The sequence below is a fragment of the Pseudomonas sp. VE 267-6A genome, from assembly GCF_024126555.1.
Lineage (GTDB): Bacteria > Pseudomonadota > Gammaproteobacteria > Pseudomonadales > Pseudomonadaceae > Aquipseudomonas > Aquipseudomonas palmensis.
Genome location: NZ_JAMYBY010000020.1, coordinates 56,205 through 109,545, shown reverse-complemented (window position 1 = coordinate 109,545; position 53,341 = coordinate 56,205). Strand labels below are relative to the sequence as shown.

The 53,341-nt window shown below is 67.4% G+C and carries 49 protein-coding genes and 1 riboswitch (1 of these 50 running past the window's edge); of the genes, 12 read left to right on the top strand and 37 right to left on the bottom strand.

The genetic code is table 11. The annotated features are described in order from the left end of the window. The 5 genes from NJH59_RS21635 to glcD form a co-directional block, all read right to left on the bottom strand. A partial coding sequence (locus tag NJH59_RS21635) for a malate synthase G (protein WP_253087295.1) occupies positions 1 to 1,792 on the bottom strand: 1,792 nt, incomplete at its 3' end. Positions 1,793 to 1,808: 16 nt separating this feature from the next. Beyond that, positions 1,809 to 2,216, bottom strand: coding sequence for a heme-binding protein (locus NJH59_RS21630; protein WP_043861167.1), 408 nt, complete (start codon positions 2,214 to 2,216; stop codon positions 1,809 to 1,811). Positions 2,217 to 2,220: 4 nt separating this feature from the next. Then, positions 2,221 to 3,447 (bottom strand): glycolate oxidase subunit GlcF, encoded by a 1,227-nt coding sequence (glcF, locus tag NJH59_RS21625; protein ID WP_043861168.1) that lies wholly within the window; start codon positions 3,445 to 3,447, stop codon positions 2,221 to 2,223. A 13-nt stretch (positions 3,448 to 3,460) separates the two neighbouring features. Continuing rightward, positions 3,461 to 4,540 (bottom strand): glycolate oxidase subunit GlcE, encoded by a 1,080-nt coding sequence (gene glcE / locus NJH59_RS21620; protein ID WP_054915154.1) that lies wholly within the window; start codon positions 4,538 to 4,540, stop codon positions 3,461 to 3,463. After that, positions 4,540 to 6,039, bottom strand: a complete 1,500-nt coding sequence (gene glcD, locus NJH59_RS21615) for a glycolate oxidase subunit GlcD (RefSeq protein ID WP_043861170.1) — start codon at positions 6,037 to 6,039, stop codon at positions 4,540 to 4,542. Before glcD ends, glcE begins: the two co-directional genes overlap by 1 nt. Positions 6,040 to 6,272: 233 nt before the next feature. On the opposite strand from glcD, the gene glcC reads away from it, so the two are divergent. From glcC to NJH59_RS21595, 4 genes are all read left to right on the top strand, one after another. After that, on the top strand, positions 6,273 to 7,031 hold the full coding sequence (gene glcC, locus NJH59_RS21610) for a transcriptional regulator GlcC (protein ID WP_043861171.1): 759 nt from the start codon (positions 6,273 to 6,275) through the stop codon (positions 7,029 to 7,031). A gap of 147 nt (positions 7,032 to 7,178) precedes the next feature. Beyond that, positions 7,179 to 9,245: a maltose alpha-D-glucosyltransferase gene (gene treS, locus NJH59_RS21605; protein WP_253087294.1), complete on the top strand. Its 2,067-nt coding sequence runs from the start codon at positions 7,179 to 7,181 to the stop codon at positions 9,243 to 9,245. 187 nt (positions 9,246 to 9,432) lie between these two features. Continuing rightward, a complete protein-coding gene (locus NJH59_RS21600) occupies positions 9,433 to 9,894 on the top strand; it encodes an Lrp/AsnC family transcriptional regulator (protein ID WP_043861187.1) in 462 nt (153 codons plus the stop codon). A gap of 7 nt (positions 9,895 to 9,901) precedes the next feature. Further along, a complete protein-coding gene (locus NJH59_RS21595) occupies positions 9,902 to 10,393 on the top strand; it encodes a GNAT family N-acetyltransferase (RefSeq protein ID WP_253087293.1) in 492 nt (163 codons plus the stop codon). A 3-nt stretch (positions 10,394 to 10,396) separates the two neighbouring features. Here the strand turns inward: NJH59_RS21595 and NJH59_RS21590 are convergent, their stop codons facing one another. The 6 genes from NJH59_RS21590 to NJH59_RS21565 form a co-directional block, all read right to left on the bottom strand. Beyond that, positions 10,397 to 11,746, bottom strand: a complete 1,350-nt coding sequence (locus NJH59_RS21590) for an OprD family porin (protein WP_253087292.1) — start codon at positions 11,744 to 11,746, stop codon at positions 10,397 to 10,399. After that, complete coding sequence (locus NJH59_RS21585; RefSeq protein ID WP_058541265.1) at positions 11,743 to 12,180, bottom strand: pseudoazurin; 438 nt, start codon at positions 12,178 to 12,180, stop codon at positions 11,743 to 11,745. The genes NJH59_RS21590 and NJH59_RS21585 overlap by 4 nt, the downstream gene beginning before the upstream one ends. Before the next feature lie 21 nt (positions 12,181 to 12,201). Further along, the gene (locus NJH59_RS21580; protein ID WP_058541264.1) at positions 12,202 to 12,993 is read right to left on the bottom strand and encodes an ABC transporter ATP-binding protein; all 792 of its coding nucleotides are present in this window, start codon (positions 12,991 to 12,993) and stop codon (positions 12,202 to 12,204) included. Beyond that, complete coding sequence (locus tag NJH59_RS21575; RefSeq protein WP_253087291.1) at positions 12,990 to 14,006, bottom strand: iron ABC transporter permease; 1,017 nt, start codon at positions 14,004 to 14,006, stop codon at positions 12,990 to 12,992. The genes NJH59_RS21580 and NJH59_RS21575 overlap by 4 nt, the downstream gene beginning before the upstream one ends. Next, positions 14,003 to 15,016: an ABC transporter substrate-binding protein gene (locus NJH59_RS21570; protein ID WP_058541263.1), complete on the bottom strand. Its 1,014-nt coding sequence runs from the start codon at positions 15,014 to 15,016 to the stop codon at positions 14,003 to 14,005. The genes NJH59_RS21575 and NJH59_RS21570 overlap by 4 nt, the downstream gene beginning before the upstream one ends. A gap of 145 nt (positions 15,017 to 15,161) precedes the next feature. Next, a riboswitch (cobalamin riboswitch) is annotated at positions 15,162 to 15,358 on the bottom strand. 39 nt (positions 15,359 to 15,397) lie between these two features. Continuing rightward, on the bottom strand, positions 15,398 to 16,570 hold the full coding sequence (locus NJH59_RS21565; protein WP_043861194.1) for a DUF1624 domain-containing protein: 1,173 nt from the start codon (positions 16,568 to 16,570) through the stop codon (positions 15,398 to 15,400). A gap of 228 nt (positions 16,571 to 16,798) precedes the next feature. Between NJH59_RS21565 and NJH59_RS21560 the strand changes: the two genes are divergently transcribed. After that, positions 16,799 to 17,404, top strand: coding sequence for an SCO family protein (locus NJH59_RS21560; protein ID WP_058541261.1), 606 nt, complete (start codon positions 16,799 to 16,801; stop codon positions 17,402 to 17,404). Continuing rightward, positions 17,404 to 17,898, top strand: a complete 495-nt coding sequence (locus NJH59_RS21555) for a copper chaperone PCu(A)C (protein ID WP_043861196.1) — start codon at positions 17,404 to 17,406, stop codon at positions 17,896 to 17,898. The genes NJH59_RS21560 and NJH59_RS21555 overlap by 1 nt, the downstream gene beginning before the upstream one ends. Positions 17,899 to 17,966: 68 nt before the next feature. Here NJH59_RS21555 and NJH59_RS21550 read toward each other — a convergent pair whose 3' ends face one another. Then, on the bottom strand, positions 17,967 to 18,389 hold the full coding sequence (locus tag NJH59_RS21550) for an NUDIX hydrolase (RefSeq protein ID WP_100633333.1): 423 nt from the start codon (positions 18,387 to 18,389) through the stop codon (positions 17,967 to 17,969). A 199-nt stretch (positions 18,390 to 18,588) separates the two neighbouring features. Between NJH59_RS21550 and NJH59_RS21545 the strand changes: the two genes are divergently transcribed. Beyond that, positions 18,589 to 19,473, top strand: coding sequence for an EamA family transporter (locus tag NJH59_RS21545; RefSeq protein WP_253087290.1), 885 nt, complete (start codon positions 18,589 to 18,591; stop codon positions 19,471 to 19,473). A 76-nt stretch (positions 19,474 to 19,549) separates the two neighbouring features. Next, positions 19,550 to 22,189 (top strand): excinuclease ABC subunit UvrA, encoded by a 2,640-nt coding sequence (locus NJH59_RS21540; RefSeq protein WP_253087289.1) that lies wholly within the window; start codon positions 19,550 to 19,552, stop codon positions 22,187 to 22,189. 6 nt (positions 22,190 to 22,195) lie between these two features. Here the strand turns inward: NJH59_RS21540 and NJH59_RS21535 are convergent, their stop codons facing one another. The 21 genes from NJH59_RS21535 to NJH59_RS21435 all read right to left on the bottom strand — a co-directional run bounded on the left by NJH59_RS21535 (position 22,196) and on the right by NJH59_RS21435 (position 45,491). After that, positions 22,196 to 24,139, bottom strand: a complete 1,944-nt coding sequence (locus NJH59_RS21535) for a response regulator (RefSeq protein ID WP_054915145.1) — start codon at positions 24,137 to 24,139, stop codon at positions 22,196 to 22,198. Further along, a complete protein-coding gene (locus tag NJH59_RS21530; protein ID WP_043861201.1) occupies positions 24,129 to 25,004 on the bottom strand; it encodes an ATP-binding protein in 876 nt (291 codons plus the stop codon). The genes NJH59_RS21535 and NJH59_RS21530 overlap by 11 nt, the downstream gene beginning before the upstream one ends. Continuing rightward, positions 24,997 to 26,007 (bottom strand): ATP-binding protein, encoded by a 1,011-nt coding sequence (locus tag NJH59_RS21525; protein WP_178083069.1) that lies wholly within the window; start codon positions 26,005 to 26,007, stop codon positions 24,997 to 24,999. The genes NJH59_RS21530 and NJH59_RS21525 overlap by 8 nt, the downstream gene beginning before the upstream one ends. Beyond that, positions 25,998 to 26,402: an anti-sigma regulatory factor gene (locus NJH59_RS21520; RefSeq protein WP_043861202.1), complete on the bottom strand. Its 405-nt coding sequence runs from the start codon at positions 26,400 to 26,402 to the stop codon at positions 25,998 to 26,000. The genes NJH59_RS21525 and NJH59_RS21520 overlap by 10 nt, the downstream gene beginning before the upstream one ends. Next, positions 26,399 to 26,761 (bottom strand): STAS domain-containing protein, encoded by a 363-nt coding sequence (locus NJH59_RS21515; protein WP_043861203.1) that lies wholly within the window; start codon positions 26,759 to 26,761, stop codon positions 26,399 to 26,401. The genes NJH59_RS21520 and NJH59_RS21515 overlap by 4 nt, the downstream gene beginning before the upstream one ends. Positions 26,762 to 26,765: 4 nt before the next feature. Beyond that, on the bottom strand, positions 26,766 to 27,617 hold the full coding sequence (locus tag NJH59_RS21510) for an STAS domain-containing protein (RefSeq protein WP_054915144.1): 852 nt from the start codon (positions 27,615 to 27,617) through the stop codon (positions 26,766 to 26,768). Between the two features lie 101 nt (positions 27,618 to 27,718). After that, the gene (locus tag NJH59_RS21505; protein WP_253087288.1) at positions 27,719 to 30,076 is read right to left on the bottom strand and encodes a cytochrome c3 family protein; all 2,358 of its coding nucleotides are present in this window, start codon (positions 30,074 to 30,076) and stop codon (positions 27,719 to 27,721) included. A 51-nt stretch (positions 30,077 to 30,127) separates the two neighbouring features. Then, complete coding sequence (locus NJH59_RS21500; RefSeq protein WP_253087287.1) at positions 30,128 to 32,746, bottom strand: fused MFS/spermidine synthase; 2,619 nt, start codon at positions 32,744 to 32,746, stop codon at positions 30,128 to 30,130. A 153-nt stretch (positions 32,747 to 32,899) separates the two neighbouring features. Continuing rightward, the gene (locus NJH59_RS21495; protein WP_043859768.1) at positions 32,900 to 34,489 is read right to left on the bottom strand and encodes an arylsulfatase; all 1,590 of its coding nucleotides are present in this window, start codon (positions 34,487 to 34,489) and stop codon (positions 32,900 to 32,902) included. 78 nt (positions 34,490 to 34,567) lie between these two features. Further along, entirely contained in the window at positions 34,568 to 35,584 is a 1,017-nt protein-coding gene (locus tag NJH59_RS21490; protein ID WP_253087286.1) for an HAD family hydrolase, read from the bottom strand. Then, positions 35,581 to 36,897 carry a hypothetical protein gene (locus NJH59_RS21485; protein ID WP_253087285.1) on the bottom strand — a complete coding sequence of 439 codons (1,317 nt, stop codon included), beginning with the start codon at positions 36,895 to 36,897 and terminating at the stop codon, positions 35,581 to 35,583. Before NJH59_RS21485 ends, NJH59_RS21490 begins: the two co-directional genes overlap by 4 nt. Next, the gene (locus NJH59_RS21480; RefSeq protein ID WP_253087284.1) at positions 36,894 to 38,465 is read right to left on the bottom strand and encodes a VWA domain-containing protein; all 1,572 of its coding nucleotides are present in this window, start codon (positions 38,463 to 38,465) and stop codon (positions 36,894 to 36,896) included. The genes NJH59_RS21485 and NJH59_RS21480 overlap by 4 nt, the downstream gene beginning before the upstream one ends. After that, the gene (locus NJH59_RS21475) at positions 38,455 to 39,459 is read right to left on the bottom strand and encodes a VWA domain-containing protein (protein ID WP_253087283.1); all 1,005 of its coding nucleotides are present in this window, start codon (positions 39,457 to 39,459) and stop codon (positions 38,455 to 38,457) included. The genes NJH59_RS21480 and NJH59_RS21475 overlap by 11 nt, the downstream gene beginning before the upstream one ends. Continuing rightward, positions 39,446 to 39,937: a DUF4381 domain-containing protein gene (locus NJH59_RS21470; protein WP_253087282.1), complete on the bottom strand. Its 492-nt coding sequence runs from the start codon at positions 39,935 to 39,937 to the stop codon at positions 39,446 to 39,448. The genes NJH59_RS21475 and NJH59_RS21470 overlap by 14 nt, the downstream gene beginning before the upstream one ends. Further along, on the bottom strand, positions 39,934 to 40,884 hold the full coding sequence (locus tag NJH59_RS21465) for a DUF58 domain-containing protein (protein ID WP_043859762.1): 951 nt from the start codon (positions 40,882 to 40,884) through the stop codon (positions 39,934 to 39,936). Before NJH59_RS21465 ends, NJH59_RS21470 begins: the two co-directional genes overlap by 4 nt. Positions 40,885 to 40,893: 9 nt before the next feature. Next, positions 40,894 to 41,871, bottom strand: a complete 978-nt coding sequence (locus tag NJH59_RS21460; protein WP_104572646.1) for a MoxR family ATPase — start codon at positions 41,869 to 41,871, stop codon at positions 40,894 to 40,896. A 25-nt stretch (positions 41,872 to 41,896) separates the two neighbouring features. Continuing rightward, entirely contained in the window at positions 41,897 to 42,454 is a 558-nt protein-coding gene (locus NJH59_RS21455; protein WP_253087281.1) for a hypothetical protein, read from the bottom strand. After that, positions 42,451 to 43,197, bottom strand: coding sequence for a DUF2092 domain-containing protein (locus tag NJH59_RS21450; RefSeq protein ID WP_058541366.1), 747 nt, complete (start codon positions 43,195 to 43,197; stop codon positions 42,451 to 42,453). The genes NJH59_RS21455 and NJH59_RS21450 overlap by 4 nt, the downstream gene beginning before the upstream one ends. 14 nt (positions 43,198 to 43,211) lie before the next feature. Beyond that, positions 43,212 to 44,117: a transporter gene (locus tag NJH59_RS21445; RefSeq protein ID WP_043859780.1), complete on the bottom strand. Its 906-nt coding sequence runs from the start codon at positions 44,115 to 44,117 to the stop codon at positions 43,212 to 43,214. 63 nt (positions 44,118 to 44,180) lie between these two features. After that, positions 44,181 to 44,969 carry a hypothetical protein gene (locus NJH59_RS21440; protein ID WP_058541250.1) on the bottom strand — a complete coding sequence of 263 codons (789 nt, stop codon included), beginning with the start codon at positions 44,967 to 44,969 and terminating at the stop codon, positions 44,181 to 44,183. Between the two features lie 120 nt (positions 44,970 to 45,089). Continuing rightward, on the bottom strand, positions 45,090 to 45,491 hold the full coding sequence (locus NJH59_RS21435; protein WP_043859778.1) for a hypothetical protein: 402 nt from the start codon (positions 45,489 to 45,491) through the stop codon (positions 45,090 to 45,092). Positions 45,492 to 45,650: 159 nt separating this feature from the next. Here NJH59_RS21435 and NJH59_RS21430 point away from each other — a divergent pair, with 159 nt between their 5' ends. The 3 genes from NJH59_RS21430 (at position 45,651) to NJH59_RS21420 (ending at position 46,817) form a co-directional block, all read left to right on the top strand. Beyond that, positions 45,651 to 45,971, top strand: coding sequence for a YbjQ family protein (locus NJH59_RS21430; protein ID WP_043859777.1), 321 nt, complete (start codon positions 45,651 to 45,653; stop codon positions 45,969 to 45,971). A gap of 138 nt (positions 45,972 to 46,109) precedes the next feature. After that, positions 46,110 to 46,298, top strand: coding sequence for a hypothetical protein (locus tag NJH59_RS21425; protein ID WP_043859776.1), 189 nt, complete (start codon positions 46,110 to 46,112; stop codon positions 46,296 to 46,298). 216 nt (positions 46,299 to 46,514) lie between these two features. Next, entirely contained in the window at positions 46,515 to 46,817 is a 303-nt protein-coding gene (locus NJH59_RS21420) for a hypothetical protein (protein WP_043859775.1), read from the top strand. 132 nt (positions 46,818 to 46,949) lie between these two features. Here the strand turns inward: NJH59_RS21420 and NJH59_RS21415 are convergent, their stop codons facing one another. Then, on the bottom strand, positions 46,950 to 47,279 hold the full coding sequence (locus NJH59_RS21415; RefSeq protein ID WP_043859774.1) for a hypothetical protein: 330 nt from the start codon (positions 47,277 to 47,279) through the stop codon (positions 46,950 to 46,952). A 439-nt stretch (positions 47,280 to 47,718) separates the two neighbouring features. Here NJH59_RS21415 and NJH59_RS21410 point away from each other — a divergent pair, with 439 nt between their 5' ends. After that, on the top strand, positions 47,719 to 49,209 hold the full coding sequence (locus tag NJH59_RS21410; protein ID WP_054915142.1) for a DASS family sodium-coupled anion symporter: 1,491 nt from the start codon (positions 47,719 to 47,721) through the stop codon (positions 49,207 to 49,209). Positions 49,210 to 49,275: 66 nt separating this feature from the next. Here the strand turns inward: NJH59_RS21410 and NJH59_RS21405 are convergent, their stop codons facing one another. The 3 genes from NJH59_RS21405 to NJH59_RS21395 form a co-directional block, all read right to left on the bottom strand. Then, a complete protein-coding gene (locus tag NJH59_RS21405) occupies positions 49,276 to 49,824 on the bottom strand; it encodes a cupin domain-containing protein (RefSeq protein ID WP_043859772.1) in 549 nt (182 codons plus the stop codon). 62 nt (positions 49,825 to 49,886) lie between these two features. Further along, a complete protein-coding gene (locus tag NJH59_RS21400; protein WP_058541248.1) occupies positions 49,887 to 51,083 on the bottom strand; it encodes an MFS transporter in 1,197 nt (398 codons plus the stop codon). A gap of 113 nt (positions 51,084 to 51,196) precedes the next feature. Next, positions 51,197 to 53,341, bottom strand: the 3' portion of a protein-coding gene (locus NJH59_RS21395) for a TonB-dependent siderophore receptor (protein ID WP_253087297.1). Its footprint extends 288 nt past the window's final position; the window shows 2,145 of its 2,433 coding nt (coding positions 289-2,433); its start codon lies off the right edge, out of view — the gene reads right to left on this strand; it ends in the stop codon at positions 51,197 to 51,199.

The following is a 53,341-nucleotide window of genomic DNA, read 5'->3' as shown; positions in this document are numbered from 1 at the left end:
GCTCCTGCAGTTTTTCCGCATCGCTCCAGTTCGGACGCGGCGACACCGGAATGGTCAGCAGGTCGTTGAGCAGGCTGTCACGCTCGCCGGCCAGGTCGATGCGCTGCAATTCGCTCTGCACCCCCTGCACGTCCACCTGGTGGTAGTGCAGCGCATGCAGCGTGGCGGCCGTGGGCGAGGGCACCCATGCGGTGGTGGCACCGGCCTTGGGGTGGCCGATCTTCTGCACCAGCATGTCGGCCATCAGGTCGGGCATGGCCCACATGCCCTTGCCGATCTGCGCGCGCCCCTTGAGCCCGCAGGCCAGCCCCACCAGCACGTTGTTGCGCTCGTAGGCGGTGATCCACGGCGTGGACTTCATGTCGCCCTTGCGCAGCATCGGGCCGGCTTCCATGGCGCTGTGCATCTCGTCGCCGGTACGGTCGAGAAAGCCCGTGTTGATGAACACCACCCGCTCGTGCGCTGCGCCGATGCACGCCTTGAGGTTTACCGAGGTGCGCCGCTCCTCGTCCATGATGCCCATCTTCAGGGTGTTGCGCGGCAGCGCCAGCAGGTCTTCGACACGCCCGAACAGTTCGGCGGCAAACGCCACTTCGGCAGGGCCGTGCATCTTCGGCTTGACGATGTACACGCTGCCGCTGCGCGAGTTGCCGCGCCGCTGCAGGTCGTGGATGGCGATCAGGCCGGTGAGCACCGCGTCCATGATGCCCTCGGGAATCTCGGCGCCATCGCCATCGAGAATCGCCGGGTTGGTCATCAGGTGGCCGACGTTGCGCACGAACAGCAGCGAACGGCCATGCAGGGTCAGTGTTGCGCCATCGGCTGCGGTGTAGACGCGGTCCGGGTTGAGGCGGCGCACGCGGGTCTTGCCGCCCTTGCTGATCGCTTCGCTCAGGTCGCCTTTCATCAGGCCCAGCAGGTTGCGGTAGATCAGGGTCTTGTCTTCGGCATCCACCGCGGCCACCGAGTCCTCGCAGTCGAGGATGGTGCTCAGGGCGGCTTCGACCAGCACGTCCTTGACCCCGGCCGCATCGGTCTGGCCGATGGCGCTGGTGGGGTCGATCTGGATTTCCAGGTGCAGGCCGTTGTTCTTCAGCAGCACCGCGTTCGGCTGGGCGGCATCGCCCTGGAAACCGACGAACTTGGCGGGGTCTTTGAGTGTGGTGGTCATGCCGCTGATGAGCTCGACGCGCAGTTGCCCGTCCTCGATGCGGTAGGCCTTGGCCTCGGCGTGCGAGCCGCCGGCCAGCGGTGCAGCCTGGTCCAGGGCCTTGCGCGCGAAGGCGATGACCTTCTGGCCACGGCGCGGGTTGTAGCCCTCGCCAGCCTCGGCGCCGTCGGCGTCGCTGATCGCATCGGTGCCATACAGCGCGTCATACAGCGAGCCCCAGCGTGCGTTTGCGGCGTTGAGCGCATAGCGCGCGTTCATCACCGGCACCACCAGCTGCGGGCCGGCCTGTTCGCACAGCTCGCTGTCGACGTTGGAGGTGCTCACCGCCACCTGTTCAGGCACCGGCACCAGGTAGCCGATCTCGCTCAGGAAGGCGCGGTAGGCCGGCATGTCGGCCACCGGGCCCGGGTGGGCGCGGTGCCAGGTGTCCAGCGCGGCCTGCAGGCGGTCGCGTTCGGCGAGCAGGGCGCGGTTCTTCGGCGCCAGGTCGTGCACCAGGGCGTCGAAGCCTTGCCAGAAGTTGGCCTCCGGCACACCGGTGCCGGGCAGGGCCTCGGTTTCGATGAAGTGCTGCAGGGCGCTCGCGACCTGCAGGCGTTGACGCTGAATACGGTCGTTCATGTTCGGTTGCTCCTGATCAGTCTTTAACGGCGGCAACGCCGGCCTTGGCCACCTGGGCGTCCTGTTCGGACTTGACCCCCGACACACCCACCGCGCCGACCACCTGGCCGTCGACGATCACCGGCACGCCGCCTTCGAGCGTGCCGCTGATCACCGGCACCGACAGGAACGCCGTGCGCCCGCCATTGATCATGTCTTCGTACAGCTTGGTTTCACGTCGGCCCAGCGCCGCGCTGCGGGCCTTTTCGGTGGCGATGTAGGCACTCACCGGCGCGCAGCCGTCCAGGCGCTCGAAGCCCAGCGGGTGGCCGCCGTCGTCGACCACGGCAATGCTCACGGCCCACTGGTTGGCCTGGGCCTCGGCACGGGCGGCGGCGAGAATCTGCTGCACGTCGCTCAGGGTCATTACGGGTTTGCTTTGCATGAAATCAGGCTCCTGGGTTGAGGGCTTGGTCAACGAGTTCGATCCAGTGCCGCACGGGGGTTCGCCCGGCACCGTCGAGGTGGGTCTGGCAGCCGATGTTGGCCGTGGCGATCACGTCGGGGTGGCCACTTTCCAGCGCATCGAGCTTGTTGTCGCGCAGTTGCCTGGACAGCACCGGCTGGGTCAGCGAATAGGTGCCGGCCGAACCGCAGCACAGGTGGCTGTCGGGTACCTCGGTAAGGTTGAAGCCCAGGCGTTTGAGTACGGCTTCAACTGCGCCGCCAAGTTTTTGTGCGTGCTGCAGGGTACACGGGCAGTGGAAGGCCAGGGTCTGGTCGCAGCAGGCCTCGAAGCGCTCCAGCGGTTCGGCGCGGATCACTTCGACGATGTCCCGCGCCAGGGCGCTGATGCGCTCGGCCTTGGCCGCGTAGGCCGGGTCGTCGCGCAGCAGGTAGGCGTATTCCTTGACGAAGGCGCCGCAGCCGCTGGCGGTCTGCACGATGGCTTCGGCGCCGGCTTCCACGGCTGGCCACCAGGCGTCGATATTGCGCCGCGCACGTTCAAGCCCGGTGTCCTGCGCGTTGAGGTGATAGTCCACCGCGCCGCAGCAGCCGGCCTGGGCAATCGGCGTGATGCTGATGCCCAGGCGGTCGAGCACGCGCGCGGTGGCGGCGTTGGTGTTGGGCGACAGGCTGCGCTGCACGCAGCCTTCGAGCATCAGCACGCGCCGTGCATGGGTGGCCTGGGGGCGTTGCCGGGCCGGTGCCACGCTGCGTGGCAGGTGGGTCCTGAATGCCTCGGGCAGCACTGGGCGCAGCAGCTCGCCGGTACTCACCAGCGCCTGGAACAGGGCCGGGCGCGGCACCACGGCGCGCAGGCCGCTGCGCAGCAGGCGCTGGCCCAGCGGGCGGGGTACACGGGCCTCGATGGCGTCGCGACCGATGTCCAGCAGCTTGTGGTACTCCACCCCCGACGGGCAGGTGGTTTCGCAGTTGCGGCAGGTCAGGCAGCGGTCCAGGTGCTGCTGGGTCTTCTCGCTGACGGTGTCCTGCTCGAGGAATTGCTTGATCAGGTAGATGCGTCCGCGCGGGCCGTCCAGCTCGTCGCCCAGTTCCTGGTAGGTGGGGCAGGTGGCATTGCAGAAGCCGCAGTGCACGCAACTGCGCAGGATGCGTTCGGCTTCGTCGGCGTGGGGCAGGCGCTTGGCCGCTTCGCTCAGGTTGGTCTGCATGGTGGCTCCTGGGTCAGACGTCGGCGTACTGGCGGCCGGGGTTGAAGATGCCCTGAGGGTCCAGGTTGCGCTTGAGCGTCTGGTGAAACCGCAGGATCGGTGCGGCCAGCGGCTGGAACGGGCTGTCCACCACGCCCGGGGTGAAGCAGGTGGCGTGCCCGTTGGCGGCGGCGGCGAGCTGGCGGATGCTGTCGGCATCGGCGCTGCTCTTGAGCCAGCGTTGCGCGCCGCCCCAGTCGATCAACTGCTCGCCCTCGATCGCCAGCGGCGCCGTCAGTGCCGGCACCGACAGGCGCCACAGCGGGCGCGGGTCGTCGAAGAACGCCAGGCGCTGTTCGCGCAGGTCGTCCCAGTAGCTGTCATCCAGCGCATCGCCGCCCAGGCGTTCGGCGGCGGCGCGTACCGAACCCTCGTTGCCTTCCAGGCGCAGGTACAGGGTGCTGCCGTCATGGCTGGCGGCGGTCAGCGGGATCGGCTGCTGGCCCCATTCGCCGAGCTTGTCCAGGGCCATCTGCAGCGGCATGGCCTGGCGCAGGCTGACCCGGCAGCGGTACTTGGGCAGCACCTTGAACGAGGCTTCGGTGATCACCCCCAGGCAGCCCAGGCTGCCGGCCAGCAGGCGCGACAGGTCGTAGCCGGCGACGTTCTTCATCACCTCGCCGCCAAAGCGCAGGTGCGTGCCCAGGCCGCTGATCATGCGCGTGCCCAGTACGAAGTCGCGTACCGAACCCGCCCATGGGCGACGCGGGCCCGACAGGCCGGCAGCGAGCATGCCGCCGACCGTGGCGTTGTCGCCAAAGCACGGCACTTCGCAGGCAAGCATCTGCCCGCCACGCTCCAGCGCGGCCTGCAGCTCGCGCAGGGGCGTGCCGGCGCGGGCGGTGATCACCAGTTCGGTGGGGTCGTAGGAGACGATGCCGGTGTGCCCGGCGAGGTCCAGTGGCTGGGCGTCGACGGGGCGCCCGTAGAAGGTCTTGCTGGCACCGCCGCGGATGAACAGCGGGGTGCGCTCGGCGATGGCCTGCTGCACGCGGGCCAGCAGGTCGGCGCTGCGGTCGCTGCCGTGGGCCGGGTCGAACAGTACGGTGCTCATCAGAAGCGCTCCAGGTCCGGGAAGGGCAGTTGGCCGTGGTGCACGTGCATGGCGCCGAATTCGGCGCAGCGGTGCAGGGTGGGGATGTTCTTGCCCGGGTTGAGCAGGCCCAGCGGGTCGAACGCAGCCTTTACCGCATGGAACAGGCTCAGCTCGTCGCTGTTGAACTGGGCGCACATCTGGTTGATCTTCTCGCGGCCTACGCCGTGCTCGCCGGTGATGCTGCCGCCGACCTTCACGCACAGCTCGAGGATCTTGCCGCCGAACGCCTCGGCGCGTTCCAGCTCGCCGGGGGTGTTGGCATCGAACAGGATCAGCGGGTGCATGTTGCCGTCGCCGGCATGGAACACGTTGGCCACGCGCAGGTTGTACTCGGCCGAGAGGTCGGCGATGGCCCCCAGCACGTGGGGCAGTTCGCGCCGGGGTATGGTGCCGTCCATGCAGTAGTAGTCGGGCGACAGCCTGCCCACGGCGGGGAAGGCGTTCTTGCGCCCGGCCCAGAAGCGCACGCGCTCGGCTTCGTCGCGGGCCAGGCGCACTTCGGTGGCACCGGCCTGTTCGAGCAGCACGCGCACGCGCTCGCAGTCGTCGTGCACGTCGGCCTCGACGCCGTCCAGTTCACACAGCAGGATGGCCTCGGCCTCTACCGGGTAACCGGCGTGGATGAAGTCTTCGGCGGCGCGAATCGCCAGGTTGTCCATCATCTCCAGGCCGCCGGGGATGATACCGGCGGCGATGATGTCGCCCACGGCGCGGCCGGCCTTTTCCACCGAGTCGAAGGCGGCCAGCAGCACCTTGGCCACCTGCGGCTTGGGCAGCAGCTTGACGGTGACTTCGGTGATGATGCCGAGCATGCCCTCGGAACCTGTGAACAGCGCCAGCAGGTCAAAGCCGGGGGCGTCCAGGGCATCGCTGCCCAGGGTCATGCGTTCGCCCTCGACGCTGAGCATCTCGACCTTGAGCACGTTGTGCACGGTCAGGCCGTACTTGAGGCAGTGCACGCCGCCGGCGTTCTCGGCGACGTTGCCGCCGATCGAGCAGGCGATCTGCGAGGAGGGGTCGGGTGCGTAGTACAGCCCATGCGGCGCGGCAGCCTGGGAAATCGCCAGGTTGCGTACGCCGGGCTGCACGCGGGCAAAGCGCCCGGCCGGGTCGATTTCAAGAATCTTGTTGAAGCGCGCCATTACCAGCAGCACGCCCTTTTCCAGCGGCAGCGCGCCGCCGGACAAACCGGTGCCGGCGCCACGTGCCACCACCGGCACCTTGCGCTCGTGGCACAGGCGCAACACGCTCTGCACCTCTTCCAGATGGCGCGGCAGCACCACCAGCATCGGCGTGGTGCGGTAGGCCGAGAGGCCGTCGCACTCGTAGGGCTTGAGGTCTTCGGCGGCGTGCAGGATATCCAGGTCGGGCAGGCGGCTCTGCAGGGTGTGCAGGAACTCGGCCCGGTCGACGCTGTGCAGCGCACCATCGACGCGTTCGTCGTAGAGAATGTTCATGGGCAGGCTAACGACCCTTGTCTTGTTGTTATGGAAGCTCGATGGAACACGGCTCACTTGCATCATTGGCCGGCGGCGGCTTAGTGTCTATCGCTCAAATCACTGGTCGAACCAGTTTGTTGCTGCGGTTTTTCCGGCTTTTTCATGAATATTCAATAAATACAGTTAGTTATGTATTGATCTGGCAAGGGGCATAAAGCCCATGGTGTCTGGTCATACCAGTTGGAGGGACGATGGGCGAAGCGCTTTCAATGCAGGTGGCAGACGTGGTGTGCGAGCGCATCGAGCGGCTGATCGTCGATGGCGTGCTCAAGGTCGGCCAGGCGCTGCCGTCGGAGCGGCGCCTGACCGAAAAGCTCGGCGTGTCGCGCACGGCCCTGCGCGAAGGGCTCAAGCTGCTGCGCGCCAAGGGCATCATCGAGACTGCGCATGGCAAGGGTTCATATGTCGCGCAGTTGTCGGGGCAGGGCAGCACCTCGGCATTGATGCACCTGTTCAGTTCGCAGCCGCGCACCCTGTACGACCTGTTCGAGGTGCGCAGCCTGCTGGAAGGGGAGTCGGCACGCCTGGCGGCGCTGCGCGGCACCGAGGCGGACTTCGTGCTCATACGGCGCAGCTACGAGGCGTTGCTGGCGGCCCATGAGCAGCCACTGACGGCCTCTGAGCATGCGCACCTGGACCATGCGTTTCACCTGGCGATCTGCGAGGCCTCGCACAACCCGGTGCTGGTGCAGACGCTGCGCTCGCTGACCGACCTGCTGTTGAACTCGGTGTTCGCCTCGGTGAACAACCTGTACCACCGCGATGTGCAGAAGCGCCAGATCGACCGCCAGCATGCGCGGTTGTACAACGCCGTGACCGGGCGAATGCCGGAGCAGGCGCGCAAGGCGGCGATTGCGCATATCCAGGGCATCTGCGCGAACCTCAAGGAGATCGAGGAGGAGGAGCAGCGGCTGGTACGCGCGACGTTGCGGCTGGAGGGGTGGGTTTGAGGGCGTGTGGGCCGGGGTAGGCGCGCCGTGCGGCGGAGCTCTGCCACATCTGCCCGCTGGTCGCAGCAAAAAATGCGAACGATTGCAGTCAAACCCACTCACACCTTGAGGGCACGACCCCACGCCCCCCGTCGAAGGAGCAAGCGTATGACCCAGCGAGGCCAGGACACCATCGAATGGCTGCAAGGCCAGTCCATGCTGCAAGCCGCCCGCGACCGCGCCCGGCTGTATGCAGGGCAGGCGCGCATGTGGCTGCACCCTTACGCCGAGGCCCGCGCCCGCGACGCCAGTGCCATCGCCTCGGTGTGGCTGACGGTGTACCCGGCCTCGATCATCGTCGAGGAGGGCGGTTCGGTGTTGCAGGCGCTGGCCCATGAGCAGCTGTGGCAGGCGCTGTCGGAGCTGGGTATCCAGGGCGTGCACACCGGGCCGTTGAAGCGCTCGGGCGGCATCACCCAGCGCGAGTTCACCCCCAGCGTGGACGGCAACTTCGACCGCATCAGCTTCGACATCGACCCGCGCTACGGCAGCGAGGCCGAGCTGGTGCACCTGAGCAAGGTGGCCTCGGCGCACAACGCGGTGACCATCGACGACTCGATCCCGGCGCACACCGGCAAGGGCGCCGATTTTCGCCTGGCCGAGATGGCCTACGGCGACTATCCCGGGCTGTACCACATGATCGAGATCCGCGAAGCCGACTGGGGCCTGCTGCCCGAGGTGCCGGCCGGGCGCGATGCGGCCAACCTCACGCCGGCCATGTGCGACGAGCTCAAGGCCCGTCACTACATCGTTGGCCAGTTGCAGCGGGTGATCTTCTTCGAACCCGGCATCAAGGAAACCGACTGGAGCGCCACGCCGCCGGTACTCGGGGTCGACGGCAAGCTGCGACGCTGGGTGTACCTGCACTACTTCAAGGAGGGCCAGCCATCGCTGAACTGGCTGGACCCAAGCTTTGCCGCGCAGCAGCTGATCATCGGCGACGCCCTGCACGCCATCGACGTGCTCGGCGCCCGTGGCCTGCGTCTGGATGCCAATGGCTTTCTCGGCGTGGAGCGGCGCGCCGAAGGGCCGGCCTGGTCGGAGAGCCACCCGCTGTCGGTCACCGGCAACCAGTTGCTGGGCGGCATGATCCGCAAGGCCGGTGGTTTCAGCTTCCAGGAACTGAACCTGACCCTGGACGACATCGCCAACATGTCCCACGGCGGCGCCGACCTGTCCTACGACTTCGTCACGCGCCCGGCCTACCAGCACGCGCTGCTGACCGGTGACACCGAGTTCCTGCGCCTGATGCTGCACCAGATGCATGCGTTCAAGATCGACCCGGCCTCGTTGATCCATGCCCTGCAGAACCACGATGAACTGACCCTGGAGCTGGTGCATTTCTGGACCCTGCACGCCAACGACAGCTACCTGTACAAGGGCCAGACCTTCCCCGGCAACATCCTGCGCGAGCATATCCGCAGCGAGATGTACGAGGGCCTGGCGGGCGAGCACGCGCCGTACAACCTCAAGTTCGTGACCAATGGCGTGTCGTGCACCACGGTCAGCATCATCACCGCCGCGCTGGGCATTCGCGACCTGGGCAGCATCGACGCCGAGCAGCTGGCGCTGATCCAGAAGGTGCACCTGCTGCTGGCCATGTACAACGCCATGCAGCCGGGGGTGTTTGCGCTGTCGGGCTGGGACCTGGTCGGCGCCTTGCCGCTGGAGCCCGAGCAGGTGGAGGGGCTGATGGGTGACGGCGACACCCGCTGGATTCATCGCGGCGCCTATGACCTGGCCGACCTGGACGTGGAGGCGCAGCTCTCGGCCGAGGGCCTGCCGCGTGCGCGTTCGCTGTATGGCAGCCTGGCCAGCCAGTTGCAGCACCCCGACAGTTTTGCCAGCAGCCTGAAACGCATGCTCGCTGTGCGCCAGGCCTATGCGATTGCGGCGAGCCGGCAGATCCTGATCCCCGAGGTGGCCAACCCGGCCTTGCTGCTGATGGTGCACGAGCTGCCGGCAGGCAAGGGCATCCAGATCACCGCACTCAACTTCGGTGCCGAGCCACTGAGCGAAACCCTGCATCTGCCGGATGTAAGCCCCGGCGCGGTGGTGGACATGATCAACGAACGGCTGGAGGGCGAGCTGAGCGAAGCGGGGGAGATGACCATCAATCTGGACGGCTATGAGGGCCTTTCGCTGCGCATCGTGAGCAGTGTGGCGACGCTGTAGGCGTTTGCATGCGGTAACGTTTTTACAGGCCCGGGGCTTCGTGTCTGACGGTTCCCCGGCCCCTTCGCTGGCAAGGCCAGCTCCTGCAAAGGGCCGCCACCGTCACCGCACTGCTGCCTGCCCCGTGACACACCCCGCCCACCTGATGGAAAATGCCCGACGCCTCTCCCCACCAAAAGGCTTCTGCATGGACAAGCTGGACCGGGCAATACTCGACCTTCTGCAAACCGACTGCACCCGCGCGGTGGGCGATATCGCCGAGCAGATCGGCCTGGGCACCACCGCCTGCTGGCGGCGCATCCAGAAGCTCGAAGAGGCCGGCATCATCCGCGGCCGCGTGGCCCTGCTCGACGGCAAGAAGCTCAATGTCGGCGTGGTGGTGTTCGTCTCGATCAAGACCACCCAGCACAACGCCGACTGGCTGGCCGGCTTTCATGCCGCCGTGGCCGGTATCGACGAAGTGCTGGAGGTGTACCGCATGGCCGGCGACACCGACTACTTGCTGCGCGTGGTGGTGCCGGACGTGGCCGCCTACGACGCGGTGTACAAGCAGTTGATCCGCATTCCGGGCCTGTCCGACATCAGCTCCAGCTTCTCCATGGAGCAGATCAAGTACTCCACCCGCCTGCCGCTGCGCTATGCGCCCTGAGCCGATCATGCTGCACCAGGCCGGCGCCGACGACAGGCAGGCGGCCGTCGCCTTCGTGATGCAGGCCCGCGCCGCGCTGTTCCCCAAGCTCGCCGCCACCGGGATGCCGGCAGACCTGCAGCAGTTCGAACAGGTCTACCTGCACGGCGCGGGGCGTTTCCTGCTGGCCCGCTGCAATGGCCAGATCGTCGCGGCCATCGGCTACCTGCCTTACGATCACCGCTTCCGCCAGCTCGACTACCGTGGGCAGAAGGTGGTGGAAGTGGTGCGCCTGTTCGTGTTGCCGGCCTATCGCCGCAGCGGGCTGGCCGGCGAGTTGTACCGCGCATTGCGTGAGCTGGCGCTGCAGGACCAGGTGCAGGTGCTGTACCTGCACACCCATCCGTTTCTGCCAGGCGCCATTGGTTTCTGGCAAAAACATGGCTTCGAGATCATCGATGTGGAAGCCGACCCGGTGTGGCAGACCACCCACATGCAATGTCGCCTGCCCGCCGGCTGAACCTCAGAAGCGCCCGTTGAGCGGGTATTCCACCGCCAAACGGATCTGGTCGGCATCCAGCTCGGCCTGGGCAGTGTTGCCCCGGTGCACGTTGTGCCGCAGCGACACGGTGGTGCCCTTGGCCACGCCGCCCTGCACCACGTAGCGCGCCTCCAGGTCGCGCTCCCAGTGCTTGCCGCCTTCGCCGTAGCCCAGGTACGCATAGCCGCCACGCGGGTCGACGTGGCTGCCATCGATGCGGCTGCCGCGCACATACGCCGCACTCAGCACCAGCCCGGGCAGGCCCCACGGGGTCATTGCCAGGTCGTAGCGGGCCTGCCACGACTGCTCGTTGGGGGCGTTGAAGTCCGACAATTGCACGGCGTTGCTGATGAAGATCGCGCCACGGGTCACATAGTCGAACGGTGTGTCGCCATCGACCTTCTGGTAGCCCAGGCTGAAGCTGTGCGGGCCCTGGGCGTAGGTCGAGAGCAGGCTCCAGGTGGTGTTGTCGATCTGCCCGGACAACGCCTTGCCGGTGTCGGTGGTGCGGTACAGGTTGAGGTTGAAGGTGAGCGAGCGGTTGGCGTCCAGTGCATGGCTGAAGGTGCCGCCCAGGTAGTGCTGGTTCCAGGTATCTTCGTAGCGCGAGGTGTACAGGCTGGCGCTGAGACTCGGGCTTGCGCTGTAGACCACCCCGGCCAGGTCGAAGGCATCGCCCTTTGCTGCGTTGGAGTAGTTCACCACGAACCCCTGGTCATGGCTGCTGGCGTTGCGGTCGGTGCTCTCGGTGAAGTGCCCGCCTACCAGTTTCACCCCATCGAATTCGGTGCTGGTGACCAGCACCCCGGTGGCGGTTTCGGGCAGCAGGCGGCTGTCGGACGAGCTGAACACCGGGGTCTTGACCCGCTGTTCGCCATACGACAGCACGGTGGAGGAGGCCCGAAGCTTGACCGCCGCGCCGCCGCGGCTGAACTCGTTCTTGGGGTGGCCGTGGTTGTCCAGCCCCAGCAGGCGCGCCTTGCCGGCGCGTCCGCCGCCGCTGTCCAGTTGCACGCCAAGGTAGGCATGGGCATCCACGCCCACGCCGATCAGGCCCTGGGTGAAGCCCGACTGCAACGTGCCCATCAGGCCATAGGCCCATTCCTCGGCATAACCGTTGCGCTCGGCACGGGGCTTGTAGGCATTGCGTGCGCCGCTGTTGCGCATGCCGTGGCGGTATTCGCGGTTGTCGTACACGCTGCGGTTGAGCAGGCTCCAGGTGCTGTCTTCGATAAGGCCGTTGGCCTGCTCCTGGGCCGATTCGGCCAGCACCAGGGGCGCCGGCCCGGCCAATGCCAGCAGCAGGGCCGAACGGGTGCGCAGTGCGATCATTGTGCGGCCTCGCGTTGCAGCAGGGCGGCAAGACGATCTGCTGCACGCCTGGGCAAGGTGCTCGGCAGGCTTGGTGGCGTGGCGGCGGGCTCACCGACCTGGATCAGCATCACCATGCCCATCGACAGGTGCGGGATGCACTGGATGCCGTACAGGCCCGGCACGTTGAAGGTCTGCTCGATTTGCTGGTTGATCCTGCCCTTGAACGCCTCGGCGCCTTCGGGCAGCAGGCCGGGCAGCGAGGCGGCATTGTGCCCGCTCTGGGTGGCGATGAACTTCACCGAATCGCCGGGGGCGATGCGCAGGTAGTCCGGCTCGTACACCATGCTGCCGGTCGCACCACGGTTGAGCATTTTCACTTCGTGCACCTCGGCCGATACCGAAGGGGCGAGCAGGGCGCTGGCGAGCAGCAGGGGCAAGGCGGCAAGGCGCATGGGCGGGCTATCCATTTCAGGTCAAGGGGAACGAACGCGCAGGATCTGCGCGCCGTCGAAGGGGTCAGTCAGGTAGTGCGCCTGCACCCCGAAGGTGGCCTGCAGGCGTTGCGGGGTCAGCACCTGCAACGGCGGGCCGACATCCACCAGGCGCCCGCGCTCGAGCACGGCCAGGCGATCGCAGGTGAGGGCCTGGTTGAGGTCGTGCAGGGCGATCAGGGTGGTCACCGGCAGCGCCTGAACCAGGCGCAGAATGCCCAGCTGGTGCTGGATGTCGAGGTGGTTGGTCGGCTCGTCGAGCAACAGCAGCTGCGGGCGTTGCGCCAGGGCCCGGGCGATGTGCACGCGCTGGCGCTCGCCACCGGAGAGGCTGCGCCAGCTGCGTGTTGCCAGGTGGGTGGCATCCACGTCGGCCAGGGCCTGCTGCACGATGGCGTGATCGTCTGCCGACCACGGGCGCAACGCCGACAACCACGGCGTGCGGCCCAGGGCCACGGCATCGAACACATTGATCGCATCGCTGGTGTCGGCCTGTTGCTCGACCACTGCCAACCGCCGCGCCACCTCGCGGCGTGGCAGTTGCCTGAGCGCGTTGCTGCCCAGCTGCACCTCGCCGCAGGTGGGCGTGCGCAGCCCGGCCAGCAGCTTGAGCAGGGTGGACTTGCCCGAGCCGTTGGGGCCGACGATACCCAGGGTCTCGCCACGGCGCACCTCAAGGTCGACCGCGTCCAGCAGCACGGCATCGCGCACCTTCAAACCCAGCCCGGTGCAGCGCAGTGCAGCTTCATCCAGCGGGTGGGTGACAGCGTTCATCGGGCGCTCCTGCGGCCAATCAGTATCAATGCGAACACCGGTGCGCCGACCAGCGCCGTGATCACCCCCACCGGAATCACCTGGCCCTTGATCAGGGTGCGCGAGAGCACGTCGGCGGCAATCAGGAACAGCGCGCCACCCAGCGCGCTGGCCGGCAGCAGGCGCGCATGGGGGGTACCGAACAGCAGCCGCATCGCATGCGGAATCACCAGCCCGACAAAGCCGATGGCGCCCACGATCGACACCATCACTGCCGTCACCAGTGCCGCGCAGCTGATCAGCAGCACCTGCACGCGGCGTACCGGGATGCCCAGCGAGGCGGCCGAGTCGCTGCCGAAGGTGAAGGCGTCCAGCGCCCGCCGATGCCACACGCACACCGCAAGGCCGGCCAGCGCCACCGGCACTGCCAGCCACACCGATGGCCAGCGCACGCCACTGAGGTTGCCCAGCAGCCAGAACAGGATGCCGCGCGCCTGCTCGGCACTGGCCGACCGGGTGATCAGAAAGGCGGTGAGCGCGTTGAACAGCTGCGAGCCGGCAATCCCGGCGAGGATGATCTGCCCCGTGCTGTTGGACGGCCCGCTGGCACGGGCCAGCAGCGCCACCAGCGCGAAGGCCGCGATGGCCCCGACGAAGGCGCCCAGCGACAGCGTGATCGCCCCCGCGCCCAGCCCCAGCAGCGCCACCAGCACCGCGCCGGTGGAGGCGCCGGCCGAGATGCCGAGCAGGTACGGGTCGGCCAGCGGGTTGCGCAGCAGCGACTGCAGTACCACCCCGCAGGTGGCCAGCCCCGCGCCGCAGGCGGCGGCCACCAGCGCACGGGTCAGGCGATAGTTCCACACGATGCCTTCATCCATCGGGTCCAGCAGGTGCCCGGCGGCCCATAGCTTGTTGGCCAGCACCTGCAGCACCACCGAGGGGGCGATCGGCGTTTCGCCAATCGCCACCCCTGCCAGTATCGCCAGCAGCAGGGCCAGGCACGCGAGCAGGCCGCGCACAACGCTGCCTGTCATGGCGCCAGGTCGAAGCCGTTGATGGCCGAGGCCAGGGTCTCCATGCCGCTGAACAGGCGCGTGCTGGCCTGCATGGCATGTGCATCGAGAATCACGATGCGGTTGTGTCTGACCGCGTCCATGTTGCGCGTGACCGGGTCGCTGCGCAGGAATTCGAGTTTCTTCTGGTAGTCATCGGCCGGGAAGCGACGACGGTCCATGCGCGCGATCACCAGGAAGGTGGGGTTGGCCTTGGCGATGGTTTCCCAGCCCACGGTCGGCCATTCCTCATCGGACTGCACCACGTTGCGCACGCCCAGGGTCTGCAGCATGTAGTCGGGGATACCCTTGCGCCCGGCCACGTACGGGTCGATGTCCAGGTCTGCGCTGGAGAACCAGAACAGGGCGCTGGTGTCCTTCAGATCCTTGCCCTTCACGGTGGCGGCAGCCTTGGCCAGGCGTGCCTTGAGCTCGCTGTTCAACCGCTCGCCACGCGCCTGCACGTCGAAGATCTCGGCCAGCTGGCTGATGCTGTTGTAGATGCTGTCGATGCGAAACGGCTCCAGGCGGGTGCCGTCGGCGCCGACCAGGTTGTCCTTGCCTTCGCAGTCGGACGGCATCAGATAGGTGGGGATGTTCAGCTCATGGAACTGCTCGCGGGTGCCGACCACGCCCTGCGGGCCGACCATCCACTCCAGCTGCACCGCCACCAGTTGCGGGCGCTTGCCGATCACCGCCTCGAAGCTGGGGTCGTTGTCGGCCAGGCGCTCGACCTTGTCGTTCTGCACCTTGTACTGCGCCAGCACATCGTTGAACCACAGCGAGGTGCCGACCAGCCTGTCGCCCAGGCCCAGTGCGTAGAACATCTCGGTGCCGGCCTGGCCGATGGTCACGGCGCTGTCGGGCGCGTGCTGGAAGGTCAGCGGCATGCCGCAGTTCTGCAGCGTGAGCGGGTAGTGGGTCGGGGCGGCCTGGGCCAGGGTCGACAGACCCAGGCCCGCGAGCAGGGTGACAAGGCGGGGCAACTGCATGATGCGATCTCCATTCGAACCGTACACGGGCAGGGGTGTACAACCTGGAAACACATCGACAGGCGCTGCCGCGAGGGCAGGGCAAGGCCGTTCGGCGCGCGGGGCGCTCGCGGCACAGATGTACTCCCCGGACACCCCGCCGGTTAGTGATTGTTGCTGTGCCGGCAGGTCTCCTGACTGGTGCGTCGTCACCTGGCTCCGGCCTTCCCGGGGGTCACCCAGTGGCATTTCAGGAGCAGGCTCGGCACTTACAGTTGCGGGGGCAGTTCCGTTTGACGCCATGCAGTGGCGTCTCGGATTCCCTATTGATTCCGTGTGGAAACCGGCGGGCGGCATGGTAGTCGATCACGCCGCCCGCAGGGAAACAAAACCCCGCCAGCCTCAGAGGTACTTGAGCCAGGCAATGTCGCGACGGCGGGCCTTGAACGCGGCAAACCAGCGCACCGGCGGGAACAGCGCCACGGCCAGCAGCACGGCGGTCAGCCACACCGCCCAGATACCATCGAAGCCGAAGTAATTGCCCTGGTTCAGGCCCAGCAGTGCAACGCAGGCCAGGTACGCCACTTTCAGCACATACAGGTGCAGCAGGTAGAAGAACATCGGTGCGGCGCCGAACACCGCCAGGGTGCTGATCCACCGGCGCTGCCCGGCGCGCTCCAGGCCCAGCAGCAACAGCAGGCCAGCCCCCAGGGTCAGGGCCAGGAACAGCAGCGAGGGCGGGTACTTGGTGATGTTGAAGAAGCTCATCAGGGTGTGCGCGGTGTCGGCCTGAACCGTCCATGGCGCCTCGCCGTAGCCGTTGAGCAGGCGCAGGGCGACAAAGCCGAGCAGGGTTGCCAGGCCTGCCAGCAGCAGACGGCGCTGGCGCGTGGCGGCCGGCATCGAGTGGGCGAACCAGGGGCCCAGGCCGTAGCCCAGCGCGATCACGCCGACCCACGGCAGCACCGGGTACGAGGTACGCAGGCGCAGGCTGTCGGAGAACTCGAGCCAGCCGCGGTCATGCAGGATCGCCCACGGCACGTGCAGCGCAGAGCCCTGCGCAAAGTGCAGGCCGTCGAGCAGGTTGTGACCGGCCACGATCGCGGCGCCCAGCACCAGCAACAGCGGGCGCGGCAACCACACCAGGGCCGCCAGGGCGATCATGCTGATGCCGATGGCCCAGATCACCTGCAGGTAGATCACGCTGGGTGGCAGTTGGAAGGTCCAGGCGACGTTCACCAGGGTGAACTCCAGCACCACCAGAAACAGCCCGCGCTTGAACAGAAAGGCCGACACATCGCCCCGGCCCTGGTGCTTCTGGCCATACAGCCAGGCCGACAGACCGGTCAGCAGCACGAACACCGGGGCGCACAGGTGGGCCAGCGTACGGCTGACGAACAGCGCAGGTTCGGTGCTGTCGATGGCCATCGGGTCGCTGACCTGGCGGTGCAGGAAGAAGGTTTCGCGCACGTGGTCCAGCAGCATGAACAGGATCACCAGGCCCCTGAGGGCATCGATGGACAGCAGGCGTTGGCTCGGTTTGCTGGCGGCGGGGAGGGCAGTAGCGCTAGTCATTGAAAGGTCGCAGGCAGAGGGGGCGAATTGAATGGTTACTGTATAACATTTCTATTCGCTCGGTAAATCTTCCTTACAATCTTGACTGCCATGCTGCGACATCAGACCGCACCCATCTGGCGCTGCGCGCTGGAACCCGTCGACCCTGCGTGACAAAATGCCGCCTCGCAAAACCCTTGCACAAGGCTCCCGCTCTCGGGGCCGGCACCTTCCCAAAAGGATGGTTACATGAACGATTTACTGACCCGGCGCACGGTGATCGCCGGGCTCGGCCTGCTCGGCCTCGGTGCCCTGGCAGGTTGCAACAACTCCGGCGCGCTGGACTTCAAATACGGCAAGGACCTGAGCAATAAGATCCTCGGCCGCACCTTCAAGCTCAAGGACCCGCAAGGCAACGTGATGACCCTGTCGAGCTTCCAGGGCTCGATGCCGATGGTATTCTTCGGCTTCACCCAATGCCCGGCGGTGTGCCCCACCACCCTGGCCCGCGCGGTGCAGATCAAGAAGCTGATGGGCCGCGACGCCGACTTCCTGCAGGTGGTGTTCATCAGCCTGGACCCCGAGCGCGACACCCCCGAAGTGCTGGACGCCTACGTCAAGGCCTTCGATCCCTCGTTCGTGGCGCTGTCCGGTACCCTGGAAGAGACGGCCGCAGTGGCCAAGGAATTCGGCGTGTTCTACGAGAAGGTGCCGGCCGGCGACACCTATACCATTTCCCACAGCTCGACCAGCTACGTGTTCGACTCGCGTGGCGTGCTGCGCCTTGGCCTCTCGCATTCCCTCAATGCCAAGGAATGCACCGAAGACCTGCTTACCGTAATGGAGGTTTGTTAATGCGTTCTCCCGTGAAACACGCGCTTGGCGCGATGGCGTTGCTGTCCCTGTTCGGTGCGGCGCTGCCCGCCGTTGCCCAGACCACCGTGGGCGAGCCCTGGGTGCGCGCCAGCGTGCCGCAGCAGCAGTCGACCGGTGCGTTCATGACCCTTACTGCCAGCACCGACAGCAAGCTGGTGGGCGTCGAGTCGCCGGTGGCCAAGACCGTGCAGGTGCACCAGATGCAGATGCACAACGACGTGATGAGCATGAGTGAAGTCAAGGCGCTGGACCTGCCCGCCGGCAAGCCGGTGGTGCTCGACACCAATGGCTACCACGTGATGCTGATGGGCCTGGTCAAGCAGGTGAAGGAAGGCGACACGGTGCCGCTGACCCTGATCGTCGAAGACGCCAAGGGCCAGAAGGAGTCGATCAAGGTCGACGCCCCGGTGCGTTCGCTGACCGCCACCGACGGTCACGGCGAGCACTCGATGCACGACCACAGCCACATGTAAGTACCCGCCGCGCCGGCCCTTGCGCCGGCGCAATCCGTTCCTGCCGGGTGGTTCGCCACCCAACGGGTTCAACTGGCCTGCGCCAGATAGTCCCGCAGCCGATCCTGCAGATACCACACACCTTCAGCGTGTTTCAGGTAATCGCTGATCGGCATCATCTGCCAGTACTGGCCTTCGTCGCCAAATTCGATGGCATCGATTTCCCCCTGCGTGATGTGCCCCACCAGAAACCAGGACTCCCAGCCGGGTCTGGCCAGGCTGGGGTAGTTGCGGCGCCATTCGATGCGTTCGGGGGGCAGGCGCAGGGCGAACTCTTCGTCCAGCTCGCGCAGCGCGCATTCCACCGGGGTCTCATTACCTTCGCGCCCCCCGCCGGCAAAGTCCCAGCAGCCGGGGAAGGGGATGGTGCTTTTCACGTCGCGCTTGTAGGTCAGCAGGTGGTCGTGGAACAGCAGGGCGAGTTTGGCACCGCAGAAGGGTTTGAGGGGCATGGATACTGGCCTCTGGCAGGACGGGGCGTTAGGCACCGGGCCGGTATTTATACGACGGTTCTGCAGGTTGCGCGGCGTTTTTTGTGGTGTGGGCTGCCGGGCAGCTGCTGGTCACACAGGCATGCGCCGCCGACGGGTATAACTGAACCCGGGAATAAGGATATGCTGTTTCGAAATATTACAAATTGGTGAGGGCAGAATGCCGTTAAAGGACCTGTTGCTGGCGCTGGTGGTGATCGTCGCCTGGGGCCTGAATTTCGTGGTGATCAAGGTCGGCCTCGACGGCCTGCCGCCCATGCTGCTGGGTGGCCTGCGCTTCGTGCTGGTGCTGTTTCCGGCGATCCTCTTCATCAAGCGCCCGCAACTGCCGTGGCGCTGGTTGCTGGCCTACGGCACCACCATCTCGCTGGGCCAGTTCGCCTTTCTGTTCGAGGCCATGGGCAACGGCATGCCGCCGGGCCTGGCGTCGCTGGTGCTGCAGTCGCAGGCCTTCTTCACGCTGTTCTTTGCCGCGATGTTTCTCGGTGAGCGGCTGCGCGCCGCCAGCCTGCTGGGGCTGCTGGTGGCCGCCGGGGGCCTGGCGCTGATCGGCAGCGAGAACGGCAGCCACGTGCCATTTTTGGCGCTGTTGCTGACCCTGTGCGCCGCCGCATGCTGGGCCATGGGCAACATCATCACGCGCCGCTTCGGCAACATCGACCTGGTGGCGCTGGTGATCTGGGGCGCGCTGATTCCGCCGTTGCCATTCTTCGCCCTGTCGTGGTGGCTCGAAGGGCCGGCGCTGATCGAAAGCTCGCTGCGCGGCATCGGCCTGAACTCGATCCTGGCCCTGGCGTACCTGGCCTTCATCGCCACCATGCTCGGCTACAGCCTGTGGAGCGGCCTGCTGTCGCGCTACCCGGCGGGCAAGGTCGCACCGTTTTCGCTGCTGGTGCCAGTGGTGGGGCTGAGCTCCTCGGCGTTGCTGCTGGGTGAACGCCTGAGTACCCTGCAATGCTGGGGTGGGGTGCTGGTGATGGTGGGGTTGCTGATCAACGTGTTCGGCTCGCGCCTGCGTCAACGCCTGCGGGCCGCGCTGAGCTGAGGCCCCAGGGCGGCGGTGGAACGATCCGCCGCGCACGCCGCTCCAATTCCAGACCCTCGCCGACGAAGGTCCGACCATGAATTCACCTCGATCCACCACGCCCCATGCCGGCCCGGCCGGCATGGTCAAGGTGCGCGGCGCGCGCGAACACAACCTGAAGAACGTGGATGTGGACATCCCCCGCGATGCGCTGGTGGTGTTCACCGGCGTGTCCGGCTCGGGCAAGTCGTCGCTGGCGTTCTCGACCCTGTATGCCGAGGCCCAGCGCCGCTATTTCGAGTCGGTGGCGCCCTATGCGCGACGCCTGATCGACCAGGTCGGGGTGCCGGATGTGGACGCCATCGAAGGCCTGCCGCCGGCGGTGGCCCTGCAACAGCAGCGCGGCACCCCCAGCGCGCGCTCCTCGGTGGGCAGCGTGACCACGCTGTCGAGCCTGATTCGCATGCTCTATTCGCGCGCCGGCAGTTACCCGGACGGCCAGCCGATGCTGTATGCCGAGGACTTCTCGCCCAATACGCCCCAGGGCGCATGCCCCGAGTGCCACGGCCTGGGCCGGGTCTACGAGGTGGACGAGGCCTCGATGGTGCCCGACCCGTCGCTGACCATCCGCGAGCGTGCGGTGGCCTCGTGGCCGCTGGCGTGGCAGGGCCAGAACCAGCGCGACATCCTCGTGACCCTGGGCTATGACGTCGACATTCCGTGGCGCGACCTGCCCCAGCAGCAGCGCGACTGGATCCTGTTCACCGAGGAAACCCCCACTGTGCCGGTGTATGCCGGCATGACCCCGGCCCAGACCCGCGACGCCCTCAAGCGCAAGCTCGAACCCAGCTATCAGGGCACCTTCAGCGGCGCGCGGCGCTATGTGCTGCACACCTTCACCCATTCGCAGAGCGCGCTGATGCGCAAGCGCGTCAGCCAGTTCATGCGGGCCAGCGCCTGCCCGTTGTGCGCGGGCAAGCGGCTCAAGCGCGAGGCCCTGACCGTGACCTTCGCCGGGCTGGACATTGCCGAGCTGGCGCAGTTGCCCTTGCTGCAGCTGGCCGAGGTGCTCAAGCCGGTGGCCAGCGCCACCTATGTCGAGCATGGCGACGCGCAGGGTGCGGTGCTGACCCACGCGCAAACCCGTGACGCCCGCCAGCAGCGCGCGGCCAGGGGCGACAACGCCCATGCCGGCGGCCCGGACGTGCGCCACACGCCCAACCTCTCGCTGGAAAAACGCCTGGCCGCGCAGCGCATCGCCCAGGACCTGCTCGAACGGGTGGCCACCCTGATCGACCTGGGCCTGGGTTACCTGGCCCTGGAGCGCAGCACGCCGACCCTGTCCTCGGGCGAGCTGCAGCGCCTGCGCCTGGCCACCCAGCTCAACTCGCAGCTGTTCGGCGTGATCTATGTACTGGACGAACCCTCGGCCGGCCTGCACCCGGCCGATGGCGAGGCGCTGTACGAGGCCCTGCTGCGCCTCAAGGCCGCGGGCAATTCGGTGTTCGTGGTCGAGCACGACCTGGACACCATGCGCCGCGCCGACTGGCTGGTGGACGTGGGCCCGGCGGCGGGCGAGCAGGGCGGCCAGGTGCTGTACAGCGGGCCCCCGGCCGGGTTGGCCGAGGTCGAGGCCTCGCAGACCCGCAGCTACCTGTTCGGCGCCCAGGCCGCCGTGCCGCGCACCCCGCGTGAACCCGGCGGCTGGCTGCGCCTGGAGGGCGTGACGCGCAACAACCTGCACAACCTCGATGCGGCCTTCCCCCTTGGGTGCTTCACGGCCGTCACCGGGATTTCCGGCTCGGGCAAGTCCAGCCTGGTCAGCCAGGCGCTGCTGGAGCTGGTGGGCGCGCACCTGGGCCAGGCCACTGCGCCCAGCGAGCCCCAGGAGCAGAGCCTGGAGGATGACGTGGCGCAGGCCAGCGGCGGCCAGGTCACGGCGGGCCTGGAGCACATCCGCCGGCTGGTGCAGGTGGACCAGAAGCCCATCGGCCGTACCCCGCGCTCGAACCTTGCGACCTACACCGGCCTGTTCGACCACGTGCGCAAACTGTTCGCCGCCACCGATGCGGCCCGCGAACAGGGCTTCGACGCCGGGCGCTTCTCGTTCAACGTGGCCAAGGGCCGTTGCGAAACCTGCGAAGGCGAAGGCTTTGTCAGCGTCGAGCTGCTGTTCATGCCCAGCGTCTACGCACCATGCCCCACCTGCCATGGCGCCCGCTACAACCCGCAGACCCTGGCGGTCACCTGGCAGGGCCTGAACATCGCCCAGGTGCTGCAGCTGACGGTGACCCAGGCACTGGCGGTGTTCGAGCAGCAGCCGGCGGTGCAGCGTGCCCTGGCGGTGCTGCACGAAATCGGGCTGGGCTACCTGCGCCTGGGCCAGCCGGCCACCGAGCTGTCGGGCGGTGAGGCGCAGCGCATCAAGCTGGCCACCGAACTGCAGCGCATGGCCCGCGGGGCCACCCTGTATGTGCTCGACGAACCCACCAACGGCCTGCATCCGCAGGATATCGACCGGCTGATGCTGCAGTTGGGGCGCCTGGTGGATGCCGGGCATACGGTGATCGTGGTGGAGCACGACATGCGCGTGGTGGCCCAGAGCGACTGGGTGATCGACATCGGCCCGGGGGCGGGGGACCAGGGCGGCACGCTGGTGGCCTGCGGCACGCCGCAGCAGGTGGCGGCCAGTGCCCACAGCCGTACCGCGCCGTTTCTGGCCCGGGCACTGGGCTGAGGCGGCTCAGGCGTCGAGGCTGCGCCGAACCTTGTCCAGCAGTTCGTGGATCTGGAACGGCTTGGTGACGATGTCCATGCGCTCACCGAGAAAATGCTGCCGGTCGATGGCGTTCTCGGCGTAGCCGGTCATGAACAGCACCGGCAGGCTCGGGCGCAGCATGCGCGCGACATTGGCCAGCTCGCGCCCGTTCATGTGCGGCAGGCCCACGTCGCTGAGCAGCAGGGCGATGCTCGGGTCGGCATGCAGTTTCTGCAGGGCGCTTTCGACGTCCGGCGCCGGGGTGCAGCGGTAACCGGCATCGGTCAGCACCTCGCAGACGAAACTGCGCACCACCGACATGTCCTCCACCACCAGCACATGCTCGCCGGCGGTACTGATCACGGTGTCGGGTGTGGGTTCGGTGATGCTCAACAGCGGGCTCTGGCTGGCCGGCAGCAGCAGCGTCACTTCGGTACCGCGCCCGCCGGTGCTGCGGATCTGCACGTCGCCGGCCGACTGGCGGGCGAAGCCGTAGATGGTCGACAGCCCCAGCCCGGTGCCCTGGCCGATGGGCTTGGTGGTGAAGAACGGGTCGAAGACCTTGCCGATCACCTCGGGGGCGATGCCGCTGCCGTCGTCGCGCACCGACAATGCCACGTAGGCGCCATCGGCCAGCTTGAGGTCGTCCTGGGTGTGCGCCGCGTAGGTGCTGATCCAGATGTTGCCACCCTGGGGCAGCGCGTCGCGCGCGTTGATCACCAGGTTGAGCACGGCGTTCTCCAGCTGGATCGGGTCTACCAGGGCCACGCTGAGGTGCTCGCTCAGGTTCAGGTGCAGGCTGATGTGTTCGCCGATGGTGCGTCGCAGCAGTTCCTCCAGCGAGCGGATGTGCTGGTTGATGTCGGCCGGGCGGGGGTCCAGCGGTTGCTGGCGGGCAAAGGCGAGCAGGCGGTGGGTCAGGGTGGCGGCCCCCATGGCGGCGCCCAGTGCAGCGTCGGCGTAGGACTGCACCTTGTCGACGCGGCCCTGCTCGATGCGTTTCTTGATCAGCTCCAGGCTGGTGATGATGCCGGTGAGCATGTTGTTGAAGTCATGGGCGATGCCGCCGGTAAGCTTGCCCAGTGCGTCCATCTTCTGCACCTGCAGCAACTGCGCCTCTGTACGGGCGCGCTCGGCCACTTCCTGGGCCAGCAGGGTGGTCGCGCTGTCCAGTTCGGCGCGCTGGGTGCGTTCGCGGTGGCGCTGTTCGGTCACGTCCTCGACGAAGATCAGGCTCGACTCGCCGCTGCGGTAGGGCGACACCTGCCACTGGGTCTCGCGCAGCTGGCCGTTGACGCGCATGTGCAGCAGGCCCTTCCAGCGGTCCCGGGTGCCGAGCCTGCGCAGCAGCTCGTCGATCACCGGCTGCTGGTCGTCGGCAAAGCACTCGACCAGGGTGTCGGGGCTCAGGTTGTCCTGGATCAGCTGGGCGAACGCCTGGTTGCATTCGTGCACCTTGAGCCCGGTGCCCAGCAGCGCGATGGGCGCGGCGGTGCTGACGAAGATCTCGCGAAAGCGCGCCTCGCTCTCGCGCAGCGCCTGCTCGGTGTCGCGTACCCGCAGCAGCGTGCGCAGGGTGGCCAGCAACACCTCGGGGTCGACCGGGTGGATCAGGTAGGCGTCGGCCCCGGCGTCCAGCCCGGTGATGATGTCGCCGGTACCGATGGCGGCCGCCGATACGTGGATCACCGGCAGCAACGCGGTGGCCGGGGTGGCGCGCAGGATGCGCACGATATCGAAGCCGCTCATGTCCGGCAGGTGTACATCCAGGATCAGCGCGTCGTAGGTCTGGCTGGCAATCAGCTCCAGGCCCTCGCCACCGGTGCCGGCCTCGTCGATGCGGTAGCCATGGCATTCCAGGCGCCGGCGCAGGGCATAGCGGGTGACGATGTTGTCGTCGACGATCAGCAGGCGGATGTCAGGCTTCATCACCAGGCTCCTGGGCCAGCGCCAAGGGGATCACTACGTAGAAGGTCGAGCCGACCCCGGGCGTACTCTCGACCCCGACCCGGCCACCCAGCAGCGCCGCGAAGCGCTTGCACAGCGACAGGCCCAGGCCGGTGCCGCGCAGGCGCTTCTGCAGCGGCGAGTCGATCTGTGCGAAGTCCTCGAACAGCGTGTCGTGCAACTCGCCCGGGATGCCGATGCCGGTGTCGTGCACCGCAAAGCGGATCTGGCCGTCGTCTTCCAGTTGCGACGACACCCGCACTTCGCCGCGGGCGGTGAATTTCAGCGCGTTGGAAATGAAGTTGCGCAGGATCTGCGCCAGCTTCTTGTCGTCGCTGTACAGGCGCGGCAGGCCCTGGGGCTCTTCGAAGATCAGGTCGACCGCCGAGGCATCGACGATCGGCCGGAACATGCCGCGCAGGGCCGCGAACAGGTCGAGCATGTCGAACCAGGCCGGCGAGATGGTGATGCGCCCGGCCTCGATCTTGGCCAGGTCGAGCAGGTCGTCGACCATGTCGCTCAGTTCGCGCGCCGAATTGCTGACGAAGGTCACCTGCTTGTGCTGCTCGGGGCTCAGCGGGCCGTCCAGCTCGTCGCTGAGCAGGCGGGCGATGCTCAGGATCGAACCCAGCGGCGTGCGAAACTCGTGGCTCATGTACGACAGGAAGCGGCTCTTGAGGTCCGAGGCCTGGCGCAGTTGCTCGGCCTGGATATCCAGCTCGGCATACAGGGCCAGCACGCCCTGGTTGGTTTCTTCGAGTTCGGCGCGCAGGGCGTCGCCCTCTTCACGCAGCCGCGCGATCAGCGCCTGCGCCTCGGTGTCGGCAAGGGTAGGGGAATCAGCCACTTAGGGTCTCCAGGGCAACAACCAGCACGGTGACATCATCGCGGCCTCGGCAGAAGTCGCGATGCAGCACGGCGGCGATCAGTGCCGGGTGCTGATGCATGAGGCCAGGATACTGCTGCAGGTCCCAGCGCGATTGCAGCCCGTCGCTGTAGAGCACCAGCAGGTTGGCATGCACATCAGCATAGTCAAAGGGGCGCACGCGACGGAATTGCCCGCCGACGATACCCGGGTGCGAGGCCAGGCCACGACTGCTACCGGGTGCGAGCAGGTGCGCGCCGATGTTGCCGACGCCGCTGAAACGCAGCGCGCCGTTGTCGTACTGGGCGAAGGCCGCGGCGCCGCCACGGGTGCCCTGCATGTTGACGTGCATCGCCTCGAGCACCTGCGCGGGGTCGGCGAACGGGGCCTGGGCAAAGGCCTGGGTGCCGGCGTGGGCGGCCCGTTCGGCGAGCTCGCCGTGGCCCAGCCCGTCGACCACCAGGGCACTGATGCGCTGGCCGTCGTAGGCCAGGTACCAGGCATCGCCACAGGCCGGGTCGTGATGCAGGCTGTGCTGGCTGGCGCCCCAGCGCAGGTCGCAGGCCGCGCTGCTGCGTGGGTACAGGCGCGCCAGCACGGCGGCGCCACGGCTGTCGGCGTACACATCGAACACATCGGCCAGGCGCTTGATCGCGCCCAGGCCGATGCCCTGGGTACCGCCGGTGGAGAACCCGTCGGCCAGGCAGTGGTGCAGGTCGAAGCCTGCACCACGGTCGATGGCGATCAGTTCCAGCCCGCTGTAGCCGCTGTTGGGCAGCACCCGCAGGTGCAGTTCACCGCGCCCGGCATGCTTGAGCAGGTTGCTCGCAAGCTCGGTGGCCAGCAGCGCGGCGCGCCCGGCGTCGGTGGCATCGAAACCCTGCTGTTCGGCCAGGCGTTGCACGCAGCGCCGGGCATGACCGACCTGGCTCTCGTCTTCTATCGGCAGCACCTGGGTCAGGCTGCCCAGGATACTCAGGCCCATCGCAGAATCGTCACGCGCGTGCCGGCCCCGGGGGCGGTATCCAGTTCGAACTCGTCCACCAGGCGCTTGGCCCCGGTCAGGCCCAGGCCCAGGCCGCCGCCGCTGGTCCAGCCATCGGTCATGGCCAGCTTGATGTCGGGGATGCCCGGCCCTTCGTCGCGAAAGGTCAGGCGCAGGCCCTTGCGATGGTCCTTCTCGACCACCTGCCAGTCCATGTGGCCACCGCCGCCATACACCACGGCGTTGCGGGCCAGCTCGCTGACCGCCGTGACCAGCTTGGTCAGGTTGATCAGGCTCATGCCGCAGCCCTGGGCCAGGGTGCGCGCCAGTTGCCGTGCACGTACCACATCCTGCTCCAGCAGGATGGGCTGGGTGCCGCTTTGCTCGGCGCTCATTGCGGTGCAGCCGAGTTGTTGAGCAGGCGCATGCCGCGCTCGGCGTTGAGCGCGGTACGCACGCCGGGCAGGGTCAGGCCCAGTTCGACCAGGGTGATCGCCACGGCCGGCTGCATGCCCACCAGCACGGTCTGCGTGTCCATGATGCGCGACACCCCGGAGATGGTGCCGATCATGCGGCCAATGAAGGAGTCGACCATGTCCAGCGCCGAGATGTCGATCAGCACGCCTTTGGCCGAGGTCGCGCTGATGCGCTCGGACAGGTCGTCCTGCAGGGTCATGGCCAGCTGGTCATGCATGTCGACCTGGATGGTCACCAGCAGGAATTCGCCGATTTGCAGAATCGGGATGCGCTCCATGGCTTCAGCCCGCCTTGGCGACGGACAGGCCCAGGCGATGCAGGGCCAGCTTCAGGGCGTCGGCCAGGTTGGCCTTGGTCACCACGCCCTGCAGGTCCAGGCCCAGGTGCACGATGGTCTGGGCGATCTGCGGGCGTACACCGCTGATGATGCAGTCGGCGCCCATCAGGCGGATGGCGGTCACGGTCTTGAGCAGGTGCTGGGCCACCAGGGTATCGACGGTGGGCACACCGGTGATGTCGATGATGGCGATTTCAGAGCCGGTGTCGACGATGCGCTGCAGCAGCGATTCCATCACCACCTGGGTGCGTTGCGAGTCCAGGGTGCCGATCATCGGCAGTGCCAGTACGCCGTCCCACAGCTTGACCACCGGGGTGGACAGCTCCAGCAGTTCTTCCTGCTGGCGCTTGATCACCGCCTCGCGGGATTTCTGGAAGGTGCGGATGGTGTGCAGGCCCAGGGCATCGAGCAGTTCGGACACCTGCAGCAGCTGGTTGGCCAGTTGCGCCGGCTGCTCGCTGTACTCGCGCTGCAGCAGGGCGAACAGCGGGCCCTTGAGGGAGAAGATGAAGGTGGCGGTCTGCTGCGAGTCCTGGCCGAGCAGGGCGCGGCTATGGGATAGCTTTTCCAGGAACAGGCGCACCTCGTCCCAGGCACCGGCGTTGAGGTTGCTGGCATCGCCGTTCTGCAGGCCGGCGTGCAGCAGGTCGAGAAACTCTTCGGTCTGGCGCTTGAGGTCGTCGGCCTTGAGGTTGCGCGTGGCACCCGACGCGTCCAGCCCGGCCAGCCATTCGGCTACCAGGGAGGCCTGGTGGGTGCGGATGGCGGTGAGGGTGACAGGTTGCAGTGCAGCCATTTGGACAAGCTCCTGAGCAGGGTAGGTAAGGCACATGCGCATCTGAGTGTGCAGGCCTGATTCTAGTTCGATATTGCCTTCATCAAATTTTTTGCAGGCCCTCAGCTCCCGCTGGCGGGGCGCGGTTGCAGCATCGGGTCGTAGGGGTTGAGCTGGCGCAGCGACTCGAGCAGGGCATTGGCTGTGTCCACCTGCCGGGCCTGTTGCAGATAATGCATCAAGGCCAGCCGAACATCACGGTTAAACGGTTGTTGTTGCAGGCTGCTCCACAGTTGTTGCATTGCCGGCTCGCGCTGCCCCTGATCGTGCAGGGCCACCGCCAGCACATACCCGTAGCCGGCGTTCTGCGGGGCCAGCTGCACGGCCTTGCGCAGCGCCACCAGCGCTTGGTCGCGACGGCCCTGGCGAATCAGGGCCAGGCCGTGGGCCTGCTGCAACAGCGCCGAGTCGGGGTGCTGGCGCAGGCTGTCTTCCAGCAGCGTGCGTGCTTCGTCCTGGCGGCCATGGCTGTCCAGCCACTGCACCAGGGCCACACGGGCCGGCAGGAAGTCGGCGTCGCGCAGCACCGCGCTGCGCAGGTACGGCTCGACCGCATCGGTGCGTCCGTTGGCCTGGTACAGCAGGGCCAGGTTGAGGTTGGCTTCGGCGCGTTCGAGCAGGCTCAGCTGCACGCTTTCGTATTCGCCCAGCGCCTGCTCGAACGCCGCCTGCGCCGCGCCCAGCCCGGCTGCCCGTGCCGGCAGCAGGGCGTAGGCGGCCGCGATGCGCACGGCCAGCACCGGGTCACGCAGCAAGGGGGCCAGCGGCATGCTCCGCTGTTGCGGGGGCAGCAGCGCGGCCAGGGCTTCCACCGCCGCGGCGCGTACCTGCGGTGCGCTGTCGCCCAGGGCGCTGCGCGCCGCCTGCAGGGCACGTTCGCTCGGGTAGTTGGGCAATTCGGCAAGCAGGGTGGCGCGGCGGATCGCCGGCAGTTCGCGGTTGGCCAGTTGCGTCAGCAGCGCCTGGGCGGCACCGGGTTTGCCGCTGCGCAGCAGGTCCAGGCTGGCGGCGTAGGCCGGTGTGTCTGAGGGCCGGTCGGCGTACCACAGCGCGAACTGCTCGCTGACGCGCTGCCCGGCACTGCCCTTGTGACACCCCAGGCAGGCATCCGGCGTGCCCAGCGCCAGTGCCTGGGCCGGTGCCGGAATGCTGAAGCCGTGGTCGTGGCGATAGTCGTTGACCATGTAGAACTTGCCGGGCATGTGGCAGCTGACGCACTGCGCCGCGGGGCTGCCGGGGGCATGGTGATGGTGCTCGGTGGCGGTATAGTCGCGGGCCTTGAGCCCAGCGCCGTCGACCCCGGCCACGCCGGTCTTGCCCGCAGGGTTGTGGCACTGCAGGCACACCCCGTCGCCCGGTGCCTTGAGCTGGGTGCTGTGGGGCTCGTGGCAATTGCTGCAGCGCACGCCCTTGGCGAACATCTTGCTCTGGGTGAAGGCGCCGTACTCGAACACCTCGTCCTTGATCTTGCCGTCCAGCTCATACAGCTCGCGGGTCAGGCGGCTGGGCAGGTAGTCGTCCATCAGGCGGCGCTCGTTGTGAAAGCCATCGCCCAGCGGCGCGCGGCGCGCATGGCAGCGGGCACAGGTTTCGACTTCGGCCAGGTTGCCACCCTCCACCAGGCTCTGCTGGAAGCCGGCATGGGCAACCTGCCTGGCCGGCTTTTGCGCCGCCCACGCCAGGTGCCCGGAGGCCGGGCCGTGGCACGCCTGGCACCCCACGCCCAGGCTGTTCCAGTGGCTGTCGAAGGTGGCGCTGGCAGCGTTGAAATTGCGCTTGAAGCCGGTGGTATGGCACTCCACGCACATGAAGTTGGCATTCTGCTGCGGCTTGCTCCAGTGCAGCGGGTTCTTGAAGTCCACGCCCTGGCCGGGGTACAGGTGAAACCACTGCTGCTGGCGCGTATCCCAGGCCACCCCGAGCGCCTGCAGGTGCCCGCCGCCGGTGTCGATCAGGTACTGCTGCAGGGGCTCGATGCCGAAGGCATAGGCCACCTCGAAATCCTGGGGCTGGCCGTCGGCGCCTGGGGTGTTGACCCAGAAGCGGTCGCCCTGGCGAAAGAAGCGCGTGGTCTCGCGGTCGCTCTTGAACTGCACGTCGGCGAAATTGCCCAGCACGGTCTGGGCGGTGGCCGGCTGCATCGCCAGCTGGTGATGGGAACCTTGCCACTGGCGAACCTGTTCGCCATGGCAACCCTGGCAGGTGGCTTCGTCGACCAGCGCCGGGGCGGAGCTGCTTGGCGCTGGCGGGGCTGGTGGCGTGCTCTGCGCGGCCACCGGCAGGCGTGCCGGGGCACGGTCGAGGGCGAACCAGGTGCCCAGCAGGGCCAGCAGGACCGCCCCGGCCAGCACCGGCCAGAGCAGGCTGGTGCCGCGCACGGGGGGCTGTTGGGGCGGCGTAACGGCGCGCTTTTTCGACATGCAGACGTCCATGCTGTTGGGGTAAGGGGCGCTTCAATCAGGCGGCGCGCTTCACGGCATGCCCAGGAACCAACGGTAGTACGGGTTGCTGCCATCTTCTCGCATCACGCCCTGAACCTGTCGCGCCCAGGTGTCGCGCTGGCCGCGGTAGGCGCTCAGGCCCACCTGGTAGAAGCGCTGCAGGCGCTGGCGCTGGTCGTTCAGGCGCAGGCTGGCCAGGGCATCGGCGCCTTCCAGCGGCACCGGGCTGCCCAGCGCCAGCAGGGCCGGCAACACCCGGGTGATCTCGTCGCTGCGCACCCAGGGGGCGTACTCGATGCGTGGCTGGTCGTCGGTGACGGCCGGGGCCTGTGCGGCAAAGCGCTCCAGGCCGGCGCGGTCGGTGACCCAGGTGGCCAGCAGTGCGGCCGGCGAGTCCACGCCCACCTCGGCCAGGGTGCGTTGCACGTGGGGTTGCGCCAGGCGCGCGCTGATGCGCGGCAGGTCCAGGCGCACCGGCTGCAGCGAGCCGACCAGCAGCATTTCATGGAACTCGGTGGTCCACAGCGAGGCATGCGGGAACACGTCGATGAAGCTGCGCACCAGGGCACGGCTGTCGTCGATGTTCTGGGTGGGCAGCGGCAGCCACTGGGCGACCAGGCCCTGGGGGTTGAGGCGGCTGGCGGCCAGCTGGTAGAAGTCACGCGAGTACAGGTTGACCACGCCGGCTGCCGAAGGGGGCGGTGGCTCCAGGGTGATCAGGTCGTAGGGCTGCGGGCTGGCCAGCAGTTCACGGCGCCCGTCGCGCAGGCGGATGTCCAGGCGCGCATCGTCGGCGGCGTGGTAGTTGCCCTGGAACAGCGTCGAGGCGTGCACCACCGCCGGCAGCAGTTCGGCCACCACGCGTTGCTCCAGGCCCGGGTAGCGCAGCAGGGCGCCGGCGGTGATGCCGGTGCCCAGCCCGATCACCAGCGCCGAGCGCGGCTCGCCGTTGTGGATCAACAGCGGCAGCAGGGCCTGCAGGCGCATGTAGCGCAGCGACGGCATGGCATCGCCGGTGTTGGACACGCCCTGGATGTACAGGCGACGAAAGCTGCCCTGGGGCTTGTGCTGTTCGACCACGGCGACCGTGGCGCCACGGCCTTCCTGATAGAACACCAGCTCGCCGCTGCGCGCACCGGGCAGCAGGTTGGCCAGGCGCTGGGGTGGGGTGAGCAGGGCGGTCAGGAGGCTGGCCAGGGCAATGGCGTAGAGGGCGATGAATCTGGGTTGACTGAGCGCGCCTGTTCGCTGGCAAGCCCGCTCCCACAGGGTTCGAGCAGATCCTGAGCCTGTACCTGCAGGCGCCGGCCTTGCCGGCGAAGCGGCCAGGCCCGCCCCCACCACGACCGCGATTACCCCGACCCCTACCGCCAGCACCGCCAGCACCCCCAGGCTGCGCACCAGCCCCAGCGCGGGCACCAGTACGAACCCGCACAGCATCACCCCGGCAATCCCGCCCAGGGTGTTGAGCGCCACCACCGCGCCCACGTCGCGCCCCGCATGGCCCGGCGTGCAGGCCAGGCGCAGCGCCACCGGGAACGCCGCCCCCAGCAGCGTGGTGGGCAGCAGCACGACGCTCACCGCCACCACCGCAAAGCGGGCACTCATGCCCGCCAGTGCGCTGCCGCCCAGGCCCAGTACCAGCGCTTCGGCCTGGGTCTGCGCACTGATCAGCCAGCGCCCCAGCCCGGCGATTTCCAGCAGCGCCAGCAGCCCCGCCGCACCGATCAGCATGGCAAAGGTGGCCCACGGGTCGCGCAGCCGCTCCACGCGCCGGGCAATCAGTGCGCTGCCCAGCATCAGCCCGGCCAGGTAGGTGGCCAGCATCACCGCAAAGGCGAAGGTGCGGGTGCTCATGAACTGCACCAGGGCCTGCGACCAGATCACCTCATAGCCCAGCGCAATGCCCCCGGCCACCGCGTACAGGGCCAGGGCCAGGCGCGCCGCCGGGCTGCGCGGGGCGCTGGCGGTTACCACGGTGTCGGCTTCGACGTCCGGTGTCAGGCGCAGCAGCCACAGTGCGCCGGCCCCGGCCAGCAGGTTGAGCACGGCGGCGGCACAGGCACTGCCGCGTACCCCCAGCAGCGGGATCAGCACAAAGGCTGCGAGCAGGGTGCCGACAATCGCCCCGGCCGTGTTGGCCGCGTACAGCTGCCCGCCGGCGCGTCCGGCCGTTGCCCCTTGCGCGGTCACGGCACGCACCAGCACCGGCAGGGTGCCGCCCATCAGCAGCGCCGGCAGGGCAACCAGGCTGAACGGCAGCGCCCAGGCCAGCAGCCCGATGCTGCCCTGCAGGCGGGCGAACAACCCGGCGCTGCTGCCCAGGGCCAGGGTGGCCGCGATGCCGACCACGGCCACGGCCAGTTCGAGCAGCGCATACAGGCGCAGCGGCTGGCGCAGCCGATCGGCGTGACGCCCCAGCCACCAGCCGCCCAGCGCCAGCCCGGCGAAGAATGCGCTGATGCCGGTGGTGATCGCATGCACTTCCACCCCCACCACCAGTGACAGCTGCTTGATCCACAGCACCTGATAGATCAGCGCCGCGCTGCCGGAGACCAGCAGCAGGGTCGCTGCCAGGGGCAGTGTGCGGGGTGGAGCGCAGGCGGCGGGGGCTTTGGCGTGTCGGGAGGAGCGGCTGGCGACCGGCATCAGGGCAAGGGGCCTTGTGGTGAGTGCTGGGAATACGCCCTCGCGGGAGGGACAACCAGTGCTTGAGCCTAGCAGCAGATTGGCGGGTTGGGCGGGTATCGCAGTCGGCAAAATGCCCCGTCAGGGACGAGGCATCCGTGTGCAGCTTGCCGCCTATTGCTTGCCTTGCTTCATCTTCTCCTCGATCTTCGCGTCCACCTGCTTGCGCACCTGGTCGACGCTGAAGCTGGCCGGGTGCTGGCTGGGTGGGTAGTCGATGAAGGTTTCCAGAAACACCGAGGCCTTCATGGTGGCGATGCCGGTCAGGTAGACGTTCTTCGCCAGCCAGTCGTTGTACTGGTCAGAGACCACGTCGGCGCGCTCATACGGGTCCATGCGCAGGTTGAAGATCTTCGGCACGCGCAGGCACACGAAGGGGTCCTGCCACACTTCGAAGCCGCCGGGGCGACGCTGTTCGCAGAACACCGCCTTCCAGTCGCCGAAGCGCATCGCCACCAGGTCGCCGTCGTCGTTGAAGTAGTAGAACTCGTCACGTGCGCCCTTGGGTTGCTGGCCGGTGAGGTAGGGCAGCTGGTTGTAGCCGTCCAGGTGCACCTTGAAGTTCTTGCCACCGGCAGTCGGTGCCCAGCCCTTGAGCAGCTTGTCCTTCACGCCGGTGTCACCGGCAGCCGCTAGCAGGGTGGGGAACCAGTCCAGGCCCGAGAACATCTCGTTGGACACCGTGCCTTCCTTGATCTTGCCCGGCCAGCGGATGATCGCCGGCACGCGGAAGGCGCCTTCCCAGTTGGAGTCCTTCTCGCTGCGAAACGGCGTGGTCGCCGCGTCCGGCCAGGAGAACTGGTTGGGCCCGTTGTCGGTGGTGTAGATCACGATGGTGTTGTCGGCGATCTTCAGGTCGTCGAGGGTCTTGAGCAGCTTGCCCACGTCGCCATCGTGCTCGAGCATGCCGTCGGCGTATTCGTTGCCGGGCATGCCGCTCTGGCCCTTCATCGAGTCGCGCACATGGGTGTACACGTGCATGCGCGTGGTGTTCATCCACACGAAGAACGGCTTGTCGGCGGCCACCTGCTTCTTGATGAACTCCTCGGCCGCGCCGGTGGTTTCATCGTCGATGGTTTCCATGCGCTTCTTGTTGAGCGAACCGGTGTCCTCGATCTTGCCGTCGGCGAAGGCGTGGATCACCCCGCGCGGGCTGAAGTTCTTCACGTAGGGGTCGTTCGGGTCCTTGGGCCAGTAGGGGCGCTCGGGCTCCTCTTCGGCGTTGAGGTGGTAGAGGTTGCCGAAGAACTCGTCGAAGCCGTGCTTGGTCGGCAGGTACTCGTCCTTGTCGCCCAGGTGGTTCTTGCCGAACTGCCCGGTGGCGTAGCCCAGCGACTTGAGTGCCTGGGCGATGGTGATGTCGCGGTCCTGCAGGCCCACCGGCGCCCCCGGTGCGCCGACCTTGGACAGGCCGGTGCGCAGTGGCGTCTGCCCGGTGATGAAGCTGGAGCGGCCGGCGGTGCAGCTGTTTTCCGCGTAGTAGTCGGTGAACAGCATGCCTTCCTTGGCAATGCGGTCGATGTTGGGGGTCTGGTAGCCGACCACCCCCATCGAGTAGGCACTGATATTGGTCTGGCCGATGTCGTCGCCGAATATCACCAGGATATTCGGCTTGTCGGCGGCACTTGCCGCCCCTGTCGCGAGCCCCATCACCGTGGCCGCGACCAGCGCGAGCTGCGGTGCCCATCTGCGTATGCGAGTCATCTGACTTGCCTCCCTTTCGCGATTCGAGCCGCCCGCAGGCGACATGTCGGTTGCATCACTGCTTTGCTCGTTACCGCGTCACTGCGATTGCGGGGTGGAGGCAGGCTCGAACGGGAATACCCGGGCCCAGTCGGCCGCCATGTCCACGATTGTCCATTGCTGGCGGCGCGCTTCGTCCAGCGCCTTGTCCAGCCGTCCGACCTGCGACTGGCGGTCGTAGGCCCATTCACGTTTCGCGTCGGTGTGGTGCACCAGGCCCATGAAGCGCGGGCCCTTGCCGGCGGCGGTCCATTGCAGCATCTGCAGGTCGCCGTCGGAGTTGCCGAAGGCCAGGATCGGCCGACGCCCGATGATCGCGTCGATGCTTTCGGGCTTGCCCGGGCCGTCGTCGTTGTGCGCGATCCTGGCGGTACGCAGCAGGGCCGGCACGCCGTCGACCAGCTGGTATTCGGTGACGAAGCTGGAGCCGATCACCTGCTCGGGCGGCACGCCGTACACCTCGTCGGCGAAGGCGCGCATGAACGCGGTGTCGCCCCCGGAGACGATGTACACCTTGAAGCCCTGGCTGCGCAGGTAGTCGAGCAGCTCGTGCATGGGCTGGTAGATCATCTCGGTGTAGGGGCGCTGGTGGGTGGGGTGACGGGCCTTGGCCAGCCAGGCCCTGGCATGGCCGATGAAGGCTTCGGTGCTGACCCCGGTGTGGGTCACGCCGATGATTTTCAGCAGGCCGTCCATGCCGGCGGCGGCCAGGGCCTTCTGGTCGTTTTCCAGCACCGCCTTGAACGGCTGGGTGGCCTTCCACTCGGGGTGCTCGGGGGCCATGCGGCGGATCTCGTCGAAGGCGAACAGCACCTGGAAGTAGGCGGGCTGTTCGCTCCACAGGGTGCCGTCGTTGTCGAACACCGCGATGCGTTGCGCGGGGGCCACGAACTGCGGGTCGCCCTCGCGGGTGACGCTTTCGACGAACTGCACGAGGGCGGCCCTGGCGGCGCCCTGGTGCCATGAGGGCAGCGGCGCATCGGCCTGGGCCGACAATGGCCAGTGCAGCAGCAACACCAGCAGCAGCCGCCCACGAACACTCGGACTGGATTTCATCGCGACTCCCTGTTCTGCATTGGATTGAGCGGGCGCAGGCCGTGGCGCGCGGGCGCGGCAGGCTGGCGCGGTGAATGCCGTGCATGAAGCTGTGCAAGTTCGGCCTTGAGCGCAGCGAGCAGCGTATCGGGCGCGCCGTCTGCGCCGTAGCAGCGTCGCAGCAGCGCCAGCAGGGTGGTGTCGTCGGCCGTGGCCAGGCGCACGCTGCCCTGGCTGCGCCTGAACCACAGGTATAGCGCAGTGAGCTGCGGCGGATGCCTGGCCAGATCAACGGGCACCTGTTGCCATGCATGCTCGGCAGAGGCGAGGCGACGGGCCTGGCGTCGGGCCTGCCAGTGCCGCCAGCGGGCCAGCCAGGTCGGCCCGCGGCTACGCCACACCTGCCACGCCAGGCCCAGTGCCGCGAGCACCAGGGCGGCGCCGAGCCAGTGCCGCGACAGGTGCAGGCGGCCCTGCTGGCCAAGACGCTGCAGATCGTCGGCCACCGAGAACACCGGGGTGTAGGCAGGGCCGGCGCTGGCGGTGAAGGGCACGGCGGGCAGCGTTGTGCTGCGCAGGGCCTTTTCGGTGGTGCTCCACCAGTGCACCTGCACGGCGGGCAGCTGGTAGCTGCCGGGCTGCTCGATGCGGTAGCTGGCGGTGTCGATGCGCTGGCCGCCCACGACGTGGCCACGGCCATCGTCGAGGGCCTGCACCTGGGGCGACTTGAGGTAGAGGCTCAGGCCCGGCACGGCCTGCAGCGACGTCACCGGCAGCATCAGGCTCGGCGCGCCCTGGGCCTGCAGGGTCACGCTGCGGGTAAGGCTGTCACCCACCTTGAGTGTTCTGCTTGCCGGGTTCACCTGCTGGGTCAGGCTCAGGGCGCTGGCCACCAGCACCGCCTGGCCCGGCTCGACCCCGGCCGGCAGTTGTACGCGCAGGTGCAGCGCCGCCGTGGTGGCGCTCAGGGCGGCCGCGGCATTGCCCGGCCGGGCCGTCACGGTCAGTGCGGGAATGTCCAGGGTGCCGGCCTGCTGCACGGTGATCGGGTACAGGTAGCGCATGCCGAACCAGGTGCTGCCGTCCAGGTTCAGGGTCAGGTGCTGGGCCTGGTCGCCGGGCGGGGTGACCAGTGCGCTGGGCACGCTCAGCGTCGGCAACTGCGGGGCGCCGGTGAACCAGGTGTCGGTGAGCACGTCCAGCTGCAACTGCACGGTTTCACCCACCACCACGCTGTCGCCCCCCAGCAGTTGCGCCTGCACCCGCAACTGCGGGTCGGCGGCAAGCGCACAGCTGCACAGCAGCCAGGCCAGGAGCAGGCCGACAAGCCTCATGGCGCCCCCCTGGCAGCCTGGTCCTGCAGGCTGAACTTGCGCTTGAGAAACTGCGCGGGCGAGGTGGTGAGGTTCTGCAGCCACAGGGCGTCCGAGGTCGCCTGCGGGGTCTGCACCTGCTTGCTCGGGCCCTTGCCGGCCGGCTTGTCGAAGGCCACCTGGTCGGCCTGCACCTCTGGGGCGTTCTGCTGCGCCGACTCGGTGTCCCTCTGCAGGGCGATGGCCAGGGCGAGGTTGGCCTGGGCCTCGGCAAACCCCGGCTGCAGGGCCAGTGCCTGGCGATAGGCGGCGATGGCCTGGTCGAACTTGAAGCGGCGGGTGTAGATATTGCCCAGGTAGAAATAGGCCGGTGCGGTGTGCAGGCGCGCGAAACTGGCCAGCGCCAGGTCGTAGTCGGCCCCTTGGTAGGCGGCAATGCCCTTCCAGTAAGGGTCCTGAAAGTGCGCCGCCGCGGCGGGCAGGTGGTGGTGTTCGAAGGCCCAGCGACCCTGCTGATCGGGGGTCATGAATGCATCCACCAGGGCATTGGCGCGCGCCCCGTCCGGGGCCAGCACCAGGCCCAGCAGCAGGCACGCGCTCCAGTTCAGGCTCCAGCCGCGGCGGATGCACAACAGGGCGATCAGCAGCAACGGCCAGCACAGCCAGTAGCCGGCGTCTTTCCAGCGCAGCTGCTGGCTGGCCGGGTCGGCGTCGGCGAAGTGCTGCTGGGCATGGGCCTCGATCCAGTCCAGGTCGTCATCGTCCATGGTCAGGCTGCCCAGTGGTGCATCCACCGCCCTGGCCAGCTCTTCGAGGCCGGCCTTGTCGAAGCGGCCCAGTTGCGGCCGGCCGTTGCTGTCGGTGCGCGGCTGACCGTCGGCGCCCCTGACCAGGCCGCCATCGCTGCTGCCTACGGCCAGCACCAGTACCTGTAGCAGGCTGGCGTCCAGGGCCTTGCCCAGCGGGGCCAGTTGCGTGGTGTCGGCACCGTCGGTGAGCAGCACCAGGGTGGCGGGGCCGGGCTCGGCGGCGATCAGTTGGCGGGCCAGCGCCACCACGGCCAAAACGTTCTTGCCAGGCTGTTCGATCAGGTCGCTGCCCAGCGCCTGGATGAAGCTGTCGAGCAGCGCCGGGTCGCGGGTGGGGGGCAGCACCAGGTGTGCGCTGCCGGCATAGGCGATCAGCCCGGTGGCTGCGCCCTGGCGGCGTTGCACCAGGCTGTGCAGCTTGTGCTTGGCGGCCTCCAGACGGGTGGGCGAGAGGTCGCTGGCGTCCATCGAGCCGGACAGGTCCAGGGCCAGGATCAACGGCGCGCGGTTGTCGAGAAACTGCGGGCGGTCCTGCTCCCAGGTGGGGCCGGCAGCGGCCAGTGCGCCGAGTGCGAGCAGGGCCGCCAGCAGGTGTATGGGGCGAATGCGGTGCCGGTCGTGGCCGTCCATGCGCAGGTGCGCCAGCAGTTGCGGGGCGATACTCACGTTCAGCGCCTGGCCGCGCTGGCGGCGCCAGGCCAGCACCAGCAGCACGGCGGGCAGCCAGAGCCACAGCCACAGCGGGCGCAGAAAATGCAGGTTGTTCAGGTCAATGTCCATGCGCGGGCGCCTCCACTGGCAGGCGCCTGCGCCACCACGCTGCCGCCAGGGCGAGCAGGTGGTACAGCGTCAGCAGCAACAGGGCCGCGCCCAGCGGCAGCCAGAACAGGTCGCGCTTGGGTTGGTGGCTGTAGGTCTTCACCGCGTGCGGGGTGAGCGTGTCGAGGATGGCGTACACCTGTTGCAGGGCATCGCGGTCCTGGGCCCGGAAGAACTGCCCGCCGGTGACGGTGGCGATCTGCTGCAAGGTCGGCAGGTCGACCTTGGCCTCGGCTTCGGCCTGCGGGTCGCCGATACCGATGGTATGGATCACCACCCCGCGGGCCGCGGCGATCTGGGCGGCGTGGGCGGGGGTGATGGCGCTGCTGGTGTCGTTGCCGTCGGTCAGCAGGATCAGCACCTTCTGCGGCTCGTGAGCCTGCTCGAGCAGCTTGAGGCTCAGGCCGATGGCATCGCCGATGGCGGTGTTGGGCCCGGCCATGCCGACGTCGGTCTGCTGCAGCAGGATCGACAGGCTGGCGTGGTCCAGGGTCAGCGGAGCCTGGGCGTAGGCGCCGCTGCCGAACACCACCAGGCCGAGACGGTCCTGCTGGCGCCTGGCGATGAAGTCGGCGACCACCGCCTTGACCGCGCTGATGCGCGAAACCGGTTTGCCGTCGGCGTTCTCGAGGTCGACGGTCTGCATCGACTGGGAGATGTCGATGGCCAGCATCAGGTCGCGTACCGGTGCCTGGCGCTCGATGGGGGGCTCGACCAGCACCGGGCGTGCCACGGCCAGGCACAGCAGTGCCCACACCAGCCAATGCAACAGCAGCTGCCAGCGATTGGCCCGGGTGCCGGGCAGGCGCGGACGCTGCCCGGTGGCCTGGCTGATGGCCTCGAAGAACGGTACGCGCAAGGCGCTGCGGGCTTCCTGATAGGGCGGCAGGTAGCGGTAGCCGAGCAAGGGCAGCGCCAGCATCAGCAACAGCCAGGGGTAATCAAGCTGCCACATGATGATGCTCCACCCAGTCGCGGCTGTAGCCCAACAGCGCTGACGCATCGATTTCGTGCAGGCGGCTGTCGGGGGCATAGGCCAGCTGCGCCAGTTGCCAGGCGAAGTCGGCGGGCAGCGGGGTGCTTGAATGGCTCACCAGAAATGCCTGCCAGTCGGCGGCATGCAGCGGGGCCACGGCCGGAGCCTCGGGCATCGACAGGGCCACGCGCTTGAGCAGCTCGGGCACTTCGCGCAGGGCCTGCACGCGCCGGGTCTGATCTGCCATTGCCTGTTCCAGCTGGCGCAGGCGTGCCAGGGCTTGGCGGCGGTAGCGGTCGCGCTGCCAGCGGCGCAGGCGCAGCGCCGCCCACAGCACCAGCCCGGCCAGCAGCAATGCCGCCAGCAGCGCCCAGCCCCAGGTTTGTGGCCAGTAGCTGACGGCGGGCGGCAGCGCCAGCTCCTTGAGCTGGTCGACGCTGGGCACTGGCGCGGTCATGCCGGTGGCCTGCGCAGCTTGCCCAGTTCCATGCGCAGCTGTTGGGCGGCAGGCAGGGCGGTGCTGAACATCAGCAGCGGCACCTGGCTGCGGCGCAGCATCTGCGCCACGTCGTGCAGGCGGCCACTGAGAAACTCGCTCAAGGGTTTGTGCACCTGACGCCGCTCCACCGCCAGCTCCACCTGCAACTGGCCCTGGGTCACCAGCAGGCGCCCCTGGCGTGGCAGGTCGAGGGCCAGCGGGTCGTAGACCTGCAACGCGATCACGTCGTTGTGGGTACGCAACTGGCGCAACTGATGCAGGGTGCGTTCGCCGGCACCGGCGAAGTCGCTGATGAAGCAGATCAGGCAGTCGTGCGCGGCCAGCGCCAGGCAGCGCTGCAGGACTGTGTCGAGGCCGTGCGCAGCATCGCCATCGGGTACATCCGCCGACAGCGCCTGGTTGAACTGTGCGGCCCTGGCGCAGATCGCCTGGACCCGGCTGCGGCTGCGCAGCGGCGCCAGGTATTCGATGCGGGTGTCGTCGAACAGCAGGGCGCCGACCCGGTCGCCTGCCGCCAGCGCGATCCACGCGCACAGCGCGGCCAGTTGCGCGGCCAGCGCCGACTTGAAGCTGACCTGCGAGCCGAAGAACATCGACATGCGCTGATCGAGCACCACCAGCACCGGGCGGTCGCGTTCTTCGGTGAAGGTGCGTACCACCGGCGTGCCGGTGCGCAGGCTGGCCCTGCAGTCGAGATGGCGCAGGTCGTCGCCGGGCTGGTAGCGGCGCAGCTCGTCGAAGTTCAGGCCGCGCCCGCGCAGGCGCGAGGCGTGGCTGCCGGCCAGCACGCTGGCCCTGGGCTGGCGCGCCAGAAAGCTCAGGCCACGGGCATCGAACGCCAGCGCCATCAGCTGCGCCAGCGATACGTAGACGTGCCCGTCGGGTTGCTGCGCCGGTGCTGGCATATGCGGTCCTCAGGCCGGGATGGCCACCTTGTCGAGCAGGCGGTCGAGTACCTCGCTGCTGGTCACGCCGTCGGCCACCGCGTCGTAGCTCAGTTGCAGGCGATGGCGCAGCACCGGGTGGAGCATGGCGCGCACGTTGTCGGGCGAGACGAAGTCCTGGCCCTGCAACCAGGCATCGGCGCGCGCGCAGCGGTCCAGCCCGATGCCGCCGCGCGGGCTGGCGCCCAGCTGCAGCCAGCGCGCCAGGTCGGCGTCGTAGTCGGCGGGGTGGCGGGTGGCGTTGACCAGTGCGATCAGGTAGCTGTCGATGGCCGGGGCCACGTGAATGGCCGCCACTTCCCGGCGGGCCTGGAAGATCACCTCCTGGCCGAGGCTGAAGCTGTCGCTGGCCGCCTTGGCCGCCGCCCGCTGTTCCTCCTGGCGCAGCAGTTGCAACACCTGGCCTTCATCGGCTGGCGCGGGGTAATCCAGCAGCACCTTCATCAGGAAGCGGTCCATCTGCGCCTCGGGCAGCGGGTAGGTGCCTTCCTGCTCGATGGGGTTCTGGGTGGCGATCACCATGAACAGGTCGGGCAGCCTGTGACTGGTGCCGGCCACGGTGATCTGGCGCTCCTCCATGGCTTCGAGCAGCGCCGCCTGCACCTTGGCCGGGGCGCGGTTGATCTCGTCGGCCAGGATCAGGTTGCCGAACAGCGGGCCGGGCTGGAAGCGCACCTGGTGCTGGCCCTCGACCTGTTGCAGCACCTCGGCGCCGGTGATGTCGGAGGGCAGCAGGTCGGGGGTGAACTGGATGCGGCTCATGCGTGCATCCAGGTGCCGGGCCAGGGCCTTGACCGTGCGGGTCTTGGCCAGGCCCGGCAGGCTCTCGAGCAGCACGTGCCCGTTGGCCAGCAGGCCCACCAGGATCTGGCGGATCACCTGGTCCTGGCCCAGCACCGAGGCGGCGATGGCGGCGTGCAGGGCATTGATGTCGGTGAGGGCGCTCATGGGCATTCCTTTGGGTCGGGTGGTTTCACCATGGCGCAGGCACCACGATGAACTGCACGTTGCTGCCGACGTATTGCGGCTGGTACCAGGTGGCGCCGCAGTGCTGGTAGGCCACGCCGTTGGCGACCACCGACACGCAGTCCGGCGGTACTTCGGCCACCTGGGTGCCGATGGCTATGGCCGTGGCAGTGGTGGCACCGACCACGGCAGCGGCGGCCCAGGGGTGATACCAGTCGTCCGGGTGCGGCGGTGGCGGTGGTGGCGGCATCGGGCCGGGGCCGGGCGGGTGAGGGCCCGGGCCCGGTGGATGCGGTGGCGGGCCCGGTGGGTGCGGCCCAGGGCCGGGCTGCGGATGCGGAGGCGGCGTCGGGTGGGGCGGCATCGGCTGCGGATGCGGGGGCATCGGGTGCGGCATCGGCTGGTAATGCGGCGGCGGGGGGGCGAAGTGGCCGCCCCCGGCGTGATAGGGCACCACGAAGGTGCGCCCGCCACCGCCGCCGCGCAGTTGCCAGGCGTCGGCCATCAGCGGTGTCAGCAGGCAGGCGATCAGGCCCAGGTGCAGGCAGGTACGCAGTGGCGTCATGGCTGGCGGCCCTCGTTCGGTTCGCGCAGCGGTACCGCCACGGCCTTGGCCGGCGGGGTGAAGTCGAAGGCTGCCGGGTTGATGGGCGTGCTCAGGTCCCAGTCGAAGGTCACGCTATGGCGCGGGCGCTCGGGGTCGTCGCGGCGGGTGATCATCAGCTTGCACGGCAACGGCTGCGCGCCTTCGCGTAGCCACAGTTGCCAGTCGATGTCGGGCTGGCGGAACACGTAGTGGGTACAGGCCTGGCCGTCGAGGGATTCGCTGCCGATCAGCGTGGCCTGGGTGATGCCGACCTGTTTCGCGGTCTGGGCGTTCCAGCGGAACAGGTCGGCCAGCGGCAGGGTGATGGCGTAGCGCTCGCTCAGTTGTCCGAGCAGTTGCTCGATGGTCGCCGGCGCCGCGCCTTTGCTGTAGTAGCCATGACGACCGTCATACAGGGTGAACTGCTTGCCGTCGTAGAAGAACTGGCGCGCCGCCGAGCCCTGGTCGACGCTGACGAACAGCTTGTCGGGCTGGCGGGCGAGCACCTGGGTGTGGTGGGTGAAGGTCACCGTGGGGCCGCTGTCGAGCTGCTGGTCGGTTTCGCTGCGGGTGCTCAGGCTGAAGGCCTGCAGGCGGTGCAGGTAACTGCCCATGTTCGACAGCGCGGCCAGGGCCCTGGGGTCGAGCGGGTCGGCAGCCTTTGCCAGGGCCGGCAACAGGGCCAGCAGGGCCATGCAGGTGAGTCGGTGCGAACGCTTCATCAGGCCTCCCATGGCTACCAGGCGTAGTTCAGGCGCAAGGTCCAGGTGTTCACATCGGGTGAGCCGGTACGTTCGGACACGGTGTCGGTGTAGGCGATCAGGCCACCGAACTGCGGCGAGAGCATGAAGCCCAGGCTGGCACCGACCAGGGTGTTGGCCTGCTTGTTGTCCTGGTTTTCGCCGTTGATGCGGGTTTCGCCGCCGAAGCTGTAGGTGGCGTCGAGGGAAGCCCACAGGCCGCGGTTGATGGTGTAGCTGTAGTGGCCTTCGACGGCATACAGCGGTTTCTGCTCCAGCTTGTTGTCGCCCAGGTAGTCGTCGTTGTCGCCGAACAGCGAAACCCAGGTGTTGACCTCCAGCCAGGTGGGGCCGATGGGGTGGCCGAAGCCGATTTCGGGTTTGACCACCCAGCGGTTGGCGCCGATGTTGATGACGCGGTTCTTGGCGTAGTCGCCATTGGGCACGGTGAGCCATACGGCGCCGGTCATGAAGGTTTCCGGGGTCCAGCTGGCGAACTCCTCGGCGGTCAGCGCCGGGCCGCCGAAGAAGTTGTGGGCGAACACGATCTGGGTGTCGCCCATGCCGCCGTTGTGCTTGGTGCCATTGAAGAAACGTGCATCGTCGAACGAGGCCGACACGTCGGCGTACGGCTGCACCAGCTGGATCGCGCTGTTGCGTCCGTCGATGCTGAACGAGCGCGCCAGGCGCAGGATGTAGAGGTCGGCATCCAGGGACAGGCCGTCGATGGGCAGGGCGGTGTCGATCGGGGTGTTGGTGTCGATGCGGTTGTAGTAGCCGAACACCATGTTCAGGTCGATCGGGATGTTCTGCCAGTCACGCGCGTTGTCGGCCTGCACCAGCAGCGGCGCGCCACTGAGCACGAGCACCGGCAGGTAACGCAGGACAGGTCGGGTATGCATGGTGGTGCTCCTTCAATTGAACGCACAGGGTGCTGGCTGCCGGAGGGTCCGGTCATGGGCTGGCTACTTGCCGAAGGTCACGTTGAGGCCGGCGAACACGGTGAACTGCGGCAGGCCGTCACCTTTCTTTTCCACCGTCCACTGCGGCTCGATGAAGGCGTTGAGGATGTTGCTGCCGGCCTTCCAGGCCTTGCCCACGCCCAGGCCCAGCGGGATGTAGTGGGTGTCGTTCTTCAGGTCGAAGGTCCAGGTGCCGGTGGAGCGCAGGTACCAGCCCTTGGGCAGGTTGTGGATGATGAATGGCTGCAGGGTGGCGGTTTCGACGTGGGCGCGGTCATGGTCGCCGGCAAACGAGCTCTGGTACTGCACCAGCGCCCCGAGCAGCCCGCGTGGCGAGGCGTCGATGGCCACCGCCGCCAGCCCCGCCTGCCACTTGCCGGTGCCCAGCTCGTCGTGCTCGGCAGTGGGGGCGGTGAGCTGCGGGCCGATGCCCAGCTGCACGCCTTCGGTCTTGAGCAGGAAGATGTCGAACAGGTTGAGGTCGCCGATGCCGGTGCTGTAGCCGCCGTGGGGGTCGGGTCGGGTGCTGATGGGCAGGGTGGCGCGCAGCAGTTGCGGTACCGGCAGCAGTTCGCCAGGGGCGACCGGCAGGGTGCCGCGCACCAGAAAATCGTTGGTGTGCACGTTGCTGTCGTACACCGAGGGGGTGTAGTAGTCCTGCAGGTTCAGGCCCGGTGCCAGGTTGAGCGGGTTGTTGCTCTTGTTGGCGGTTTCGGCGTTGTCCGCCAGGGCGTGCTGCAGGAACAGCAGGGCGCAGGGCAGTACGAGACAAGTGGCGGTGGTCCTTTGCATGACGGTGGTGCCTGTTCAATGTTGCGCTTCTGGGCAGGGGCCGGCCTTGCCAGCGAGGCAGGGGCCCTAGGGGGCGAATGGGCGCGTACGCTGGCGCCGGCACCACCGGCGACCACAGGGTCACTGATACTTGATGACGATGCCCTTGAGCTTGCGTCCGTCGATGGAACGGATATCGCGGTCCCAGAGCGGGCCACTGACATAGGCCGAAACCGGCTGGATGCGGTCGTAGACCACCACGACGGCGTCGCCGCCGATACTGGCGGCCTGTTCGCGCAGCTTCTGCTCCACGTCGGTGATCGGTGGCGGCGGCGACACGCTGGCATCGACCACGATCTCGCCCAGGCGGACATGGGGGCGGGTCGGTTCGCTGCGCAGTACCTCGACCGTAGCCGCAGCGGTGGGCGAAGGATGGGGCGCCCCTACGTATTGTGTGGTGCGGGCATCGATGCTGCTGCAGCCCGCCAGCCCGGCCAGCACCAGGCCCAATGCAAGAACGCTCATGCAACGTGGTATCGACATGCTTCGACTCCGTCCGAAGTATTAATACGCTGTAACAACGTTCCAATGAAAATAGCCGCACTTGGGCGGGCCGCAAGTGACGGGCGGCGAAAGTGCGGGTTTGTTACCATCGCGTTCTTTTGGGTCGGGGCATGTCCCGACAACGCTCAGGAGTATGCAATGATCCTCACCACCACTGGCACTGTCGAAGGGCGCGAAGTCGCGGCCTACCTGGATGTAGTCAGCGCCGAATCGGTGCAGGGCATCAACGTGGTACGCGACATCTTCACCAGCTTTCGCGACTTTTTCGGCGGCCGTTCGCAAACCCTGGAAAGCGCCCTGAAAGAAGCGCGCATCCAGGCCACCGACGAAATCCGCCAGCGCGCCCGCAGCCTGCAGGCCGATGCAGTGATCGGCCTGGATTACGAAATCAGCATGCCGTCGGCCCGTGGCGGCATGGTGGTGGTGTTCGTCACCGGCACCGCGGTCAAACTCAGGTAGCCATAGGCCACTGGTCGGGTGCGACAATAAGTGACCAGGCAGTCTTCAAATGTCCGGCTAGTCTCTGAAAGCAACAGGTCACTATTTCCTAGGCATTCATCTGCGTGCCGGTAGTGATCCACAGCAGGGGAGCCGGGTATGAAGGAATCGTATTTCGAAGACGATGGTGACGAGTTTCCCATCAACAGCCAGGTGCGTTGCGGGCAAGCAGCGTTCCAGCTGGGGTTTGCCAACATGACCCTGGAAGACGCGCCGGTACGTGTGCGCTCCACGGTGCCACCGCGCAGCGAGCGCCGCCGGTTTCTGCCGGGCCTGCGCAAGAAGTAGCCACGACGCCGAAGAGGCCCCGCCATCCAGCCTGTGCTGCGGTGTGTGGGGCTTTTTCATGTAGGTTGTAGGCTATTTCGCAAACAGACGACCGGTACGCTGAATCTGCCGTTTTATGCGGCTTTCTTGACCTCGCTCAATGGGGCGACGGCTGTCGCTAGCCCCCTTGGCGGTTGTATGCCTTACTGTCGGTTCGAACGAACAAGGAGCAGTGCGATGCGCATCAGGGAAGAGACTTATTGGGCGTGGGCCGACTCTCAGCTGCACAGCCGCAGCCATGACGAAGAACTCAGCGATGGCACCAGCATCGACGTGCAGGTGCGGTTGTCGCGCACCGGTGCCACGCAGATGTTCCTGGGGGTGTACGGGCGCCGGGGCAAGGCGCTGTTCGAGGAGTACTACCCCTCGTGCCCGGGTGAAACCATGAGCCGTGCGCTGGTGCGCGGTGTGGACCGGGCCCGGGCGTTGGCCACCGACGCCGTGCCGATGGAGCACCCGCGGTTTCGTCGTCAGGCCTGATGCCTGCGGTTACGCCCTGTCGTGGCGCACAGGGAATGTGCGCAGACGGTGGGGCGAGCCGGAGCCGCGATGAGGCGATAAGGCACGCATAAAAAAGGCGACCCGAAGGTCGCCTTTTTCAATTCGCCTGGCTCAGCACAGCCGGTCGATCACCTTCACGTCCTGGCGCTCGCGGATGGCGGGCCATTCCTGTTGCAGGGTCTCCAGCACCTTGGCGACAAACGCGGTGTCTGCCGCTGCCTTCTTGCCGACGTAGCCCTTGCCACGGCGGAACATCCTGAAACGGGCGCGCATTTCACGCTTCGCATCGATCGCCTCTTCGACAGTGTGCGGCGGCATCTTGTCGATGTGCACGTCACCTGTGGCACTGACCCACAGCAGGTGGTCATCGAGGCTGTCCTTGCGGGCAGCGAACAGCTGAGCCAATTGGTCGATGGTGGGTTGGTTGTTCAAGTTGATCATAAAGCCCCCTATTACCTATTCGTCGTTGGTGAGTTCAAACCTGCGCTACTTCATGTAGCGATCTACCAAGGCTGCTACAGCAGCGTCGCAACAGGGGCTTTCTTCACTCTGCCTTTTGGACAGTCCCTCTCCACGGACAGCCCGAAACCGCTCGAACTGTCTGGAACACCCTTTGCCAGCGCTCCCGATCAGGGAGACGGCCTCATCATGCAAGGGGCAACGAATGCCGTCAATAGGTTTTGTAGTGATTTTTTTTATTCACTACAAATGACCGGTCAGTCTTTTTCGAGCTTACGGGTCGCCGCGCCACAGGCTGTTGGAATGTCCTACAAAGCGCTCTGGTCAGGGCGTCTTGGCCATGTATTGACCCGCGTCAGCGCGTACCGGCCAGGCGCTGGGGATGATAGGGGCCTGTTTTGTTGCCAAAGAAGTCCTGCCCATGAGTACCCCCGCCAATCCTCCCGCAGCGCCTGGCGCTCAACCCCTGTTGCCCGTGGGCCTGCTGCTGGGCATCGTCGCGCTGGTCGGCGTGCTGCTGTTGCCGCTGCCGGCCGACCTGCCGGTGGCCGGTCACCGCGTGCTGGCGATCCTGGCCTTTGCGGTGGTGATCTGGATCACCGAGGCGGTGTCGTACGAAGCCAGTGCGATCATGATCACCTCGCTGCTGGCATTTTTGCTGGGCACCGCACCGACCCTTGCCGACCCGTCGGTGATCTACGGCTCGTCGGCAGCCGTGAGCATGGCCCTGACGGGCTTTGCCAACCCGGCATTGGCACTGGTGGTGGGGGCCCTGTTCATCGCAGCGGCGATGACCCACACCGGGCTGGACCGGCGCATCGCGCTGGTCACGCTCAACCGTGTGGGCGTGAGCACCCGACGCATTCTGCTGGGGGCGATGGTGGTGATCATCCTGCTCAGCCTGGTGGTGCCCAGTGCCACGGCGCGCAGTGCCTGCGTGGTGCCGATCATGATGGGCGTGATCGCCGCGTTCGGCGTGAACAAGCGCTCCAACATCGCCGCCGGCATCATGATCATCGTGGCCCAGGGCACCAGCATCTGGAACATCGGCATCCAGACCGCAGCCGCGCAGAACCTGCTGACGGTCGGCTTCATGGACAAGATGCTCGGTGCACGGGTGTCATGGATCGACTGGCTGATCGCCGGGGCGCCGTGGGCGTTGATCATGTCGGTGGTGCTGATCGTGCTGGTGCTCAGGATGCTGCCCCCCGAGAGCGACAGCATTCCCGGCGGCAAGGCGGCGGTAGCCGAGCAGTTGCAGGCGCTGGGGCCGATGAGCGGGGCGCAGAAGCGTCTGCTGGGGGTGTCGCTGCTGTTGCTGCTGGCCTGGGCCACCGAGGGCAAGCTGCATCACTTCGACACCACCTCGACCACCTACGCCGGGTTGGTGCTGCTGTTGCTGCCGCGCTTCGGGGTGATGACCTGGAAGGATGTGCAGGCGCGTATTCCGTGGGGCACGGTGATCGTGTTCGGCGTCGGCATCAGCCTGGGCACCACCCTGTTGACCACCCAGGCCGGGCAATGGCTGGGCGGGCAGGTGGTGGCCAATACCGGGCTGGATCAATTGGGCACGCTGGGGGTGTTCTCGATTCTGGCGGCGTTTCTGATCGTGATCCATCTGGGCTTTGCCAGTGCCACGGCGCTGACCTCGGCGCTGCTGCCGATACTGATCGCGGTGCTGCAGACCTTGCCGGGGGATTTCAGCCGCCTGGGCATGACCATGGTGCTGGGGTTTGTGGTCAGCTACGGGTTCATCCTGCCGATCAACGCACCGCAGAACATGGTGTGCCTGGGTACCGAAACCTTCAACGCGCGGCAGTTTGCCAAGGTCGGAATCGTGGTGACGCTGGTGGGGTACGGGTTGATGCTGGTGTTCGCCGCAACATGGTGGCACTGGCTGGGCTGGATGTAGAGGGGCCGTTGCAAGCGGCAAGCGGCAAGCGAGGCCGAGCCAGCTTGCCGCTTGCAGCGATGCTCATCAGAAGTTCGCCGGGGTGTTGGCGCTGATGATCTCGGCTTCGTCCTGGCCGATGTTCTTGAAGCTGTGGGGCAGGGTGGTGGGGAAGTAGTAGCCGTCGCCGGAGTTCAGCACGCTGACCTGGCCGTCTACCCGCAACTCGATGGTGCCACGGGTCACCAGGCCGCATTCCTCGCCCTCGGTGTGCACGATCGGCTCTTCGCCGGAGTCGGCGCCCGGCGCATACAGCTCGCGCAGCATGCGCATCTGCCGACCTTCGACACTGGCGCCGACCAGCAGCATGCGCAAGCCACCACTGCCCAGGTCGGGCTGCTCGTTGGCGCGGAACACGAAGCGTTCTTCGCGCGGCGGTTCGTCGAAACTGAAGAACTCCGCCAACGACATCGGGATGCCTTCCAGCAGCTTTTTCAACGAGCTCACCGATGGGCTGACGCGGTTCTGCTCGATCTGTGAAATCGTCGAGTTGGTCAGGCCGCTGCGCCTGGCCAGCTCCCGTTGCGAGAGCTTGGTGCGTTCACGTACCAGTTTGAGTCGTGTCCCCGTGTCCATAGCCGCCTTGATGTCAAAAATAATGGGCGACGCATTAAAACACATTCCGTCGCCGAACCCGCCTACTGGCGTGCAGGCACCGGCCACAAGGCGATCAACAGCAGCAGCAAGGCGGCCATCAGGTACGGCAGGCGCGGGTCCAGGGCGTAGATCAGGGTGCCGGCCAGCGGTCCGATCACCGTGCCCAGCGCCTGTGCCGCGCCCACAGAGCCTGCGGTCGCGCCCTGTTCACCGGCATCCACCGCGTTCGCCGCCAGCGCCTGGAACGCCGGGAACACCCAGCCCATGCCGGCCGCAGCGACGAAGTAGCACGCCCACAGCATGCCTACGCTGTCGGCCAGGGCGCCGCTGGCAAAACCCAGCGCACTGATGCAGCCGCCCACACGGATCATGCGCAGCGGCGGCCATTGCAGCTTGCTCACCAGCACCTGCGAGAAGATCAGCGCCGCACCCACCATGGTCAGGGCAATGCCCGCCGCCTGGGCGGCATCGGCAGGCGCCAGGCCCAGGCGGTCAAGGGCAAAGAAGCCTACGGTGATCTGCGCCAGCGACACGCACAGCATCGCCACGAAGGCCACCGTGAGCGGGCGAAGCAGGCGCGGGTCGGTCAGGCTGACGGGGCGGGGCGGTTGCCTCAGGTGCAGCTCCTGACCCTTGAGCTTGAACTGCAGGACCAGCAATGCCAGCAGTGGCAGCACCGACATCGCATAGAACGGCAGGCTCAGGCTGTGGCGCGCCAGCAGCGCGGCCAGTGCCGGGCCCATCACCAGGCCCACGGCGTTCGCCGCACCCAGCGAGGCCATGGCGCGGGCGCGCTGTTGCGGTTGCATGTTGTCGGCAATCAGCGCGGCGCAGCCGACTGGCAGGGCGGCATAGAACGCACCGATCAGGCCGCGGCCGATCACCAGCGCGGCAAAGGCCAGGGAGGTGGCCGGCAGGTAGCGCAGCGCGCCATCGATGAACAGGCACAGGGCCCAATAGGCCAGGGTGAACCCCGCAGTGCCCACCAGCAGCACCCGGCGGCGACCGAAGCGGTCGCTGGCCCGGCCCCAGGGGCGCGCCAGCAGCATCCACACCACCCCGGCTACCGTGACCGCTGCGCCCGCCTGCCAGGCTGCCAGGCCCAGCACGCGGGCGATGGGGCCGATCAGGGCGACGAAGGCCATCATCGCCATGGTGCAGGCCATGTTGACCACCATCAGCGGACGCAGGTCGAAGGCGGGGGTTTTGAGCAGCGGGGGTTGCTGGGCGGTGTTCATGGCTATCCAAGGCAGAGGAGCAAGGCGGCCATTGTGCCGCAGCTGCCCCCAAGGCTAAAGCCTGTAAACGATAGTAATAATCATTTAATTGACTTCAGCCTTGTTGCTGTGGGTTAGAAGTCGCCTTGCAGGGTCACCATCAGGTTGCGCGGCTCGCCATAGAAGTTGCCCCAGCCAGCGGCGCCGACGCTGCTGTAGTAGTGCTTGTCGAACAGGTTGTTGCCGTTGAGGGCCAGGCTCCAGTTGTCATCCAGGCGATAGCCGATGCGGGCGCTCCACAGGGCGTAGCCGGGCTGCACCATCTTGGTGTTGCGGTCCACGAAGTGGTTGGCACTCTGCGCGCTGACCCCGCCGCCCACGCTCCAGCGCTGCAGGGCGCCGTCCAGGTCGTAGTTGGTCCATACACGCGCCATGTGCCTGGGCACGTAGCTGGCGGTGAAGGTGGCGTCCTGGCGGGTGTCGTCGATGCGCTTGAGGTATTCGACCTGGGTGTAGGTGTAGCCGGCCAGCACCTGCAGGCGCTCGATCAGTTCACCGCTCAGCTCGGCTTCGAAGCCCTGGGCGCGCACCTTGCCGCTGTCGGTGTAGCAGTAACCGTCGGACGACCTATCGCATACCGTGCTGTAGTCAGCCTCGGCGCGACCCTGCTCGGTGTTGCGGAACAGGTTGAAGGCGCCATTGAGGCGACCCTGGTACCACTCGGCCTTGACCCCCACCTCATAGCTGGCACCGGTCTTGGGCTTGAGCGAGCTGCCGTCGGCCTTGGCGTAGGTGCTTTGCGGCTGGAAGATGTCGGCGTAGCTGGCGTAAACGGACCAGGTGTCGTCCAGGTCGTAGATCAACGCGGCGAACGGCGTCACCTGGCCGTTTTCCTGGCTGCGGTTGGGCTGCCAGTAGTTCCAGTATCGGGTGTAGCTGTCGCTGCTGTTGCGGTACCAGCTGACGCGGCTGCCGAGTACGGCGGTGAGGGGCTCGGCCAGCTTCAGGCGCAGGGTGGCGTAGGTGCCGAACTGACGGGTGTCGGAGGTCACCGGAATCGGCCCGCCGCGGTAGGACTCCTTCTCGTAAACCGAGTCACCCGGCTTGGGGATGTGCGGGTTGGGGTTGAACGGGTTCTGGGTAACGCCGTACAGCTCGGTCAGGTTGATCAGTTCGTAGCGGTCGCGGCCCTTGGAGCGGCTGGCGTTGGCGCCGACGATGATCTCGTGCTCCAGGCCCCAGGCCTGGAAATGGCCGTCCAGGTTGGCGTCGAAGCCGTAGTCGTCCTGGTCGTAGTCGAACAGCCCGGAGTACAGCTTCGAGGCGCTCTGGGTACTGCCCACCGGCACGGTGCCTTCGCCCATGGCGTATTGCATGTTCTGGTCGTTGTGGGTGTACATCGAGGCGACCTTGAGCGCCCAGTCTGCGTTGAAACGGTGGGTAAGGTCGGCGAACAGGCTGGTTCGCTCGCTGTCCCAGTGGTTCCACGACGCGCCCAGGCAGGTGGAGCGCGACAGCTTCAGGTCGCTGCCGTCGCTGTAGCGCGGCAGGCCCTGCCAGCAGGGCTTGGCGTCGAGCTTTTCGTAGGCCAGGCCCAGGCCCAGGGTGGTGTCCTCGTTCAGGTCGTAGTCCAGTGCGCCGTACACCACCTGGTCTTCGCGCTCGCCGATGTCGTAGAAGTACTTGCGGTCCTGCTGGGCGACCACGGCGCGCCCGCGCAGGGTGCCGGCGTCGTTGAGCGGGCCGCCGGTGTCGACCTGGGCGCGGTAGTTGTCCCAGGTGCCGGCCGACAGCGTTACGTGGGTGGCGGCCTTGTCCTGGCCGCGCTTGCGAATGAAGTTGACCCCGCCGGCCGAGCTGCCGGCGCCTTTCATCATGCCGGCGGCGCCGCGCATGATCTCGACGCGGTCGTAATAGGCCATGTCGCTGGAGAAGCTGTTGGCCTGCACGTAGTTGCCGCCCACATCCAGCGGTACGCCGTCGTACTGGTACTGGCCGGCGATCATGAAGCCGCGCGAGTAGAAGTACTTGCCGCCCATGGGCGAGTCGTGAACGGTGATGCCGGGGGTTTTCTCCATCACCTGTTCGAGGCTGGTGAGGTTCTGTTCGTCCATCATCTTGCGCGTGATGACCGTGACCGACTGCGGGGTTTCGCGCAGCGAATGCTGACCCTTGCCGATGCTGACGCTGCGCACGGTGTAGCTGTCGGTGCTGTCGCCGGTGCTGCTGGTGCGGGTGCCGTCGACGTTGGTGGCGCCCAGTTCCAGGGCGCCGTTGCT

Coding starts and splice junctions, on each gene's coding strand:
- NJH59_RS21575 (WP_253087291.1), bottom strand. CDS start 14,006: ATGACAGGCAGCGTTGTGCGCGGCCTGCTCGCGTGCCTGGCCCTGCTG.
- NJH59_RS21585 (WP_058541265.1), bottom strand. CDS start 12,180: ATGCGCCTTGCCGCCTTGCCCCTGCTGCTCGCCAGCGCCCTGCTCGCC.
- NJH59_RS21510 (WP_054915144.1), bottom strand. CDS start 27,617: ATGGCTGCACTGCAACCTGTCACCCTCACCGCCATCCGCACCCACCAG.
- NJH59_RS21600 (WP_043861187.1), top strand. CDS start 9,433: ATGGACAAGCTGGACCGGGCAATACTCGACCTTCTGCAAACCGACTGC.
- glcD (WP_043861170.1), bottom strand. CDS start 6,039: ATGAACATTCTCTACGACGAACGCGTCGATGGTGCGCTGCACAGCGTC.
- glcE (WP_054915154.1), bottom strand. CDS start 4,540: ATGAGCACCGTACTGTTCGACCCGGCCCACGGCAGCGACCGCAGCGCC.
- NJH59_RS21485 (WP_253087285.1), bottom strand. CDS start 36,897: ATGAGGCTTGTCGGCCTGCTCCTGGCCTGGCTGCTGTGCAGCTGTGCG.
- NJH59_RS21425 (WP_043859776.1), top strand. CDS start 46,110: ATGAAGGAATCGTATTTCGAAGACGATGGTGACGAGTTTCCCATCAAC.
- NJH59_RS21420 (WP_043859775.1), top strand. CDS start 46,515: ATGCGCATCAGGGAAGAGACTTATTGGGCGTGGGCCGACTCTCAGCTG.
- NJH59_RS21555 (WP_043861196.1), top strand. CDS start 17,404: ATGCGTTCTCCCGTGAAACACGCGCTTGGCGCGATGGCGTTGCTGTCC.
- NJH59_RS21525 (WP_178083069.1), bottom strand. CDS start 26,007: ATGGGCCTGAGTATCCTGGGCAGCCTGACCCAGGTGCTGCCGATAGAA.
- NJH59_RS21500 (WP_253087287.1), bottom strand. CDS start 32,746: ATGCCGGTCGCCAGCCGCTCCTCCCGACACGCCAAAGCCCCCGCCGCC.
- NJH59_RS21405 (WP_043859772.1), bottom strand. CDS start 49,824: ATGGACACGGGGACACGACTCAAACTGGTACGTGAACGCACCAAGCTC.
- NJH59_RS21515 (WP_043861203.1), bottom strand. CDS start 26,761: ATGGAGCGCATCCCGATTCTGCAAATCGGCGAATTCCTGCTGGTGACC.
- NJH59_RS21570 (WP_058541263.1), bottom strand. CDS start 15,016: ATGCAGTTGCCCCGCCTTGTCACCCTGCTCGCGGGCCTGGGTCTGTCG.
- NJH59_RS21540 (WP_253087289.1), top strand. CDS start 19,550: ATGAATTCACCTCGATCCACCACGCCCCATGCCGGCCCGGCCGGCATG.
- NJH59_RS21445 (WP_043859780.1), bottom strand. CDS start 44,117: ATGCATACCCGACCTGTCCTGCGTTACCTGCCGGTGCTCGTGCTCAGT.
- NJH59_RS21430 (WP_043859777.1), top strand. CDS start 45,651: ATGATCCTCACCACCACTGGCACTGTCGAAGGGCGCGAAGTCGCGGCC.
- NJH59_RS21520 (WP_043861202.1), bottom strand. CDS start 26,402: ATGAGCGCCGAGCAAAGCGGCACCCAGCCCATCCTGCTGGAGCAGGAT.
- NJH59_RS21490 (WP_253087286.1), bottom strand. CDS start 35,584: ATGAAATCCAGTCCGAGTGTTCGTGGGCGGCTGCTGCTGGTGTTGCTG.
- NJH59_RS21440 (WP_058541250.1), bottom strand. CDS start 44,969: ATGCAAAGGACCACCGCCACTTGTCTCGTACTGCCCTGCGCCCTGCTG.
- NJH59_RS21455 (WP_253087281.1), bottom strand. CDS start 42,454: ATGACGCCACTGCGTACCTGCCTGCACCTGGGCCTGATCGCCTGCCTG.
- NJH59_RS21435 (WP_043859778.1), bottom strand. CDS start 45,491: ATGTCGATACCACGTTGCATGAGCGTTCTTGCATTGGGCCTGGTGCTG.
- NJH59_RS21560 (WP_058541261.1), top strand. CDS start 16,799: ATGAACGATTTACTGACCCGGCGCACGGTGATCGCCGGGCTCGGCCTG.
- NJH59_RS21595 (WP_253087293.1), top strand. CDS start 9,902: ATGCTGCACCAGGCCGGCGCCGACGACAGGCAGGCGGCCGTCGCCTTC.
- NJH59_RS21590 (WP_253087292.1), bottom strand. CDS start 11,746: ATGATCGCACTGCGCACCCGTTCGGCCCTGCTGCTGGCATTGGCCGGG.
- NJH59_RS21470 (WP_253087282.1), bottom strand. CDS start 39,937: ATGACCGCGCCAGTGCCCAGCGTCGACCAGCTCAAGGAGCTGGCGCTG.
- NJH59_RS21460 (WP_104572646.1), bottom strand. CDS start 41,871: ATGAGCGCCCTCACCGACATCAATGCCCTGCACGCCGCCATCGCCGCC.
- NJH59_RS21475 (WP_253087283.1), bottom strand. CDS start 39,459: ATGTGGCAGCTTGATTACCCCTGGCTGTTGCTGATGCTGGCGCTGCCC.
- NJH59_RS21550 (WP_100633333.1), bottom strand. CDS start 18,389: ATGCCCCTCAAACCCTTCTGCGGTGCCAAACTCGCCCTGCTGTTCCAC.
- glcF (WP_043861168.1), bottom strand. CDS start 3,447: ATGCAGACCAACCTGAGCGAAGCGGCCAAGCGCCTGCCCCACGCCGAC.
- NJH59_RS21410 (WP_054915142.1), top strand. CDS start 47,719: ATGAGTACCCCCGCCAATCCTCCCGCAGCGCCTGGCGCTCAACCCCTG.
- NJH59_RS21545 (WP_253087290.1), top strand. CDS start 18,589: ATGCCGTTAAAGGACCTGTTGCTGGCGCTGGTGGTGATCGTCGCCTGG.
- NJH59_RS21450 (WP_058541366.1), bottom strand. CDS start 43,197: ATGAAGCGTTCGCACCGACTCACCTGCATGGCCCTGCTGGCCCTGTTG.
- NJH59_RS21505 (WP_253087288.1), bottom strand. CDS start 30,076: ATGTCGAAAAAGCGCGCCGTTACGCCGCCCCAACAGCCCCCCGTGCGC.
- NJH59_RS21565 (WP_043861194.1), bottom strand. CDS start 16,570: ATGACTAGCGCTACTGCCCTCCCCGCCGCCAGCAAACCGAGCCAACGC.
- NJH59_RS21465 (WP_043859762.1), bottom strand. CDS start 40,884: ATGCCAGCACCGGCGCAGCAACCCGACGGGCACGTCTACGTATCGCTG.
- NJH59_RS21495 (WP_043859768.1), bottom strand. CDS start 34,489: ATGACTCGCATACGCAGATGGGCACCGCAGCTCGCGCTGGTCGCGGCC.
- NJH59_RS21480 (WP_253087284.1), bottom strand. CDS start 38,465: ATGGACATTGACCTGAACAACCTGCATTTTCTGCGCCCGCTGTGGCTG.
- NJH59_RS21400 (WP_058541248.1), bottom strand. CDS start 51,083: ATGAACACCGCCCAGCAACCCCCGCTGCTCAAAACCCCCGCCTTCGAC.
- treS (WP_253087294.1), top strand. CDS start 7,179: ATGACCCAGCGAGGCCAGGACACCATCGAATGGCTGCAAGGCCAGTCC.
- NJH59_RS21535 (WP_054915145.1), bottom strand. CDS start 24,139: ATGAAGCCTGACATCCGCCTGCTGATCGTCGACGACAACATCGTCACC.
- NJH59_RS21415 (WP_043859774.1), bottom strand. CDS start 47,279: ATGATCAACTTGAACAACCAACCCACCATCGACCAATTGGCTCAGCTG.
- glcC (WP_043861171.1), top strand. CDS start 6,273: ATGGGCGAAGCGCTTTCAATGCAGGTGGCAGACGTGGTGTGCGAGCGC.
- NJH59_RS21580 (WP_058541264.1), bottom strand. CDS start 12,993: ATGAACGCTGTCACCCACCCGCTGGATGAAGCTGCACTGCGCTGCACC.
- NJH59_RS21630 (WP_043861167.1), bottom strand. CDS start 2,216: ATGCAAAGCAAACCCGTAATGACCCTGAGCGACGTGCAGCAGATTCTC.